Origin of the sequence: Sabulicella glaciei (genome assembly GCF_026183895.1) — a bacterium.
Taxonomy (GTDB): Bacteria; Pseudomonadota; Alphaproteobacteria; order Acetobacterales; family Acetobacteraceae; genus Roseococcus; species Roseococcus glaciei.
Genome location: NZ_JAPFQI010000011.1, coordinates 1 through 56,628, shown reverse-complemented (window position 1 = coordinate 56,628; position 56,628 = coordinate 1). Strand labels below are relative to the sequence as shown.

Here is a 56,628-nt window from a genome sequence, read left to right as displayed (position 1 = left end):
CGGTCGAGGTCGGGATGGCGGAAACGGCGGCGGCGCGGGCCCGGTGCAGGTCCTTGTGCAGCGTGTCCACCGTATTCTGGTCGCCCGTATAAGCGTGGATCGTCACCATGTAGCCGCGGGCGATGCCCCACTTCTCATGGAGGACCTTCGCCACCGGCGCCAGGCAGTTCGTGGTGCAGGAGGCGTTGGAGACGATCTGGTGGCTCGGCTGCAGGATCTTGTGGTTCACGCCATAGACGATCGTCGCCTGCGCCGAGGCATCGGCATGCGCCTCCGCCCAGGTGACGGGGGCCGAGACCAGCACCTTGCGCGGGCCGGCCTGCAGCAGCAGCGCCGCCTTGTCCGAGTTGGTGAAGATGCCGGTGCACTCGGCGGCCACGTCCACGCCCTGCCAGGACAGCTTGGTCGGGTCGCGCTCGGCCGTCACCTTGATCGGCGCGTATTGCCGGCCATTGGCGCGGATGAGGATGCTGTCGCCCTCGACCTGCACCTCGCCGGGGAAGCGGCCATGGACGCTGTCGTAGCGGAACATGTGGGCATTCGCCTCGACCGAGCCCAGGTCGTTGATCGCGACGCACTCCACGTCGTCCCGCCCGCTCTCGATCATCGCGCGCAGCACGAGGCGCCCGATGCGTCCGAAACCGTTGATGGCAACCTTGACCGTCATCGTCCTAGCGATCCCCTTCCACAAGCTTGCGCGCCGCCGCGACCACCGCGGCCGGCGTGATTCCGAAATGCTCGAACAGCGCCTCGGCTGGCGCGGAGGCGCCGAAGCCCTGCATGCCCACGAAGGCCGAGCGCTCGCCGAGCCAGCGATCCCAGCCGAAAGGCAGCGCGGCCTCGATGCCGATGCGCGGGGCCGCGCCCAGCACGGAGGCCCGGTAGCCAACGTCCTGCGTGGCGAAAAGTTCCCAACAAGGCAAGGACACCACGGCGGCGCGGATCCCCGCCTCGGCCAGGGCCTCCCGCGCCGCGACCGCGACCGACACCTCGGAGCCGGTGGCGATCAGCGTCACCTGCCGCTCGCCGCCCTCGGCCTCCGCCAGCACGTAGCCGCCGCGGGCGCAGCGATTCTCGCCGGCCTCCGCGCGCAGGGCGGGCAGGCCCTGGCGGGTCAGAGCGAGCACGGAGGGGCCGTCGGCGCGACGCAACGCCATCTCCCAGCATTCCGCCGTTTCCATCGCGTCGGCGGGGCGGAAGACGAAGGTATTGGGGATGGCGCGCAGGCTGGCCAGAGTCTCGACCGGCTGGTGCGTCGGCCCGTCCTCGCCCAGGCCGATGCTGTCATGCGTCAGCACGTGGATGACGCGCTGGTGCATCAGCGCCGCGAGGCGCAGAGCCGGGCGCAGGTAGTCGGCGAAGACCAGGAAGGTGCCGCTATAGGGGATCAGCCCGCCATGCAGCGCCATGCCGTTCATGGCCGCGGCCATGCCGTGCTCGCGCACGCCCCAATGGACGAAGCGGCCGCCATAGTCGCCCGGCCGCACCACCGGGATGCCCTTCACGTTGGTGTTGTTGGAGCCGGTGAGGTCGGCGGAGCCGCCCACCATCTCCGGCACCGCCGGCACCAGGCCTTCCAGCGCCTTCTGGCTGGCGACGCGGGTGGCGAGCTTGGGCTTCGCCTCCGCCCATTCGGCGCGCAGCGCGACCAGCGCCTCGCTCCAGTTCTCGGGTAGCTTGCCGGCGGTGGCGCGCTCGAACTCCGCGCGCTGCGGATGCTTGGCCAGGCGCTTCAGCCAGGAGCGGCGCGTCCCGGCGGAGCGGCGGCCCGCCTCTTCCCAGCGGCCCTTCAGCCCCTCGGGCACGGTGAAGGGCTCGGCGTTCCAGCCGAGCGCCGACTTCGCCGCCGCGATCTCGTCGCCGCCCAGCGGCGCGCCGTGGGAGGCAGCGGTGCCGGCCTTTTTGGGCGCCGCGAAACCGATGATGGTGCGGCAGGCGATCAGCGTCGGCTTGCGCGAGCGCAGTGCCTGCGACATCGCGCCCGCCAGCTCCTGGTGGTCATGCCCGTCCACGCGGCGCACCGCCCAGCCATAGGCCTGGAAGCGCTTCAGCACGTCCTCGCTGAAGGAAAGCGAGGTGTCGCCGTCGATGGAGATGTTGTTGTCGTCCCACAGCACCGTCAGCTTCTCCAGCTTCAGGTGCCCGGCGAGCGAGGCCGCCTCGTGGGAGATGCCTTCCTGCAGGTCGCCATCCGAGGCGATGACCCAGGTGCGGTGGTCCACCAGCGACTTGCCGAAGCGCGAGGCCAGCATGCGCTCCGCCAGCGCCATGCCGACGGCGGTGGCGATGCCCTGGCCCAGCGGGCCGGTGGTGGTCTCGATGGCCGGGTGCTCGCCGAATTCCGGGTGGCCGGCGGCGGGGGAGTGGAGCTGCCGGAAGCGGCGCAACTCCTCGATCCCCATCCCCGCATGCCCGGAGAGGTGCAGCAGGGAATAGAGCAGCATGGAGCCGTGGCCGGCGGAAAGCACGAAGCGGTCGCGGTCGGGCCAGCGCGGGTCGGCGGCGTCGTACTTCAGGAACTTGGACCACAGCACCGTGGCCGCGTCGGCCATGCCCATGGGCATGCCGGGATGGCCCGACTTCGCCGCCTCCACCGCATCCATCGCAAGCGCCCGGATGGCGTCGGCCATACGGCGCTCCTCCGTGGCGGGGCGGGCGAGGATGGCGGCCTGCGCCGCCTGGGCCGCCGTGGGCTCGGCGCGCGGCTGGGTGTCGGGTTCGGTGGTGGCCAAGGCGGTCCTCAGGGTCCGGCGGTGGCCGGGTTCTATTCCCCCGGGGCGGGAGGGGCAAGGGACGGGCCCTTCCCCTCTTGGCGGGTCAGAGGCGCACGCCTTGGGTGGTGAAGCTGTCCTGCACCGGGCGCTGCACCGCGCCGTCCAGGACAAAGGCGGCGCCGACGGCGATGAGGACGGCGATGACGATACCCGTCAGGACGGACTTCATGATCTTGGTTCTTCCCGGTTCATTGCCGACTGGCTCGGCCTCCCTAAGGCGGAACGGCGCCGGATCGCAAGAGCTTCTCCGCCTCCGCCAGTTCCTCAGGCGTGTTGGCGTTGAAGAAGGGATCGAGCGGCGCGACGGGCCATTCCGCCTCCGCCACGCCGATCTGCGCCGTCCAGCGGTCGATCTTGCGCTCCCCTGCCTCCACCGCCGCGCGCAGCGTGGGCGCGAGGTCGCGACGCCACAGCCCGATCGGCGGATGCGCCCAGCCGCCCGACGCAGCGCAGGCGAGCGGCACCCCCGCCGCCTCCCGCGCCGCATGCAGCCGTGCGACGAGGTCGGGCGGCAGGAAGGGGCTGTCGCCTGGCACGGTCACCACCCATTCGGCGGGGCTGCTCTCCATCGCGGCCAGGATGCCGGCGAGCGGGCCCGGATGTTCGGGCAGCGTGTCGGGCCAGACCGGAAGGCCGAGCGCGGCGAAGCGCGCCGGATCGCCATTGGCGTTCAGCGCGACGCCCGCGACCTGTGGCACCAGCCGGTCCAGCACATGCTCCAGCATGGGCTTGCCGCCGAGGAGGCGCAGCGGCTTGTCCCCGCCCCCCATGCGCCGCGCGAGTCCGCCTGCCAGCACCACGCCGAAGGTGTCATTCCTCACGGGCATTCTTCCGCCAATGCTTGGCGCTTTCCTCTTCGAGATAGGAAAGCTCGGCGTCCCAGATCAGCCGCTCCTCGCCGGCCAGCACGGTGAAGCGCTTGCCCTTGCAGCGCCCGATCAGGGTGAGGTTGGCTTCCCGCGCCAGCTCCACCCCCCAGGCGGTGAAGCCGGAGCGGGAGACGAGGATGGGGATGTCCATCCGCACCGTCTTGATCACCATCTCCGAGGTGAGGCGGCCGGTGGTGTAGAAGACGCTGCCCCGCACCCCCTCGCGGAACATCCAGCCTGCGATCTTGTCCACCGCGTTGTGGCGGCCGACATCCTCCATGTAGCAGAGCGGCCGGTCGCCCTCCGCGAGCGCGCAGCCATGGATCGCGCCCGCCTCCAGGTAGAGGCTCGGGACCGTGTTGATGCGATGCAGCAGGCGGTAGAGCTCGCTGGTGCGCAGCCGCGCCTCCGGGTCCAGCTTCACCTCGGCGAAGCCCTCCATCAGGTCGCCGAAGGCGGTGCCCTGGGCGCAGCCGGAGGTGAGCGTCTTCTTCTTCAGCTTCTCCTCGAACGAGGTGCGCCGTTCGGTGCGGACCACCACCACGCCGAGGTCGTCGTCGTACTCCACCGCCGTCAGCTGGTCATCGGTGCGGAGCATGCCCTGGTTCAGCAGGTAGCCCACCGCGAGGTCCTCGGGCCGGTCGAGGATGGTCATCATGGTCACGATTTCCTGCCCGTTCAGGTAGAGGGTGAGCGGGCGTTCCACCGTGACACTGGTTTCCACCACCGCCCCCGTCTGGTCGCGTCCGGAAACGCGACGGGTCAGGCGGGGGTCGGCGGGGTCGGGAGCGACGCGCAGATCGGGCAGGTCCATGGAACCCATATGGGCCTGCCCTTCCGTCAGATCAGGAACTCGATCAGGAACGGGTTGTCCTGCGCCAGGCTCTGGCTGACGAGGTCGGCCAGTTCCTCCAGCGTGGAGGCGGTCGCGGCCTCGACGCCCATGCCGTTCGCCAGCTGCACCCAGTTGATGTCCGGGTTGCCCAGGTCGAGCATCTGCATCGCCGTCGGGCCGGGATTGGCGCCGACGTTGCGGTATTCGCCGATCAGGATCTGGTACTTGCGGTTGGACAGAACGATCGTGGTGATGGGCAGCTTCTCCCGCGCCTGGGTCCACAGGGCCTGCACCGTGTACATGCCCGAGCCATCGGCCTGGAGCGCGATCACGCGCCGCCCGCCGCCCGCCACGGCCGCGCCGGTCGCGACCGGGAACCCGTAGCCGATGGCGCCGCCGCGATTCTGCAGCCAGTCATGCTTCGCCGCGCAATGGGTCAGCGGCGACAGGCCGCGCCCATAGGTCACCGATTCGTCCACGATGATGGCCTGCTCGGGCATCAGCGCCGCGATCACCTGCGCGAGGCCTTCCGGCGAAGGCGCGCCGCGCGGCAGGTCGGGCTTGGGGCCGTTGTCGGGCATCGCCACCTTCGGCGCGCCCAGCTCCTCGGCCAGGGCGTTCAGTGCCGTGACCGCGTCCTGCTCCTGGCGCGTCAGGACGGTGATCTCGGCCTTGGGCGGGTAGTGGATGGAGGGGTGGTTCGGATAGCCGAAGAAGCCGACCGGCGCCTTGGAGCCGACCAGGATGATCTGCTCGTAGCCCTTCAGCCGATCGATCGCCACGTCGGGCGGATAGGGCACGCGGTCGAGCTGCATGCGGCCCTGGCCGCGCGCGATCTTGGCGTTGGAGGTTTCGGCCAGGATGTGGGCGCCGGTATGCGCGACGATACGTTGGGCGGCGATCTGCCCCCCCTCGGTCAGCGCGGTGGGGCCGCCCAGCAGGATCAGCACGTTCTTCTTCTCGCGCAGCACCTTGGCGGCGTTGCGGATGGCATGCGCCTCGGCCTGGGGCGTTTTGGGCACGGGCAGCGCCTCGGCGACCACCCCGTCGTCGTTCCAGCACGTGTCCGAAGGGAGGATCAGCGTCGCCACCTGGCCGGGCGAGGTCCGCGCGGCCTGCACCGCCACGGCGACGTCCTGGCCGACCTCCTTCGCCTCCGTGCTGGTGCGGACCCAGGCGGAGACGCCGCGCGCGAAGCCTTCCGTGTCGGCGGTGAGCGGCGCGTCCAACGGGCGATGATAGGTCGCCTGGTCGCCCACGCAGTTCACGATGCCCGAATGGGCACGGCGGGCGTCATGCAGGCCGGCGAGGCCGTTGGCGAGGCCGGGGCCGCAATGCAGCAGCGTCACCGCCGGCTTGCCGCTGATGCGGTAGTAGCCGTCCGCCGCGCCGGTCACGATGTTTTCCTGCAGGCCCAGCACGCAGCGCATGCCCGGAACACGGTCGAGCGCGGCGACGAAATGCATCTCGCTGGTGCCGGGATTGGCGAAGCAAACTTCGACGCCGCTCTTGAGCAGCGAGTGGACCAGGGATTCGGCACCGTTCAACGGGTAAGCTCCTTCGCTGAGGGAAAATTAACTTGGACGGGGGGCGAGCCTCCCCCGAAGATGGCGACGCCGCAAGACGGGGGGATGCAAGGTGGCCAGGGTGATCGCGCTCGGGTTCCTGATGGGGGCCTTGTCCATCGCCATCTTCCACCAGGGGACCCTGTTTCTCCTGTTTCACCACGCCAATGCCATCCCGGAGGCGACACAGGTGATCGGCCGCGTCGCGGCGCCGGGCTGGGACCTGTCGCGGATGATGCCGAACCCGCCCTTCGGCCTGCCCGTGCCGCTCCTGCTCAACCAGATGTTCTGGGGCGGGGTGTGGGGCATCGTCATCGCGGCGGTGCTGCACGCGACCCCGGCGCCCGACCTGCTTACCGGCTTCCTTGTCGGCGCGGTGGGCTGCACGCTGGTGGCGGTGACGGTGGTGGCCGGGCTGAAGGGCCTGCCGCCCTTCGCCGGAGGCAACGTGCAGACCCTGCTACGCGCGGCGCTGGTCAACGGGGCCTTTGGCTGGGGCACGGCGCTGATGCTGCGCCCGGCTCGGCTTCGGTCCTTCCGCGCCGCACCCCTGCGCCCGGTCCGGACCTGAGGCGCCCAGCGCGAAGAGGGCTTATGGCGCGGCGCCGAATCCGGCTCTAATCCGCCACGCCATCCAGGGAGCCGCCCCATGCCTCGATTCCGGGTGAACCGCCGCGCCGCGCTTGGCCTCGCCGCCGGTCCACTCCTCCTGCCCGTCGCGGGCCGCGCCCGCGCGCAAGGGATGGAGCGCCTGTCCTTTCTTTCGGACTGGCGCGCCCAGGCCGAGCATGGCGGGTTCTACCAGGCCCAGGCCGCCGGGCTCTACCGCGCGGCGGGGCTGGAGGTGGAGCTTCGCACCGGCGGGCCGCAGATCAACCCGGCGCAGCTTCTGGTCGCGGGGCGGGTGGACATGTCCATGGGCTCCGCCTTGGAAAGCTTCAACTACGTGCGCGAGGGGCTGCCCTTCCTCACGATCGCGGCGATCTTCCAGAAGGAGGCGCAGGTGCTGCTCGGCCACCCCAACACGGGGCTGACCGGCTTCGAGGCGCTGCGCGGCCGCACCGTGCTGGTCGGCGCCCAGGCGCGCACGACGTGGTGGCCCTTCCTGCGCCGGAAATATGGGCTGCGCGACGAGCAGGCACGGCCCTACACCTTCAACCCGCAGCCCTTCCTGGCCGACCGGATGCTGGTGCAGCAGGGCTACCTGGGCTCCGAGCCCTTCAGCCTGCGCCAGGCGGGGGTGGACCCGGTGGTGCTGATGATCGCCGATGCGGGGTTCGAGAACTACAACACCACGATCCAGATCGGTCGCCAGACGATGGAGCGGCGGCGCGAGGCGGTACAACGCTTCGTGGATGCGACGCTGCAAGGCTGGGCGCAATACCTGGACCCCGGCACCAATGTCGCCGACGCCCATGCGCTGATCCGCCGCGACAACCCCGACATGCCAGAGGCGCTGCTGGATTACGGCCGCCGCATGATGAACGAGGCGGGCATCGTCCGCTCCGGCGACGCCGTCGAGTCGGGCATCGGCGCCATGACCGAGGCGCGCTGGCGCCGCTTCTTCGAAAGCATGGCGGAGGTGGAGGTGGTGCCCCGCGCCCTCGACTGGCGCCGCGCCTTCGAACTGTCCTTCGTCAACAAGGGGATCGGCCGCGGGTGACGGGGCGCGCGCCGCCTCCGTGACGCTGCTGCGCCTGTCCGGCATCGGCCACCGCTTCCCCAATGGCGTGGAGGCGCTGGCGGGCGTTTCCCTCGCCGTGGCGCGGGGCGAGTTGCTGTGCCTGCTCGGTGCCTCGGGCTGCGGCAAGTCCACCTTGCTGCGCATCGCCGCCGGGCTGGTCGCGCCGACCGAAGGCGCGGTGGAGTGGCCAGAGGGCCGCCCGCGCGAGATCGGCTTCGTGTTCCAGGACCCGACGCTGATGCCCTGGGCACGTGCGCTGGAGAACGTCGCCCTGCCGCTGCGCCTCGCCGGCCTGGCGCGAGCGGAGCGCGAGGCGCGAGCCGAAGCCGCCCTGGCCGCGCTGGGGCTGCGCGGCTTCGAGCGCGCCTTGCCGCGCGAATTGTCCGGCGGCATGCGGATGCGCGTTTCCATCGCCCGCGCCCTGGTGACGGAACCCGACCTGCTGCTGATGGACGAGCCCTTCGCCGCGCTGGACGAGGTGGCGCGCATGCGCCTCAACGACGAGATACTGGCGCTGAAGGGCGCGCGCGGCGTGTCCGTGCTTTTCGTGACGCATTCCCTGCTGGAAAGCGCCTATCTCGCCGACCGCCTCGTGGTGCTGGCGCCGCGCCCGGGCCGCGTTGCCGCCGAGCTGCGCTTCGACGCCGTGCCGCGCGGCCCCGGCTTCCGCGCGACACCCGGCTTCGCTACGCGACTGGCCGAGGCGACCGCGGCGCTGGAGGCGGCGTCGTGACGGAACGCCTCGCCCCCGTGGTGCTGGGCATCCTCGTGTTGCTGGGATGGGAGGCGGCGCTGCGCGTCTTCGCCGTGCCACCCTGGATCCTGCCGGGACCGGTCGCCATCGCCGAGGCCCTGGTGGCGGACTGGCCGCTCTTGTTCCGCTCGCTGCTGATGACGCTGCGCATCGCGCTGCTGGCGCTGGCTTTGGCCGTGGCGGCAGGGGTGCTGCTGGCGGTGCTGTTCGCGCAGTCGCGATGGCTGGAACGGGCACTGTTTCCCTATGCGGTGATCCTGCAGGTGACGCCGATCGTCGCCATCGCGCCGCTGATCCTGATCTGGGTGGACAGCGTCCCGGTGGCGCTGCTGATCTGCGCGTGGATCGTCGCCTTCTTCCCCATCCTGTCTAATACCGTGCTTGGGCTGAACAGCGCCGATCCCAACCTGCGCGATCTGTTCCGCCTGCATGGCGCGACGCGCTGGCAGACCCTGCGCCTGCTGCGCCTGCCTTCCGCCCTGCCCTTCTTCCTGGCCGGGCTGCGCGTGGCGGGCGGGCTGGCGCTGATCGGCGCGGTGGTGGCGGAGTTCGTGGCCGGGGCGGGCGGCGCGGGCTCGGGCCTCGCCTTCCGCATCCTGGAGGCCGGCTACCAGCTTCGCATCCCGCGCATGTTCGCCGCGCTGGCGCTGATCTCCGCCGCCGGCATCGCGATCTTCGCGGCGCTGGGCTGGGTCCAGCGCCGCGCGCTGCGGCGCTGGGGGACAAGCGAGGAGTAGAGGCTCAGGCTCTACTGCACTGTGATGTTCTTGGCGCGGATCACCTCGCTCCACCGCTGGAGGTCGCTTTCCATCACGCGCCGCAGCGCCTCGCCGTCACCGCCGACCGGCGTGCCGCCCTGCTGCGCCAGGCGTTCGCGCACCTCTGGCAGGGCGACGATGCGCGCCACCTCGTCGCGGATGCGCGCCACCACCGCCGGGTTCATTCCGCGCGGGCCGAGCAGCCCGTACCAGAACGAATAGGCGAAGTCGAAGCCCTGCTCGCGCGCCGTGGGCACGTCGGGCAGGGCCGGGATGCGGCCACCCGTGGTTCCGATGGCGATGGCGCGCGCCCGCCCGTCGCGCACCGCGCCCAGCACGGTGGGCGGTGCCGCGATCAGGAAGCCGACGCGCCCGGCCAGGAGGTCCGTGAAGGCCGGCCCCATGCCGCGATACGGCACGTGGGTCAGCTGGATCCGCGTGAGGTCCTGCAGGTATTCCGTGTAGAGATGCGGCGAGGAGCCGGCGCCCATGGAGCCGTAGAACCCCGCCCCCTCGCCTTCGCCGCGCCGCCCTTCCACGTAGTCGCGCAGGTTGCGCGCGGGGCTGTTGCCCGGCACCACGAACACGGTCGGGTAGTCCACCACCAGCGAGACCGGCGTGAAGTCCGTGCGGATGTCGAAGCCCAGATTGGGATAGAGCGGCGGCGCGGTGGCCAGCGAGTTGTCCGTCAGCAGCAGCGTCGTCCCGTCGGGCGGCGAGCGCACCACGGCGGTCCAGCCGATCACCCCGCCGCCGCCCGAGCGGTTGTCCACCACGAAATTGCCGCCCGTCGCCTCGCCCAGGCGCTGCGCGAGAAGGCGCGCGACGAAGTCCGAGGTGCCGCCGGGCGGATAGGTGACGAGGATGCGGACCTGCCGGTTGCCCGGCCACGCCTCCTGCGCAGCGGCGGGCAGGGCGAAGGGCAGCAGCGCGGCGGCGGCAAGCAGCAAACGGCGGATCATGGGTTCCTCCTGTCCTGTGCCGGTTCCTCCGGCTTCTTCGGGGGCGCATCAGCCACGGGTCGCGGCGGCCGCGCGAGGCAAAGCCAGCACATCAGCCGAGCAGGCGGCGGGAGGCGATGTCGGCCCCCTCGCGCATGGAGCGCAACTTGGCCCAGACCACGTCGGGGGCGACGCGCCCTCGCCCGGCGGCGGTATCGAAGCCGCAATCCGTCCCGGCCATGAGGCGCGTCGGATCGCCGATGCTGTCGGCGATGCGCTCCAGCCTTTCGGCCACCACCTCCGGGTGCTCGACGAAATTGGTCAGCGTGTCGATGACGCCCGCGACGAGATACTGGTCGGAGGCCAGCGGCAGGCGGCGGAAGGCGCGGTGCTCATGCGCGTGGCGCGGATTGGCGAAGGGCAGGACGAAGCCCGCGACCCGCGCCTGGAGGATGGTGGGCAGGATCTCCTCCAACGGCACGTCGGCGTCGTGCGGGGCCTCGTAATTACCCCAGCACACGTGCAGCCGGATGCGGTCGCGCGGCAGGCCTTCGATGGCGCGGTTGATCGCCGTGACCACCTTTTCGCAGAAGGCGATGAAGTTGCCCAAGGGCTCCTCACGGAAGGAGGCGTGGCGTTCGAGGGCGAGGTCGGGGCAGTCGAGCTGCAGCGTGAAGCCCGCCTCCAGGATGGCGGCGTATTCGGCGCGCAACGCAGTCGCCAGCGCCTCCAGATACGCCTCCTCCGACCCGTAGTGGCGGTTCTGCACCACCGCGGCCACGATGCCGGGTGAGGGCGCGGCCAGGAAGGCGCCCGCGATGCGGTCCCGCGCCGGGGCCAGAGCCTGTCCGAACTCCTCGCACTCGGCGCGCATCGCCGCCTCGCCCACGTAGCGCACCGGGCCGATCGCGGCGGGCAGGTTCGCCGTCATGCTGGCGGTTTCCTTGCCCGCCCAGGCGGCCTGCAGCTCCGCCTTGAACTCCGGATAGGCATCCACGTCCTGCCAGCCGGTGCGGCGGCTTTCGCCGCCCAGCCCGGTGAGCCGGTCGCGCAGGTAGAGGACGAAGGATTCGCGCCCCTGCTCGCCATTGTTGGGGATGTCGATGCCCGCGGCGACCTGCTTCGGCACGATGGCCTCCACCGCGGCGCGGGCGGCCTGCCCCAGCGCCGCCTCGTCCACCGCCTCGCCGCGAGCGCGGCGGGCATGGAGTTGGGTCAGCGCGCGTGGGCGCGGCAGGCTGCCCGTGTGCGTGCAAAGGATGCGCGTTCCGTCCGGCCGCAAGCCCGTTTCCTCCGTGTTCGTTCCGCGCCACTCCACCGCGAAGCGGCGGGGTGGCGCAAGGGCGATGGGTCAGCGCCGCAACCGGTCCAGCGTGCCGGCGGTGGCCGCGTCCGCCATGGCTTCCGCATCCTCCGGGAGCAGCAGGCGCTCCGCCACCAGCCGTTCAGCCGCCGCGCGCACCGCCGCGACATAGGAATCGGGCGTCGGGTAGCGCTCCTCCAGCGAGGGGCCCGGGTCGTCCTGCGCCTCGCGCTCCGCCCGCGTCGCGACGAAGGGCATGACACCGCCGGTGTTGGTGCACAGCGCCCCGGCGCCGAACCCCTCGGCGCGCGGATTCCAGCCGAGATAGGTGGCGCGCGGCGCCTCGATGGCCGGGACGCGGATGCCGCCCAGCGCGTTGCCGTCCGCGTCGGGACGCGGCAGCAGCACCGCGTATTCGCCGCGCACCGCGGGCGGCATCACGGTGTTGTCCACGAGCTGCGCGGGCGCGTGGCTGCCCGTGTAGGGGAGGCCGGGAATGGCGGCATACAGCCCCTCCGGCGCGGCCAGCGTGCCGTGGGCGCGCATGGGGAATCGGCTGGCCGGCGGCTCCACTCCCTCGCGCATCCAGCGCTCGGCGGCCACCAGCAGGGCGCGCAGCGGCGCCCCGGCCTGGAGCGGGTTCACCGGCAGGGCGCAGCGCTCGTTGCGGATCATGGCGGCGGAGGCGAGGGCGAAATGCGGATGCCCGGTCAGCGCATAGGCGCGCACCTCGGGCGGCAGGTCGAGATGGCGGCCGCGCGTGTCGGTGACGAGAAGCGAGGCGCGCGCGCCCCAGAACTCGTACTCGCTGTCGGTCTGCATGATGACCGGGCAGGTGCCGGAGGTGCGGCAGCGGCGCAGCAGCCCGTCGCGGCGGCCGGACAGGTGGTCCTCCGTCTCCGCATAGGTGAAGGGGAACTGGTCCACCGGGTAGTGGCGGTCGCCATGCGGGGTGGGGTTGCGGCTGGGCTGGGCGAAGCGGGCGTTGGTGTAGCTTCGCCGCGTGCCCGGGATGTGCGGCAGCATGGCATCGTAGACGCGCCGCCCCGCCTCGTCCTCGTTGAAGCCGCCATGGAGGAAGTCGCGCACCACGCGGCCGGATTGCGAGACGCCGTGCAGGATGGCGCGGTCCACGCTCACCCGCCCGTCGCGCGCCAGCGGGTTCTCCGGTCCCTTCTCCCAGCGGAGGAAGGAGGCAATGTCGCGAAAGGCGGCAAAGGCCATGCCCTGCACCGTCGAGTCCTTCGCCTCGTAGATGAATTCATAGAGGGCAGCGGCGTCGAAGCCTTCGGGCCGCGTGATCTCGATGCGGCGGTCGTCCAGGAAGCGGAAGGACAGGCCGGGCGGCGTCTGCCGCGCATCCTCCGTCCGGGCACGCACCGTGAGCGTCGCGCCCTCCCGTCGCGCGGCAGGATAGGTGAGGGTCGCGGTGACCGGGCTGGTGCGATTCTCGAACAGGAACTCCTCGCGCGAGGGCGCGGTGATGCCCGGCACCACGGGGGCTTCCATGCGGATGCCCGCGCCGCGTCCCTCGCCGGGCGGGATGTCGCTCTGCCAGCCCACCCAGACCAGTGTGTAGCCCTGGCGCAGGAGGAAGCCGTTGCCCGGATTGCGCCCGAGCATGAGGTCGTTCGCCGCCGCGTCGTGGTACAGCTGCCCGGCCAGTTCGCGCCCACGATTGGGCACCTCCACCAGCAGCGTGCCGTTGCCGCGGAACGGGTCGGCGGGACGCAGGATCACCGCCTCCGCCACCGCCTCCACCTGACCCTGCGCGTTGCGCGGCGCGAGGGCGAGGTCGACGATGCCGGCGTTGCGCGCCTCCTCCGGGTCGAGGGCGATGGTGACGCGCGCCGCGATGCGCTCATAGGCGCCGGTGTTGCCGAAGCCGCGCCCCTCGAAGACCGGAAGCGGCGGGCCGGAGGGTTCGAAGCGCAAGACCTCCGCGGCGGCCGGGGTTGCGAGAAGCGAAAGCCCGAGCAAGGCCCCAGCGGCGCGTGACGTCATCAGCATGTTCCTCCGGCGCGATGCTAGGCACGGAACGTCGCGCCGGGAAACGTCCCTACCCGCGTCCCGCCAGCAGAGCCACGTTGCCGCCCGCCGCGGCGGTGTTCACCGTTTCCACCCGCTCCAGCGCGAAGCGGCGCAGGTAGTCCGGCCCGCCCGCCTTGGGGCCCGTGCCCGACAGCCCCATGCCGCCAAAGGGCTGCGTCCCCACCACCGCGCCGATCATGGAGCGGTTGACGTAGCTGTTGCCCGCCGGCACCGCGTCCAGCACCTCCCGCGCGAAGCTTTCGTTGCGGCTCTGCACGCCGAGGGTCAGCGCGAAGCCGCTCGCCGCCACGCCGGCCAGCGTCTCGCGCAGTGCGTCGCGGCGCCAGCGCACGACATGGAGGATGGGGCCGAACACCTCCTCGCGCAGATGCTCCGGCCGCGCGATTCCGAAGATGTGCGGCGCGACGAAGTGTCCGCCCTCCGGCGCCGTGCCGTCCAGCACCACCTTTGCCTCGCCGCGCATGCGCGCAATGTGGGCCAGCAGGCGCTCGCGCGCCTCGGCGTCGATGACCGGGCCGATCTCGGTCTGCGGGTCGGCGGGGTGGCCCAGCGCCAATTCGCGCGCCGCGCCGGCGATCATCGCCAGCATGCGGTCCGCCACGTCCTCCTGCACGCAAAGCAGGCGCAGGGCGGAGCAGCGCTGTCCGGCGGAACGGAAGGCGCTGGCGCAGACATCATCCGCCACCTGCTCCGGCAGGGCCGTGGCGTCCACGAACATGGCGTTGATGCCGCCCGTTTCGGCGATCAGAGGCACGATGGGCCCGTCCTTCGCTGCCAGGGCGCGGTTGATGCGCCAGGCCGTGTCGGTGCCGCCGGTGAAGGCGACGCCCGCGACGTGCCTGTGCTCCACCAGCGCCGCGCCCACCGCCCCGTCGCCGGGAACGAGGTGCAGCGCCCCCGCCGGGATTCCGGCGCGGTGCAGCAGCGCCACGGCGCGGGCGGCGACCAGCGGCGTCTGCTCGGCGGGCTTCGCCACCACCGCGTTGCCAGCCGCCAGCGCCGCCGCCACCTGGCCGAGGAAGATCGCCAGAGGGAAGTTCCATGGCGAGATGCAGAGCCACGCCCCGCGCCCATGCCGGATCAGCACGTTGCTTTCGCCCGTCGGGCCGGGCAGCGCCTCCGGGCGGAACAAGCGGCGCGCGCCATTGGCGTAGAAGCGCAGGAAATCCGCCGCCTCGCGGATCTCGGCCACGCCGTCCTCCAGCGTCTTGCCGCCCTCCCGCGCCAGGAGGGCGAGGAAGGCGTCGCGCTCCGCTTCCAGCAGGTCCGCCGCGCGCTCCAGGGTCGCGGCGCGCTCGTCGGCCGGGGTGCGGTCCCAGCGCGGGGCGAAGCCGTGCGCCGCCGCCATGGCGCGCGAGGCCGCCTCGGCGGATTCGGTCACCGTGCCGATGACGCGCCCGGTCGCGGGGTCGCGCAGCTCGCGCATCGCGCCGGGCAGGAGCTGCCCGTCCACCAACGGCGCGGCGTGCCAGGGCCCCTCCTCGCGCCGCACCCCCTCGGCCAGGCGGCGCAGCGTCGCGGCGTGGCCGAACTCCACGCCGCGCGAATTGGGGCGGTCGCCGTACAGGTCGCGCGGCAGGGGCAGGGTGGGACCGCCATCGCTCGCCAGCGCCGCCTCGGGGCGCTGCAGCAGCCGCTCCACCGGCACGGCGGGGTCGGCGGCGAGCGACACGAAGGAGGAGTTGGCGCCGTTCTCCAGTAGGCGCCGCACCAGGTAGGCGAGAAGGTCGGCATGGCCGCCCACCGGCGCATAGGTGCGCACCGCCACCTCGGGGCGCAGCTTGCGCAGCTTGGCATAGAGCGCGTCGCCCATGCCGTGCAGGCGCTGGAACTCGAACCCCTCCGCGTCCCCCGCGCGCTGGAGGATGGCGGCGACGGTCAGCGCGTTGTGGGTGGCGAATTGTGCGAAGACCCGCGGGCGCATCCCGAGCATCCGCGCGGCACAGGCCATGTAGGCGAGATCGGTGGCGGGCTTGCGCGTCCAGACCGGGTAGCCGTCCAGCCCACGCTCCTGCGCGCGCTTCACCTCCGTGTCCCAGTAGGCGCCCTTCACCAAGCGGACCATCAGCCGCCGGTCCAACCGCTCCGCCAGCGCCTCCGCCCAATCGAGCACCGCCATGGCGCGCTTGCCGTAGGCCTGCACGGCGAGGCCGAACCCGTCCCAACCGGCGAGGGACGGATCCTCCAGCGCCCGCTCCATCACCTCCAGCGAGAGTTCCAGCCGGTCCTGCTCCTCCGCATCCACGGTGAAGTTCAGCTCGTGGGCACGGGCGGCGCGCATCAGCCGGTTCAGCACCGGCACCAATTCGCGCAGGACGCGCGGGCGGGCGGTGGCGACGAAGCGCGGATGCAGCGCCGAGAGCTTCACCGAGATGCCCGGCCGCGCCGGCAGGGGCTGGTTGCCGGCGGCGCGGCCGATCGCCTCGATGGCCTCGGCGTAGGAGCGCTCGTAGCGCCGCGCATCCTCCGCCGTGCGCGCGCCCTCGCCCAGCATGTCGAAGGAATGGCGGAAGGCGCGTCCGGCGGGCGAGGCGGCGCGGCCCAGCGCCTCCCCGATAGTCTGGCCCAGCACGAAATGTCCGCCCAGCAGCTTCACCGCCTGGCGCGTGGCGGTGCGCAAGGCGGGCAGGCCGATGCGCCGGCCCAGCGCGGCCAGCACCCCCTCCGGCGTCTCGCCCGGGCGGATGACGCGCACGGACAGGCCCAGCGCCCAGGCCGAGGCATCGCCCAGCCAGGTGCCGCCGGTGCGCGGATGCGCGAAATCGGCGGAGCCGAGCCGGTCCTCGATCAGCCGGTCTGCCGTCTCGGCATCGGGCACGCGCAGCAGGGATTCCGCCAGCACCATCAGCGCCAGCCCCTCGCGCGTGTCGAGCGCGTATTGGCGCAGCAGCTCCTCCACCCCGCCCAGGCCGCTGCCCGTGCGCACCGCCTCTATGAGGCGGGTGGCCAGGGCGTCCACTGCCGCCTCGCGCTCGGGCGGCAGGCGCATCAAGGCTTCACGCAGCGGCCCGAGGGCGGCGTCCTGCGGCGGGGCGTAGGGAGCAGGCAGGCCCGGCGCGAATTCCGGGGCGGGGGCGAGGTCCATGGCAGGTCCAGTGCGGTGTCCTCCCCAAACTGAACCGGGGCCGGGCGGGCTTCATCCCCTTTCGTGCGCTGACGAAGCGGGGAAGATCCGGCAAGGATGCCGGCTCACCGGGAAAGCCACGCATGATCGACGAGACGGACCGACGCATCCTGCGCCTGTTGCAGAAGGAAGGGCGGATCAGCCTGTCCGAACTGGCGGAGCGCGTCGGGCTGGGCGCCACCGCCACCTCCGACCGGCTCAGGCGGCTCCAGCGCGACGGCTTTGTGCTGGGCTTCGGCGCGCGGCTGAACCCGGCCCTGCTCGGGCGCGGCCTCCTGGTCTTCATCGAGGTGCGGCTGGAACGGACGACGCCGGACGTGTTCGAAAGCTTCGCCCAGGCGGTGCGCCGCGCGCCGGAGGTGCTGGAATGCCACATGGTGGCGGGCGGCTTCGACTACCTGCTGAAGACGCGGGTGGAGGACATGGCCGCCTATCGCCGCTTCCTGGCCGAGGTGCTGCTCGCCCTGCCCGGCGTGCGCGAGACGCATACCTTCGCGGTGATGGAGGAGGTGAAGGCGACGGCGGAACTGCCGATCTAGAGGGTGGGACGGACCTGACCGGTGGTTGTGCGCGGGGGCAAGTCGGTTCGTACCTCTGACCTTTGCCCAGCGACCAAAGAGCTTGTTGATTCGTGGCACCGAGGCGACGCAATCTTGATGGGCTGCGTCCGTCCCGCAGGAGAAGTCAGATGCGACCAATCTCCACCGCCGCCAAGTCCGACTGGGCGGGGGGCCTTTCGCGTCGCTTGCTTTTGGCGCTCCCGGGCCTGCCGGTCCCAACCCTGCTTCATGCGCAGGCGCCGCAGCCAGGCGCGGCGGTCGCGCCGGGCGGCCGGTTGCGCGCCGCGATCATCACCTCGAACCCTGTGCTGGTGACCATGGGTCCCGATGGAAGCCCGGGCGGGGTCACCGTCGATCTCGCGCGGGCCCTGGCGGAGCATCTGAGTGTGCCGCTGCAGATCGTGCCTTATGCGAACCCCGCCCGGTACAACGAGAGCATCGGCAAGGGAGAGTGGGATGTCGGGCTGGCGGCGCGTGATCCGGCAAGGGAGGCGGTGCTGTCCTTCAGCGAGCCCTTCATGGAGGTGGATGGCGGCTTTGTCGCCCGCCCCGGCGGGACGATCCGGCAAGCCGCGCAGGCCGATGGGGAGGGCATTCGCATCGCGGTTGCGCAGGGGTCTGCCCCTGATGCCTTCCTGTCGCGCTCGCTTCGGCAGGCCATGCTGGTCCGCATCCCCGGCGGGTTCGCGCCCTCGCGCGATGCGCTGATCAGCGGTCAGGCGGATCTCTACGCCGACAATATCCACATCTGCCACCGGATCGCCGAGGCGGTGCCAGGTGCCTTTGTGTTGGAGGGCCGCTTCAATGCCGTGAAGATGGCGATCGCTGTGCCGAAGGGAAACGAGGCGGCGTTGCCGCCGCTGAACGAGTTCCTACGTGAGGCGAAGCGGCGCAATCTGATCACGGAGGCCATCGCACGCGCAGGCTTGCGAGGGGTGCGACAGGAGGCTTGATCTCCTGGCTGCTGGTGCATCGCAGTTACCCTCAGCCTGCCTCCGAGCATCAAGAGGGAGCCAAAGCCTGCCTCGCTCGACGCGGAGTAGAAGCGACTATCCGCGCCCTAACACCGCGAAGGCCTGAAGACCGCCCACGGCGCAATGTCATGATCGCTTTCGGCCTATCTCATCTTTCTGCATCTGCCATGGCTACAACCACCGGCTAGGTCCGTAACATCCTCTAGCCCGGCACCCGCTCCAGCAGCGCCGCCGAGGCGCGGTCGAACACCCCGTCCCAGGCCAGCGGCCCCGGCGCCATGCGGAACAGCCTCATGGAGGGATACCACGGGCAATCCTCCCGCCCCGTCAGCCAAAGCCAATGCGGCGCGCGGCCCAGCAACACCCAGACCGGCCGGTTGGTCGTGCCCGCGAGATGCGCCACCGCGCTGTCGGTCATGATCACGAGATCAAGCAGCGAAAGCGCCGCCGCCGTGTCGGCGAAGTCGCGCAGATGCGGCGCGAGGTCGGTCACGGCGGCGCGTTGGGGATGCTGCGCCAGTTCCGCCTCGGGCGGGCCCTTCTGCAAGGAAAACAGCCTCACCCCCGGCCACAGGAAGGCGTCCAGGAAGCGCCCCAGCGTCGCCGCGCGCCAATGGTTGGAGCCGAAGGTGACGGAGCCAGACCAGATGATCCCGACCTTCAGCCCCGGCCCGGCCATGTGCGGCCGCAGCCGTTCCAGCCGCGCCTCCTCGGGCGGCAGCGGGGGCAGCGGCGCGACCCGGGGCGAAAACAGGCCGGGCAGCGAGCAGACATGCAGGTGCAGATCGGCCGTCACCTCGGCGCCGGGGGCGACCACCTCGTCCACCAGCGGCGCCGCCAGCGCGGCAAGCTCGGGCTTCGCCTCCAGGACGACGTGCCCGCCGCGCTCGCGCACCCAGGTCAGGTAGCGCAGGATCCAGATTGTGTCGCCGAAGCCCTGCTCGGTGAGCAGCAGCAGCGTCTTTCCCTCGAAGCGCGAACCGTCCCAGCGGGCGCCGGGGCGCGGCCGGTCGGGGACGAGGCCGGTGGTGAGGCGGCATTCGTACTCCGCGAAGCCGCGGCGCAGGTCGCCCGCCGCCAGCCGCGCGCGGGCGAGGTTCCAGGCGGCCTGGGGGTGGCCCAGCCGCAGCGCCTCCTCGTATTCCGGGATCGCCTCCCCGTGCCGCTCGGCGCGGGTCAGCGTGGTGGCGAGGTTGTAGAAGGCGGTGCCGTTCCGCGGCTCCAGGGAAACGGCGCGGCGCTGCGCCGCCACCGCCGTCGCATCCCGCCCCTGCGCGGTGAGGGTGTTGCCCAGATTGCTCCAGATCGGGCCGCGCCGGGGGTCGAGGCGCAGCGCAGCGCGGTAGCACCGCTCCGCCTCCGGGTAGCGGCCGGCCCGGGCCAGCACCACGCCCAGGGCGTTGTGCGTTTCCGGGTCGCGCGGGGCGGCGCGGGCGGACTCGGCGGCCAGGGTCACCGCCTCCTCCAGCCGGTTCTCCTTCAGCAGCGCTTCCAGCCGCTCCACCCGGCTCACGCGGCAAGGCTCGCCGGGTCGGTGTTGCCGCCGCAGAGCAGGATTCCGGGCCGCGCGTCCTCAGGTGGCATCCAGCGGCCGGACAGCAGCGCGGCCAGGGCCGAGGCCCCGCCCGGCTCGACCAGCAGCCGCGCCTCGGCCCAAAGGCGGCGCTGCGCCTCGCGGATCGCCGCGTCGGGGACGAGGATGCTCTGGAGGCGCCCGGCGGCGTGCAGCCGCGCCACGAGCGGGAACATCAGCGCCCCCACCTGTCGCGCGCCCAGGCTGTCCGCCGCGACGCCGCCCACCGGGGCGGGGACGGGCCGCCCGGCCTGGAGGGCCTCGGCCAGGGTGGGGCAGCCCTCCGGCTCCACCGCGATCAGCGTGGGGCCGGACTCCGCATGCCAGGCGGCGAAGCCGCCGATGAGCCCGCCGCCGCCCACGGCGATGAGGAGATGCGAAAGTCCGGGCGACTGCTCCTCCCATTCGCGCGCCGCAGTGCCCTGGCCGGCGATCACCTCCGGCTGGTCATAGGCGTGGATGGTGAGGGCCCCGGTTTCGGCGGCGCGGCGCTCGGCGGCCTCGCGCGCCTCGTCATAGGCGGCGCCGCCCACCACGAGCCGGGCGCCGAAGGAGCGGATCAGCGCCTGCTTGGCCTGGGCGCTGATCGCCGGGACGAAGATCTCGGCCGTGACGCCGAGGCTCTGCGCAGCCGCCGCCACCGCCGCGCCGTGATTGCCGCCGGAGGCCGCGATCACGCCTGCCGCGCCCGCCCCCGCCGCGCGCAGGCAGTGAAAGGCGCCGCGTGCCTTGAAGGAGCCGGAAAGCTGCGTGTGTTCCAGCTTCAGCACGCCGAGGCCAGGCAAGGACATCACTGGGGTGCGCCGGATATCGCCCTCGATCAGGCGATGGGCGGCGGAGACGGAGTCGCGGTTCGGAAGAGTCATGCCCACCGGGTGCAACCGCCGGTCCCTTCCGCGCAAGCCCCAATCCTGCCATATTCGGGACAGTCCAAACTTCTGGACATTCGGAATGACTTTGCACGGAAGCGCCGTCGCTCTGGACGGGGAAGGGATCTTGCTCCTCGCCCCGCCTGGAAGCGGAAAATCCGATCTTGTCCTGCGCCTGCTCGAAGGCGGCTGGCGCCTCGTGGCCGATGACCAGGTGGCGCTGCGCCGCTCGGGCGACGCGCTGCTGGCCGCGCCGCCCCCTGCCCTGGCGGGAATGCTGGAGCTGCGCGGGCTCGGCCTCGTGTCCGGCCTCGCCTGGGCGGAGGCGCCGCTGCACCTCGTGGCGCGACTCCAGCCGGAGGAGGCGATCCCCCGCCTGCCCAGCCCGGAAACCTGGGAGGCGGACGGGGTGCGGCTGCCCCTCGTCGCTCTGGACGGGCGTGCCGCCTCGGCCCCCGCGCGGCTGCGCGCCGCGCTGGATGTCGCGCGCGGGCGCCTCGGCATGGTCGCGGGGGCGCTGGCGGCGTGACCGCGCCCCGTCCCTTCGTGCTGGTGACCGGGCTTTCCGGCGCCGGCCGCGCCACCATCCTCCGCGTGCTGGAAGACCTGGGCTTCGAGACGGTGGACAACCCGCCCCTTTCCATCCTGGAAGGGCTGGTGGAGGACGGGGCCAACCCGCTGGCCGCCGGCATCGACACCCGCACCCGCGGCTTCGAGCCGGGCGAGGCGCTGGCGGTGCTGGAGCGGCTGCGCGCCCGGCCCGGCCTCGCCGTCTCGCTGGTCTTCGCCACGGCGGAGGATGCGGTGCTGCTGCGCCGCTTCACGGAAACGCGGCGCCGCCACCCCCTGGCGCCGGGCGGCCCCCTAGGCAGCCGCGTGCAGGACGGCATCGCGCGCGAGGCGGCGCTGCTGGCCCCGCTGCGCGACGCGGCCGACCTCGTGGTGGACACGTCGGGCCTGCCGATCTTCCGGCTGCGCCAGATCATCGAGGCGCGGTTCCGGCCGGAAGGGACGCCGGGGCTTTCGGTTCTCGTGCAGTCCTTTTCCTTTCCGCGCGGCCTCCCGCGCGAGGCGGACCTCGTCTTCGACCTGCGCTTCCTCCAGAACCCGCATTACGAGCCACTGCTGCGGCCGCTGACCGGCCTGGACCCGGCGGTGGGGGACTACGTACGTGCCGACCCGGATTTCCCCGGCTTCTGGGAACGCCTAACAGGCTTCCTCGACCCCCTGCTGCCGCGCTATGTGGCGGAGGGGAAGAAATATCTGACCATCGCCCTCGGCTGTACGGGGGGGCGTCATCGTTCTGTCTTCCTGACCGAGGCTTTGGCCGATCACCTCCGCCGGCGGGGCTGGCGCGCGGATTCCGCGCATCGGGAATTGGACCCGGTGCCCCATATCCACGCCCCGGCCGAACCTGCGGCCCCCACTCCGTCCGACTCCCAGGGCCAGGAGGCCCCGACAAACCCTTCCATGTCCCATTCACGAGCAATGCCTTCATGATTGGCCTGGTCCTGGTGACCCATGGGCGGCTGGCGCTTGAACTGCGCCACGCCATGGAGCACGTGGTCGGCCCGCAGGAAGGGGTGGCGACGGTGTGCATCGGCCCCGAGGACGACATGGAGGGGCGGCGCGCCGACATCCGCGGCCGCATCGCCGAGGTGGATCAGGGCGACGGCGTCGTCATCCTGACCGACATCCTCGGCGGCACCCCTTCCAACCTCGCCCTGTCGCTGGCCGACCACCGCAAGGTGGAGGTGATTGCGGGGGTGAACCTGCCCCTGCTGGTCAAGCTGGCGAAGATCCGCGGGTCGGAGCCGCTGATGGAGGCGGTGGAGCACGCTGCGCGCGCCGGGCGCAAATACCTCGCCGCCGCCTGCGAGCTGCCGAACGGCGCCGCCGACATGGCGCCGCTGCCGGCCCGCATTTCTGGGAACGGCGCGTCGTGAACGAGTGGCCCGGCGAGGAGGACAGCCCCTCCACCCCCGTTTCGCTGCCTCAGGCGGAATCGTCTTCCTGCATCAGCTGCGGCGAGGGCGGCGGCCTCGTCCTGCGCCGCGCCGTGCCCATCGTGAACGCGCGCGGCCTCCATGCCCGCGCCGCCGCCAAGCTGGTGGCGCTGGCGGAGCGATATTCCGCCTGCATGAACGTCTCGAGGGGGGGACAAACCGTGCCGGCCTGCTCCATCATGGGGCTGATGATGCTGGGTGCCGGCAAGGGGAGCGAGATCGTGATCGAGGCCGAAGGCTGGGACGCGAAGGAAGCGCTGGAAGCGGTGGCCGGGCTGGTGGAAGCCGGCTTCCATGAAGACTGAGAAGGCGGAAACCCTCACCAAGGCCGACTCCCGGGGCGAGTCCCCGCGCAAGGGCCGCGGCCTCAAGGCGCCGGCGGAGCGCCGTTTTCATGGCATCGCCGTCTCGCCTGGCATTGCCATCGCCCCCGTCTACGACCTCACCGAGGCGCCGGCCGAGGCGCCGCGCCGCTCGGTCGCCGAGGGCGAGGTGGAAAGCGAGCGCCTGCGGCTGAACGAGGCTGCCGCCTTTTCCCGCAAGCAGGTCGGCAAGCTGAAGACCCGGCTTTCCGTGCTGCCCGAGGAGGCGAAGGAAGAGCTGGAGCCGCTGCTCGACGCCTACATCCTCATGCTCGGCAATTCGCGGCTGCTGCGGAACGCGCGCCGCCGCATCGGCGAGGAACTCCTGGCCGCCGAGACGGCCGTGTCGGACGAGGCGGAGGCGATCGCCGCCACCATCCTCGCCGCCAAGGACGACGACAAGCAGGGGCTGACCCGCCGCGCCTACGAGGTGCGGGAGATCGCGCGCCGCTTGGTCCGCAACCTCACCGCCACGCCCTTCCGCTCCCTGAAGGAGGTGCCGTCGGGCGCCATCCTCGTCACGGACGAGCTGACCCCCGCCGATGCCGCGCTGCTGGAGCCGGGGCGCGTCGTCGGTGTGGCGACGGAGGAGGGCGGCGCGGACGGGCACACCGCCATCATGCTGCGCGCCCTGGGCATCCCCGCCGTGCTGGGCTGCCACGGCCTGACCGAGGCGGCGCGGCGCGGCGACGCGGCCGTGCTCGACGGGCGCGCCGGCTTCATTCTTCTCCACCCGAACACGGACTCCCTCGCCACCGCGAAGGAGGGCCTTTCCGCCCAGGCGCGCGAGAAATCCCGCCTGGGCCGCCTGCGATCCCTTCCCGCCGAAACCACGGATGGCGAGAGGGTCGAACTCCAGGCCAATCTGGAGATCCCGGCCGAGCTGCCGCTGATCCACCAGGCCGGGGCAGAGGGGATCGGCCTCCTGCGGACCGAGTTCCTGTTCATGAACCGCGAGGACCTGCCGGACGAGGACGCCCAGGTCGCGGCCTACCGCTCGGTCGTGGAGGCCATGGCGGGGCACTGCGTCACCATCCGCGTGCTCGACTGGGGCGGCGAGAAGGACATGGAGGCACTGGCCCAGGGCGTGCCCGTTTCCACCGGGACGAACCCGGCGCTGGGGCTGCGCGGCATCCGCCTGCTGCTGAAGCGCCCGGAGCTGTTGGAGGAGCAGTTCGCCGCCATCCTCCGCGTCTCCGCGATGGGCAAGGTCCGCATCCTGCTGCCCATGGTCACCGTGCCGAGCGAGGTGGCGGCGGCCCGCGACATCTATGAGCGCGTGGCGAAGCGCCTCCGCCGCCGGGGCGAGGCCCTGCCGGAGAAGCTGCCGCCGCTGGGCGCCATGATCGAGACGCCGGGCGCGGCCCTCGCCGCCGACGCCATCGCGCTGGAGGCGGATTTCTTCGCCATCGGCACCAACGACCTCGCCATGTACACCCTCGCGGTGGACCGGGCGGAGGCGGATGTCGCCCATCTCTATGACCCGCTGCACCCGGCGGTGCTGCGGCTGGTGCAGTTCGCCACGGAGGCGGCGCTGCGGCTGCGCATGCCGTGCTCCGTCTGCGGCGAGATGGCGGGCAACCCATCCTTGGTGCCGCTGCTGCTCGGCCTCGGCATCCGGGCGCTGTCCATGAACGCCTCCGCCATCCCGCGGGTGAAGCAGGCGGTGCGCGGGCTGGACATCGACGATTGCGCGCGCTTCGCCCGGCGCGTGATGGAGCAGAGCGACCCGGCGCGCATCGCCGAGCTGGTGGGCGGTTTCGGCAGGGACTGATTCGCCACCCAACCATTCCGATCCTGCACGGTTCGGGATGGTCGAGGAGAAAGGCGCATGGCCACCGGATTGCTCGCCCTGCTGGACGATGTCGCGACGCTGGCCAAGGCGGCCGCCGCCTCGGTGGACGACGTGGCCGCCATGGCCGGCAAGGCGGGGGCCAAGGCGGCCGGCGTGGTGATCGACGACGCCGCCGTCACCCCGCGCTACGTCACGGGCTTCTCCCCGGCACGGGAATTGCCGGTGATCTGGCGCATCGCCCTCGGCTCGCTGCGCAACAAGCTGTTGATCCTGCTGCCCGCCGCCCTGGCCCTGTCCTTTTTCGCGCCTTGGGCCATCACGCCGCTGCTGATGCTGGGCGGCGCCTATCTGAGCTTCGAAGGGGCGGAGAAGCTGCACGAGGCGCTGTTCCCCCACGCCGAGGCCAAGGCCGAGGCGGTGCCCGTGGCGCCGGGCGAGGTCGCCGCCTTCGAGGACCGCAAGGTGTCGGACGCGGTCCGCACCGACTTCATCCTGTCCGCCGAGATCATGGCCATCACCCTGGCCGCCATCCCGCCCTCGGGCTTCTGGACCCAGGCGGCGGTGCTGGCCGTGGTCGGGGTCGGCATCACCGTCGCGGTCTATGGCGCGGTGGCGCTGATCGTGAAGGCCGATGATTTCGGCCTGCACCTCGCGACGCGTCCCGGCGCCAGCGCGGCGGGACGGCGCCTCGGCTGCGCCATCGCCGGGGCCATGCCCAAGCTCCTGCGCCTGCTGGGCTGGGTGGGCACGGCGGCGATGATCTGGGTGGGCGGCGGCATCATCCTCCATGGGCTGGAGGAATACGGGATCGGTGCGCCCTCGCACCTGCTGCATGACTGGGGCGTGGCGCTGGCGGGGATGCTGCCCGCCGGGGGCCCCGTGGCGGAGTGGCTGGTCCATGCCGCCGGCTCCGCCGTGGTGGGGCTTCTCGTGGGGGCAGTGGTGATCGGGGTGCTGCGCCTCCTGCCCCGCCGGCACGCGCCGGCCGACGCTTCGGTCGGGCGGCCCTTGCCCTGAAAGGGGGCGAAGTCTAGGGTCCGGCCGCACAATCTCGCGGCAGCGCAGCAAAAAGGCGGAACGGCCCCATGAAGCTTCTCGTCCCCGTCAAGCGGGTGGTCGACTACAACGTCAAGGTCCGGGTCAAGGCCGACAACACGGGCGTCGAGACGGCGAACGTGAAGATGTCCATGAACCCCTTCGATGAGATCGCGGTGGAAGAAGCCGTGCGCCTCAAGGAAAAGGGCGCGGCGACGGAGATCATCGCCGTCTCCGCCGGGCCGCAGGCTGCGCAGGAGCAGATCCGCACCGCGCTGGCCATGGGCGCCGATCGCGGCATCCTGGTCGAGCATGACGGCGTGCTGGAGCCGATCGCGGTCGCCAAGATCCTGAAGGCCCTGGTCGAGAAGGAAGGCCCCACCCTGGTGGTGATGGGCAAGCAGGCCATCGACGACGACATGAACGCCACCGGCCAGATGCTGGCGGCGCTGCTCGGCTGGCCCCAGGGCACCTTCGCCTCCAAGGTCGAGATCGCCGGCCAGGAAGCGACGGTGACGCGCGAGGTGGATGGCGGGCTCGAGACCGTGAAGCTCGCCCTGCCGGCGGTGGTTACGGCCGACCTCCGGTTGAACGAGCCGCGCTACGCCTCGCTGCCCAACATCATGAAGGCGCGCAAGAAGCCGATCGAGACGGTGAAGCCCGCCGATCTCGGCGTGGATCCGACGCCGCGCCTGTCCGTGCTGCGCGTGGAGGAGCCGGCGAAGCGCCAGGCCGGCGCCAAGGTCGGCAGTGTCCAGGAGCTGGTCGAGAAGCTCCGCAACGAAGCGAAGGTGATCTGACCATGGCGGTCCTGCTGCTCGCCGACCACGACGGGTCGGCCGTTTCCCAGCCCACGCGCTCCGCCGTCGCGGCCGCCGCGAAGCTGGGCGAGGTGCACGTGTTGGTGCTGGGCGAGGGCGCTGCCGCCGTCGCCCAATCCGCCGCCGCCCTCCCCTCCGTCGCCAAGGTGCTGCTGGCCGAGGACGCCGCGCTCGCGCATCGCCTGGCCGAGCCGGTGGCGGCGCTGCTGGTGTCGCTGGCGCCAAACTACTCGCACCTCGTGGCCCCCGCCTCGGCGGCGGGCAAGAACGTGATGCCGCGCGTCGCCGCGCTGCTGGACGTGCAGCCCATCTCCGACATCTCGGGCGTGGTGGATGCCGACACCTTCGTGCGGCCCATCTATGCCGGCAACGCCCTCGCCACGGTGAAGTCCGCCGACCCGAAGAAGGTGCTGACCGTGCGCGCCGCCTCCTTCGACCCGGTGGCGGCCACGGGCGGCTCCGCCCCGGTCGAGAACGTCGCGGCCGTGGCGGGCGAGGCGAAGTCCTCCTTCGTAGGCGCTGAGGTGAGCAAGAGCGAGCGGCCGGAGCTGACGGCGGCGCGCATCGTGGTCTCCGGCGGCCGCGCCATGGGCTCGGCCGAGAACTTCCACCTCATCGAGAAGGTGGCCGACAAGCTCGGCGCCGCGGTCGGCGCCTCGCGCGCGGCGGTGGATGCGGGCTACGCGCCGAATGACCACCAGGTGGGCCAGACCGGCAAGATCGTGGCGCCCGACCTGTACATCGCCATCGGCATCTCCGGCGCCATCCAGCACCTCGCCGGCATGAAGGACAGCAAGGTGATCGTCGCCATCAACAAGGACGAGGAGGCGCCGATCTTCCAGGTGGCCGATTACGGCCTGGTGGGCGACCTGTTCAAGGTGCTGCCGGAACTCGAGGCGGAACTCGCCAAGTGATGGCGCGTAGGGTTGGCGTGGCGGCTGCGCGCCAGGGAGAAACCGCATGACGATCCGCGTCGCCACCCTCCCCGATTCCGTGGTCGAGGTGCCGGAGATCGCCTCGCTGGGCATCATCGGCGCCGGGCAGATGGGCAACGGCATCGCGCATGTCGCGGCGCTGGCCGGGCTGCCGGTCGCCATGGTGGACATCAACCCCGCCGCGTTGGACAAGGCGCTCGGCACCATCGCGAAGAACATGGAACGCCAGATCGGCCGCAGGCTGATCACGGCGGAGGATCGCGACGCGGCGCTGGGCCGCATCACCACCTCCACGGACTACGCCTCGTTCGGCGAGACGGATTTCGTGGTCGAGGCCGCGACCGAGAAGGAAGCGGTCAAGCGCGAGGTGTTCAAGGCGCTCTGCCCGCACCTCAAGCCCACGGCGATGGTGGCTTCCAACACCAGCAGCATCTCCATCACGCGGCTCGGCGCTTCCACCGACCGTCCCGAGAAGTTCATCGGGATGCACTTCATGAATCCGGTTCCGGTCATGAAGCTGGTGGAGATCATCCGCGGTATTGCCACGGACGAGCCGACCTTCCGCGCGGTGGACGCGCTGGCGAAGAAGCTGGGCAAACAGACGGCGGTGGCCGAGGACTTCCCGGCCTTCATCGTCAACCGCATCCTGGTGCCGATGATCAACGAGGCCGTCTATGCCCTCTATGAGGGCGTGGGCGACATCCGCTCCATCGACACCGCGATGAAGCTGGGCGCGAACCATCCGATGGGGCCGCTGGAACTGGCCGACTTCATCGGGCTGGATACCTGCCTGAGCATCATGCAGGTGCTGTATGACGGGCTGTCGGACTCGAAGTACCGGCCCTGCCCGCTGCTGGTGAAGTATGTCGAGGCCGGGTGGTACGGCCGCAAGACCGGCAAGGGCTTCTACGACTACTCGCAGGACCCGCCTGTCCCGAGCCGCTGAAAGCGGCTAAGGGTTTTATGTGCCCTCAACGCGGCGGCCTTTGGCCGCCGCTACGCCGGGCGCCGGCTTGGCTTTCGCGCCGCTTCGGTTGCACTGATTGCACGGTCCGCCTGGGCGCGCCGGCCGCGTTGCGGCCGGATGCTCCTTTGATGCGGTCACGTTCTGCTCCTGTCGCCTGCGCTGGCGTGGCGCGCCGCTCCACGGCTAGGCTTCCGGCAAAACACCGGAGGCCACGTCCATGCTCATCGCCCGCCGCGCGGCGCTGCTGACCCTTGCCCTGCCCGCCCTTGGCCGCGCCCAGCCCGGCTGGGCGCCCACGCGCCCCATCCAGCTCGTCGCCGGCTTCGCGCCGGGCGGCGGCTCGGACGTGATCGCCCGCACGATCGCCGAGGCCGCCGCGCCGCTCTATCCCGTGCCCCTCGTGGTGGTGAACCGGCCCGGCGCGGGCGGCGCCCTGGCCGCCGAGCAGGTGTCGCGCGCCGCGCCGGACGGCCACACGATGCTGCTGGCCGGCGGCTCAGAAAGCACCTCCGTCCCCGCGCATCGCGACGTGCCCTATGACCCCAAAACCGGCTTCACCCCCATCATCCGCCTGACGCGGCACGGGCAGTTCATCGTCACCAAGGCGCGCGGCGGCCGGTTCACCGACATGCGGCAGGTGATCGAGGCGGCAAAGGCGCGGCCCGATGCCGTTTCCCACGCCTCGGCCGGGGTGGGGACGCTGTCGCACTCCATCTTCCTGCTGCTGGGCCGCGCGGCGGGGGTGGAGATGCTGCACGTTCCCTTCACCGGCGGCGGGCCGTCCTTGCAGGCCGTCGTGGCCGGGCAGGTGGACGTGTCCGTGGCGGCGCCGGAGGAGATGCGCGGCCTCGTGGATGGCGGGGAGCTGCGCGTCCTTGCCGTCGCCTCGCCCGAGCGCCTGCCTGCCTATCCCGACGCGCCGACGCTGCGCGAGCTGGGCTGGAACGTCGTGGCGGAGAACATGAAGGGCTGGGTCGGCCCGCCTGGATTGACGCCGGAGATCACGGCCTTCCACCATGACCGCATGAAGCAGGCCATCGCCACCCCGATCTGGCAGCGCTTCCTGGAACGGGCCGGCGAGGCGGATGGCTATGCCGACGGCCCCGCCTTCCAGGCGGCGATGGACAACCTGCTGGACAGCATCCGCGCCGCGCTGCGCCGCGCCTGAAAGGAACCTCCATGCAAGCCATCACCCCGCCCGCACGGGCGGCCTTTGTCGGGCTCGGCGTCATGGGCCGTGCCATGGCCGCCAACATCGCGAAGGCGGGCTTCGACCTCGCCGTCTCCTCCCGCACCCCGTCCAAGGCCGAGGGGCTTTCCGCGCGGCTGTGCGGCACGGGGGCGGAGGCGGCGCGCGGCGCGGCCGTGGTCGGGCTTTGCGTGCCCGACACGCCGGACGTGGAGGCGGCACTGTTCGGCCCCGGTGGCATCGCCGAGGGGGTGGAGCGCGGCACAGTGGTGGTGGATTTCTCCACCATCTCCGCCGCGGCGACGCGCGGCTTCGCCGAGCGCCTCATGGCCGAGCGCGGCGCCATCCTCCTGGACAGCCCGGTGAGCGGCGGTCCGCAGGGCGCCATCGACGGCACGCTGACCTGCATGGTGGGCGGCGACGAGGCCGCCTTCGCGGCGGCGCAGCCCTTTTTCGCGGCGGTGGGCAAGACGATCACCCGCCTCGGCCCCTCGGGCGCGGGGCAGGTGTGCAAGTCGGCGAACCAGCTGATGATCTGCGCCAGCCTCGTCGCCGTGGCGGAAGCGTTGAGCATGGGGCGCAAGGCGGGGCTGGACCCCCTGGCGATGCGCGAGGCGCTGATGGGTGGCTCCGCTGACAGCGCCGTCCTGCGCAACCACGCCAAGCGCCTGCTGGACCGCAAGTTCACCCCTGGCTTCCGGGCGGAGCTGATGCTGAAGGATCTGCGCCTCGCCGCCGAGGCGGTGAAGGACACCGGCACCTTCGCCCCGGCCACGGCCATGGCACTGCCCCTGCTGGAAATGCTGGTGGAGCGCGGCGCGGGAGGCGAGGACGTGGTGGCGCTGGGGCGGCTGGTGGAGGAGATGTCGGGGCTGTCCTGACGGACAGGGCCGCAGCCAGCGCGGATCTATGAGCTGGGCGCACCGATACAGGATCCGGCTGCAAACGCGGCCGGCGCCGCCAGACCATCGGCTCAGCCAGCGCACCCGTGCCGCGGCGGAGCCAAGCCGCCGGAGACGGCGCCCGGCGTAGCGGCGGCTTTCAGCCGCCGCGTTGAGAGCATCAACGATTCAGTGCGCGCCAGCGCGCCACGTTCCGGTTGTGCTCCTCCAGCGTGCGGGCGAAGGCGTGGCCGCCCGTGCCATCGGCGACGAAATAGATGAAATCCGTCGCCTCGGGCCGGGTGACGGCCTCGATGGAGGCGCGGCCTGGCATGGCGATGGGGCCGGGCGGCAGGCCGCGGTTGCGGTAGGTGTTGTAGGGGTGTTGCTGGTCCAGGTCGGCGCGGGAGAGCGGCCGGTCCATGGGCATCCCGTTGCCCGCGCCATAGGCCACGGTGGGGTCGGATTGCAGTGGCATGCCGCGCCGCAGCCGGTTGATGAACACCCCGGCCACCCGCCCGCGCTCCGCCGCCACCCCCGTCTCGCGCTCGACGATGGAGGCGAGGATCAGCGCCTCCCGCGCCGAGTTCAGCGGCAGGTTGGGCGCGCGGTCGTTCCACGCCTCCTCCAGCGCCGCGTCCATCGCGGTTGTGGCGCGGCGGACGATCGCGGCGCGGCTGTCGTTTAGGGTGAAGCTGTAGGTTTCGGGCAGCAGCGCGCCCTCGTTGATCGTCGGCACCTCGCCGGACAGGCCCTCCGTGCGCTCCAGCAGGGCGGCGACCTGCCGCGCCGTCAGCCCCTCGGCAATGGTGAGGCGGCGCTGCACCGGCCGCCCCTGGCGCAGGATGGAAAGGATGTCGCGGATGGAGGCGCCGGCCGGGATAGTGAACTCCGCGGCGCGCAGCGGCCCCTCGCCGCGCGTCGCCAGTGCCGCCAGGGCGAAGAGCCGCGGCGAATTCACCGCGCCGCGCTCGGCCAGGGTGGCGGCGATCGCCTCCACCCCGCCGCGCGGGATCACGATGTTGGCTTGTTCCGCGAGGGGTCCCGGGGCGCTGGCCTCGCGCCACGCGAACCAGGCAGCCGCGCCGCCCGCCACCGCGAGCAGGGCGAGGGCCACAACCATGAGCTTGAGGAAGCGTCGCATCTCGGGCGCATTAGCGCCCGAGAGGGGGAAAAGTCACGGCGCTTGGCGGAAGATCACCGAAGCATTGGTGCCGCCGAAGCCGAAGGAGTTGGACAGCGCCACCTCGATGGGCCGCTGCTGCGCCTCCTTGGCCACGCGGTCGATCACCGTCTCGCGCGAAGGGCTGTCGAGGTTCAGCGTGGGCGGGGCCACGTTGTCGCGGATCGCCTGGATGGAGAAGATCGCCTCCACCGCGCCCGCCGCGCCCAGCAGGTGCCCGACCGCCGACTTGGTGGAAGACATGGCGATGGTCTTGCCGTCCTCGCCGAACAGGCGCTCCACGGCGGACAGCTCGATGTCGTCGCCCATGGGGGTCGAGGTGCCGTGAGCGTTGACGTACTGGATGTCGCCCGGCGCCAGCCCGGCGGAGCGCAGGGCGGATTGCATGGCGCGGAACCCGCCATCGCCATCCTCGGCCGGGGAGGTGATGTGGTGCGCGTCGCCGGAAATGCCGTAGCCGACGACTTCGGCGTAGATCTTCGCGCCGCGCGCCTTGGCGTGCTCCAGCTCCTCCAGCACGAGGACGCCGGCGCCCTCGCCCATCACGAAGCCGTCGCGGTCCTTGTCCCAGGGACGGGATGCCGCGGCGGGGTCGTCGTTGAAGGCGGTGGACAGGGCGCGGGCGGCACAGAAGCCGCCGATGCCCAGCTCGCAGATCGCCGCCTCGGCACCGCCGGCGACCATCACGTCCGCATCGCTCAGCGCGATCAGCCGCGCCGCGTCGCCGATGGCGTGCACGCCGGTTGCGCAGGCCGTCACGGCGGAATGGTTCGGGCCCTTGAAGCCGTACTTGATGGAGACCTGGCCGGAAGCGAGGTTCACCAGGGCCGAGGGGATGAAGAAGGGCGACAGGCGGCGCGTGCGCCCCGCCGCCACCAGGGTCGAGGCTTCCTGGATCGTTTCCAGCCCCCCGATGCCCGAGCCGATCATCACGCCGGTGGCGATGCGCGAGGGCTCGTCCTCCGGCATCCAGCCCGAATCCTGGATCGCTTCCTCCGCCGCCACCCAGGCGAGCTGGATGAAGCGGTCCATCTTCTTCTGGTCCTTGACGGGGATCCATTCGCCCAGGTCCAGGCCGCCCTCGTCCTTCTTCCCTTCCGGCACCTGGCCCGCGATCTTCGCGGGCAGGTCCTTCACGTCGAAGTGGGTGATCGGCCCGATGCCGCTTTCGCCGGCGACGAGCCGCTTCCAGACATGGTCAACGCCGAGCCCGAGCGGGCTGACGATCCCCATTCCGGTGACGACGACGCGCCGCGGCGCGAGCCCCTGAGCGAACATCCTTTCCCCCCGTCAGTTCCCGTGCGTCAGGCCGAAGCCTGCGACTTCTCGATGAAGTCGATCGCGTCCTTCACGGTCTGGATCTTCTCCGCCGCGTCGTCCGGGATCTCCACGCCAAAGGCCTCCTCGAAGGCCATCACCAGCTCGACCGTGTCCAGGCTGTCGGCGCCCAGGTCGTCGATGAAGGAAGCCTCGGGGGTGACCTTGGCCTCCTCGACGCCCAGGTGCTCCACCACGATCTTCTTCACCTTCTCGGCGGTCTCGCTCATTTCGCTCGGTCTCCTGCTGCCGGGGCCGCCCCCCGGATTCACAGTGGGAGGGGTGCGCCGCGTCCTGTGCTGGCCACCCGGTCCAGCCCCGGGCGGCATCGCGTTATCACGGAAGTGCCGGGCGCTCTAGGCTGCCTGGAAGCCCCTGGCAAGTCCGCAACTCCCCCGTCAGGGCGGCCCTACGCGGGGCGCATGGCGGGGTGGTGCGGTGCGGACAGAACGCACGGGCGCCGCCGCCGCTGCGCTTCAGGCTTCGGTAACGGGGCTGGCCCAGTATGGCGCCGGGCAGAGACGGGGACCGGCGTGGCGAAGCGGAAGGGCGCGGGGGGCGGCACCATCGTCCTCCGGCGGATCGAGGAGGGCGGGCACGGCCATCACGGCGGCGCCTGGAAGGTGGCCTATGCGGATTTCGTCACCGCCATGATGGCCTTCTTCCTGCTCATGTGGCTGCTGAACGCCACGACGGAGGAGCAGCGGCGCGGCCTCGCCGACTACTTCAACCCGACGCATGCCCTGTCCAATGGCGTGTCCGGCACCGGCCAGCCCTTTGGCGGCTCCACCCCGCACGCGGCCGGGCGCATGGCCTCCGAAACCGGGGCGATCCGGGTGGAGCGCGGCCCGCGCCCGATCCTTGCCGACCTGGAGGAGGAGGATGACAGCCCTACCCCTGCTGAGCCCTTCGCCCGCCGCGAGGGTCCGCGCGGCGAGGAGGAAACCCCGCCGCCGCGCATGGCTGCGCCCGGCGGCGCGGAGCTCGGCCGCGTCCTGCCCGGCCCCGAGGGGGAGAGCGACGCCGCCCGCCTCACCGACGCCGCGCTGCGCGCCGAGCTGGCGCGGCGGGAGGAGGCCGCGCTGCAGGAGGCGGCGGCGGCACTGCGGGACACGCTGCGAGACGACCCCAGCCTTTCCGCCGCCGCCGGCCAGTTCCTGGTGGAGGTGACGCCGGAGGGGCTGCGCATCCAGCTTCTGGAAGCCGACGGCCAGCCCATGTTCAGCACCGGCAACGCCGCGCCGAGCGAGCGGGCGCGGGCCGCGATCCGCGCCGTCGCCCAGGCGGCGCTGCGCCTCCCCAACCCGGTTTCCGTTTCCGGCCACACGGACAGCGCGCCCTTCCGCGGCGGCGGGCGCTCCAACTGGGACTTGGCGGCGGAACGGGCCAATGCGGCGCGGCGCCTGCTGACGGAGGCGGGGCTGCCCGAGACGCGCCTCGCCCATGTCAGCGGCCATGCGGACCGCGAGCCGCTGTTGCGCGACCAGCCGGGGGCGGCGGCCAATCGCCGCGTCGCGATCACCCTGCTGCGCCAGGCGGAGGCGCCGCGATGACCACGCTGCTCGGCTTCGCCTTTCTCCTCATCATGGTGTTCGGCGGCTACACGATTGCCGGGGGCCAGTTCGCCATCATCATCGGCTCCCTGCCCTTCGAGATGATGATGATCGGCGGGGCGGCGGTGGGCGCCTTCCTGATGGCCAACTCGATGCACGACGTGAAGCACACGGCCGGCGCCTTCGGGAAGGTCCTCAAGGGCGCGCGCTACCGAAAGGAGGACTACGCCGCGCTGCTGTCGCTGCTCTACTATTTCGTGCGCCTCGCCCAGACCAAGGGCGCCATGGCGCTGGAGCCGCATATCGAGAAGCCGGGGGAAAGCGCCGCCTTCCAGAAATTCCCGCGGATCCTCCAGGACCACCACGCCGCCGTGCTGATCTGCGACTACCTGCGCATGGTCGGCATGAACGCCGACGACCCGCACCAGCTGGAGGACATCATCGCGCGGGAGCTGAAGAAGCTGAAGGAGGAGGAGATGCACCCCTCCCACGCCATGCAGAACATCGCCGACGCGCTGCCGGCGCTGGGCATCGTCGCGGCGGTGCTGGGCGTCATCAAGACCATGGGCTCCATCGACCAGCCGCCGGCCGTGCTGGGCAAGATGATCGGCGGCGCGCTGGTCGGCACCTTTCTGGGGGTGCTGTTGGCCTATGGGCTGATGGGCCCCATGGCGGCGCGGCTGAAGGGCATCGTGGAGGAGGAAAGCGCCTTCTACGAAGTGATCCGCGCCGTCATCGTCGCGCATCTGCACGGCAACGCCCCGCAAGTGAGCGTGGAGGCGGGGCGCAAGGTCGTCCCCTCCGCCCTGATGCCCTCCTTCGCGGAACTGGAAGCGTCGCTGCAGGAGCTCCAGATCGCCTGACGGCTCAGCCGGCGCGGGCAGCGGCGCGACCGACCCCGCCGCGCCCGATCCGCTTGGCGCGGATCAGCGCCTGGTCCGCGGCTTCCAGCAGCCCGGCCGGCGTCCCCGCGTCGCGCGGCAGCGCCGCGATGCCCAGCGTGGCGCCAAGGCGCAGCAGGCGCCCCTCGATCTCCACCGGGCCGTTCAGCGTGTCGCGCAGGCGATGCGCCACCGCTTCCGCTGCCTCGTCCGTGCCGGCCAGGATCACCACGAACTCGTCGCCGCCCAGCCGCCCGGCGATGTCGCCCGCGCGCAGCGCGGCGCGGATGCGCTGCGCCACCGCCCGCAGCAGCGCGTCGCCCGTGGCGTGGCCGTGGGTGTCGTTGGCCTGCTTGAAGTGGTCGAGGTCGATCGCGATCGCCAGCAGGGGCGTGGCCCCGCCCGCCAGGGTTTCCAGCGTTTCCAGCAGCGCCCGGCGGTTGAGGAGGCCGGTCAGCGCGTCGGTGCGCGCCTCGTGCCCCAGGCGCCGCCGCTCGATGGCGGCGAGGCGGAAGCTTTCCAGGGCCCGTGCCATGCGGCCGATCTCGTCCGCGCGCTCCTGGCCCGGCACCGGGGCGCGGTCATCCCCCGCCTCCAGGGCGCGCATCCGCGCCGCCACGGCGTCGAGCGGAGCGATGACGGTCCGGCGCAGCAGCCAAGCGGCGAGGAACAGGGCGAGCAGCACCGCCAGCACGGCGGTGAGCAGGGTGACCTGCCAAGCCCGCTCGGCCTTGCGCGTCGCTTCCTCCGAGATCTCGTCCATGCGGCGGTGCAGGCGGGCCACCTCGGTCTGGGCCACACGGCGGAAGGACTCGAAGGCCGGAAGCCGTTCCTCCTGCAGCATGCGAAGGGCCCGCTCATCCTCGCCGGCCAGCAGCGCCGCCTCGATACGCTGGCCGGAATCGAACATGGTCTCGAAATGGCGCTCGATGTCGTCGAGCGCCGCGGTTTCCTTCGGCAGGACGTCCTGCGCGCGGGCGATGGCGTCGCGGAAGCGGCGCTGGGCCCTGTCCCGCTCCCCCAGGATGCGCTGGCGCGCCGGCATGTCCCGTTCTACGAACAGGCTCTGCAGGAGACGCGAATCATTATGGGCGTGCAGCCCGGCGCGGGTGACGAGGACCATGCCCGCCGCTTCCTGCTCCAGGACGCGGGTATAGGTCGTGTCGGTGCGCGAAAGCTGCGTGACGGCATGCACCGCCCCACCGAGGCCGACCGCGGCCATCTGGGTCAGCGCCAGGAGGAGGCGCAAACTGATGGTGAACCGGCCGATTGCTCCCACAGACCTTCCCAGACCCGCTGCCATGTCCGCCCGTTTCGCCCCGTGAGGAGGATTTGCGCCATCGGCAAGGCGGGGATACGGGAGCATGGGAGCGACCTTGTGCCACCGAACGGCGTCTTCAGGCTAGTCTTTTGCAACCATGACTGGAAGGCCTTTCCCAGACCGCAACGTCGCGAGCGGACGGGCTGGAAGGGAGAAATCGAATGCCCTCAGCCCCAATGCCCAACGACGAAGCGCAGCGCCTGGCGGCCCTGCGCTCCTATGACATCCTCGACACCGCGGGGGAACAGGCTTTCGACGACCTCGTGGCCCTCGCGGCGGAACTGACCGGCGCGCCCATCGCCCTGGTTTCGCTGATCGATGCCGACCGTGCCTTCTTCAAGGCCCGGCACGGCTTCGCGGCATCGGAAGCCCCGCGCGACCTCGCTTTCTGCTCCCATGCCATCCTGGACCCGAAGCAGCCCTTGGCGGTCTCCGACCTGCGTGAGGATGCGCGGTTCCGCGACAACCCGCTGGTGACGGACGATCCCTCCATCCGCTCCTATCTGGGCGTGCCGCTCGTGGGGCCGGAAGGCCATGCGCTGGGGACGTTCTGCATCCTCGACCACCACCCGCGGCCAATGGACGAAACGACGGTGCGGCTGGTGCGAAGGCTAGCCCAGGCTGCCCAGGCCAACCTGGAGTTGCGGCGGGCCATGCGGCGCCTCGGCACTTCCTCCGTCACCGACGCGCTCACCGGCCTGCCCAACCGCGCCGCCGCCATGACGGAATTGGAATCCCTGCTGGCCGGGGGCGGACCGCTCGCCGTGATCGCCATGGACCTCGACCATTTCAAGGAAGCCAACGACGCCCATGGCCACGCGGCGGGCGATGCGCTGCTGCGCGCCGCCGCCCAGCGCATCCGCTCCGCCGTCCGTGCGGGTGACCTGGTGGCGCGGCTCGGCGGCGACGAGTTCCTGGCCCTGCTGCCCGGCGTCGGCGACTGGGACACTGCCCAGAGCATTGCGGAGGGGATCTGCGCCACCGTGTCCCGCCCGGTCCTCCATGACGGGCGGAATTTGCGCCTGGGCGTCAGCGCCGGCGTGGCCCTCGCCCCGGAGGACGGGACGGAGGCCGGGCGGCTCGCCCGGCTGGCGGACGAGGCGCTCATCCGCAGCAAGCGCCGCCGCCGCGGCTCGGTGGGACGGACCGAGCCGGAGGATGCGGCGCGCATGGCGCGGGAGGCGACCCTGCTCCTCGCCTTCGCGGAGGGTCTGCCCGAGGGGCTGGGCTGCGCGATGCAGCCGGTGATCGGGCTGCGCGACGGCGAGGTGCGCGGCCTCGAGATCCTGGCGCGCTGGACCCATCCGGAACTGGGCGAGGTGCCGCCCGGCGAGATCTTCGCCGTGGCCGGGCGGCTGGACCGGGCCGAGGCGGTGTCGCGCCGCGTGCGGGAGATCGGCTTCGCCACCTATGCGGCGCTGCGGCGCCAGGACCTGGCGCCGGGCCGGATCGGCGTGAACCTCTCCGCCGGGGAGCTGGCGCGGGCCGACGTGGTGGAAACGCTGGAATCCCAGGTGGAGCAGGCCGGGATCAGCCTGTCCTGCCTGACGGTCGAGATCATGGAGGATGCGGTGCTGGACCGCATCGCCCATGCCACCGTGTCGCGCCTTGCCGCCCTGCGCGGCAAGGGGGCGCGGATCGTGCTGGATGATTTCGGCACCGGCACCTCCGGCCTTGCCCAGCTTCTGCGCATCCCGCTGGACGCGCTGAAGGTGGACGGGTCCTTTGTCCGCCGCCTGGGCACCGACCCGCGGGCGGAAAAAGTGGTGACTGGGATGGTCCGCCTCGCCCAGGCCATGGGCCTCGACGCCATCGCCGAAGGGGTGGAGGACGAGGCGGAGGCACGCACCCTGGCGCGGCTGGGCTGCGACGCGGTGCAGGGCCACTTCTTCGCCCCGCCCCTGGAGCCTGCGGCGCTGACCGCCTGGCTGCGCGTGCGGCGGGAAGGGCGGGACAAGGTGGTGGCCCTCCGCGGCGCGTGACGGCGCGGGACGCTCAGAAGGAGCGCGACAGCCCCGCGAAGATCCCGCGCCGCAGCCCGAATTGCGGCGCCCCGACCCCGATGCCGGTCCCGTCGCGCAGCTGGTAGCGGCGGTCGAACACATTCAGCACGTCCAGCCGCGCCGTCCAGCGCCCGCCATCCGGCCCCTCGAAGCGATGCGCCACGCCCAGGTTCATCGTCACGTAGGGCGTGACCGACTCGCTGTTGGCGAAGCCGCGCCGCATGCCCGAGCCGTAGAGCAGCGTGGCCGAGAGCGTGCCCCCCTCCCAGGCGCGCCAGGACGCCCCGGCGGAGGCGGATACGGCCTGGTCGTGGTCGGTGCGGACAAATTTCCGCGCCACCTGCGCCAGCTCCGCCGCCGACCAGAAATACTGGTTGGACACGAGGCCCTTCCCCTCGGAGCGCGACAGGGTGACGTTGCCGTGGAAACTCCAACGCTCGCCGCGCCAGGCGGCCGTCAGCTCCGTGCCGTAGACCCGCCCGCGCGCGTAGTTGTAGGGCGAGAACACATAGGCCGTGCCGAACTGGCCCAGATCCTGCAGGTCGCGCACGTCGCGCCAGAACGCCTCCGCGCCCAGGGTCAGGCGCTCGCCGATGCGGTGGCGCAGGCCGAGGTTGAAGTAATGCGCGCGCTCCGGCCGCACCGCGCCCGCCCGCGCCACCTCCGGCTCCAGCGTCGTGCCGGCATAGCGGGCGAGGTCGGGCCGCGCCAGGAGCTCTGCCGGGGGCGGGGTGAAGTAGCGCGCATAGCCGGCGGAAAGGGTGGTGGCGTCGGACACGTTCCACACCACGTTGAGGCGCGGCGACAATTGCGAGCCGGAGGCCGGGCCGCGCACCCCGTCCAGCCGCGCGCCGAAATTCACCGTCACCCGTTCCAGCGGCCGCCATTCATCCTGGAGGTAGAGCCCGCCGAGGCTTTGCGTCACCCGGTCGCGCTCGGTGATGGTGAAGGGCGCGTCCAGCGTCCCGCCCGACACGTCCAGCGGCAGCACCGTGCTGGCGAGGCGGTTCGCCGTCTCGTCGCGCGACAGGAAGAAGCCGGCGCGCAGCGTGTGCCGCTCCGCCACGCGCCAGGCGGCGTCGCCCTGCAGCCCGATCGCCGTGTTGCGCCGCCCCACCGACGAGGCGACGCCCGTGCCCAGCAGGTCGGCCAGCACATCCGGCAGGTAGGAGACGGTGGAGCGACGGAGGAAGCCGGAGATCTGCACGTCCAGCGCATCGCGCGAGTGCTGCAGCGCCAGCACCCCGAAGCCGGTGCGCTGCCATTGCCGGGCGCGCGGATCCAGCCCGTCGAAGCTGCTGCGGCCGAAGGCGGTGAAGGGCGACGAGCCGCCCGCCACCATCGGCACCTCGAAGCGCGAGGCGTTTCCCCCGGCGATGAGGGCGAGGCGCGTGCGGTCGTCCAGCGCATAGGCGGCGTTGAGCAGGCCGCGGAACTGCTCCGTCGCGTTGCGCGGCACGGTGCGGGCGGCGGTCGGGTTCTCGAAGCCGCGGTCGGAGCGAAGCATGGAGCCGGACAGGAAATACTCGAAGCGTCCGCTGCCGCCTCCATAGGACAGGCCCGGCTGGAAGGTGCCGAAGGAGCCGCCGTAGAGGCTGGCCGTGCCGCCCGGCTCCTGCGCGCCGGAGCGCAGGCGGATATCCACCACTCCGGCCGTGCGATAGCCGAACTGCGCCGGCAGCGCCCCGGTGATGAGGCTGACCGAGCGGAGCCCGCGCGCGTCGAAGAGCTGGCCGAAGCCGCTGATCGCCTCCGGGATCGTCACGCCGTTGATGCGGTATTGCAGGTTGCGGTGATCGCCGCGCACGTGCAGCTCGCCCTGCGGCGCCTGCACCACGCCCGGCGCCTGGAGCAGCACCTGGTTCAGCGGCGTTTCCTCGCCCTGCGGCAGGCGCTCGATCGCCTCGCGCGTGATCTCGGTGACGCTGGCGCCGAGCGAGGGGGCGATGCGGCTGCGCGCCTCCTCGAAGCGGCGCGACTGCACCACGACCTCGGGCAGTTCCATCACCGGCTCCTGCGCGCGGGGGCCGGCGAGGGGGAGCAGGAGAAAAGCGGGAAGCAGGCGGCGCATGGCGTCTCCGTTGCGGGAATGCCTGCACAGCTGTTCATCTCTGCAAGGGGAAAGCCTGTAGAGATGTGCATATTTGCAAGCAATTTCAATACTTTAACCATGAACGTTGCAGGGCCGTGCCGCAAGCCCGCGCCCGCTTCCGGCGTCGCGGCGCGCCGGGCATGTTGATCCTGACGACGGAAGGGATGCGCGTTTGATCGGGCCGGAACTGCGGGAAGCGGCGGTGCTGCTGGGTGCGGCGGGGGTGGTGGGGGTGCTGGCGCATCGCCTTCGCCTCAGCACGGTGCTGGGCTTTCTCCTGATCGGGCTGGCGATCGGGCCGCACGGGCTGGGCCGGCTGGTCGGCGAGGTGCCCGCCTTGTCCTTCCTCGTCCTCCACGAAGGCTCGGTCCATCTCGCGGCGGAGCTGGGCGTCGCCTTCCTGCTCTTCATGATCGGGCTGGAATTGTCGCTGGACCGGCTCTGGCGGATGCGCGCCCTGGTCTTTGGCCTGGGCGGCGCGCAGGTGGTGGTGACCGGGGCGCTGATCGCCGTCATCGCGTGGCTGTTCGGCAATGAGGGCGCCGCCGCGCTGGTGCTGGGCGCGGCGCTCGCCCTGTCCTCCACCGCCATCGTCATGCAGGTCTTGTCGGAGGGTGGGCGGCTCGGCACGCCGGTCGGGCGGGCTGCCTTCGGGGTGCTGCTGTTCCAGGACCTTGCCGTGGTGCCGATCCTGTTCGTGGTCGGCATCCTCGGCGCGCAGGAAGGCGGCGGGGCGTTCGGGCTGCTGCTGGGCGTCGCGGGGGCCATGGCGCGCGCGGCGCTCGCCATCCTGCTCATCATGGTCGCGGGGCGGGTCTTGTTGCGGCCCCTGCTTCGGATCATCGCGGACACGGGCAGCCACGAGGCCTTCCTGGCCGTGGTGCTGCTGGCGGTGCTGGGCACGGCGGCGGCGACGGAAGCGGCGGGGCTGTCCCTGGCGCTGGGCGCCTTCCTGGCCGGGCTGCTGCTGTCGGAAACGGAGTTCCGGCATCGGGTCGAGGTGGACCTGGGCCCCTTCAAGGGGCTGCTGCTGGGCGTGTTCTTTGTTTCGGTCGGGCTCGGCCTCGACCTGGCTGCCATCCTGGAGGAGCCGGTCTGGCTGCCACTTTCCGTGCTGGGCCTCGTCGCCCTGAAGGTGCTGGTGCTGCTCGCCCTGCTGCGCCTCTCAGGCGAGGCGGGCGCCGTTTCCGCCGAAACCGCGGTGCTGCTGGCCCAGGGCGGCGAGTTCGCGTTCATCGTCCTGGCGCTGGCGGAGGGCAACGGGCTGGTGCCGCCCGAAACGGCGCGGTTCGTGGCGCTGGTGACCGGGCTTTCCATGGCCGCCACGCCCTTCCTGGCCATGCTGGCGCGTCGCCTGGGGCGGCGGCTGGAGGTGCCGGAGGACGCGGCCCGGCCCGGCCCGTCGGAGGCGGAACTGGCCGAGCACGTCATCATCGCCGGCTATGGCCGGGTCGGCCGCGCCGTTGGCGAGATCCTGGACGCACAGCGCATCCCGCATGTGGCGGTGGATGCCGACGCGGCGCGGGTGCGCCGCCTGCGCGAGGCGGGCGCGGCCGCCTTCTTCGGCGACGCGGCCCAGGCGGAGATGCTGGCGCTGCTGGGCGCGGACCGTGCCGCCGCGCTGGTGGTGACGATGGACCGGCCATCCACCGCGCTCGAGGTGGTGCGCGCCGCGCGCGCCGCCTGGCCGCGCCTGCCCATCCATGTGCGCGTGCATGACGAGGCGCATGGCCGCGCCCTGCTGGAAGCGGGCGCCAGCGCCGTGTCGCCGGAGGTCACGGAAGCCAGCCTGCAGCTGGGCGAAGGGCTGCTGACGGCGCTGGGCGTGCCGGAGGCGGCGGCACGCGCCGCCATCGCGGAGCGGCGCGACGCGGTGCGGCGGGTGCTGCTCTAGGTCACGTGGGCAGGCTGCTTGGCCACCATCGAACCCGGTGGATCAAGCCTTGATCATCAGATCCGCAGGTTGAGCCGGCGGACCATCTCGCCTTCCTCGCGATAAAGGCGCTCGGCGAAGGCGGTGTATTCCGCGCTGCCCATGTACCAGGGCGCCATGTCGAAGCGCTCCATCACCTGCAGGTGAGTGGGATCGAAGAGCGCCTGGTGGAAGGCGTTGTGCAGGGTCTCGACCACCCCCCCGTCGATCCCAGCCGGGCCTGCGAAGCCGTAGGGCGACGCGGAGACGATGTCGATGCCGGTCTCGCGCAGCGTCGGAACCTCGGGAAACCGCTTGGAGCGCTCGGCGCTCCAGACCACGAGGAGGCGCAGCCTGCCTGCCTCGACCAGCGGCGCCCAACCCGTGGAGTCGGCCGTGGCATCGATCGTTCCCGCGAGGGTCGCCTGCATGTTCTCGGCACCACCACGGAACGGCACATGCACCCAATTGATCCCGAGGCGCTGCGCGATCTGCTCCATCGTGATGTGCAGCGAGCTGCCCACGCCCGGGCTGCCGTAGGTGACCTTGCCTGGGTTCTCCTTGGCGTAGGCGAGGAAGTCCTGCCAAGTACGCCAGGGCCTGTCGGCACGGACGACCACGCCAAACAAATACCCGGTGACGTGAATGACGTAGGTGAAGTCCTTCAGCGGGTCGAAGTTGGGCCGGTCCATCATGTGGGGAAGGCGGAAGACGGAGATTGGCATCTGCGCCAGGGTGTAGCCGTCCGGCCTCGCATCCTTCAACGCAAGCGCGCCCAAGGTGCCGGCAGCACCAGGCTTGTTCTCGATGACGATCGGCTGGCCGAGATGCCGCGACGCGACCTCCGCGATCGCGCGCATCTGGCCGTCCGTCGAGCCACCTGGAGGCCAGGGGACGATGAGGCGGATCGGCCGGTCGGGGAAGCGCGACTGGCCGAGGGCAGGCATCGAGAGCGTGGAAGCGCCACCCATGGCGCCAAGGGTCGCGAGAGCGGAGCGGCGCGTCAGCCGTGTCATGAATGAAGCCTCCCTGGCATTTCCCGACGTGTCTGGCGACGCCGGTGTCCTTTGATCAGGCCATGGTTGCGCCGCTCCTGCCAAGGGATTTCGCCGCGGTGCCCCGTCCTGTCCCGCGGCGCCGGCCTGGAAATACTGCCCAGGTGGAACCATCAGATCCAGCGCAGGGCCGTGCGCTCCGCAGCCGCACCGCGACGTGCGGCCACCGGCAGCCGCTCCGGCTTGCCCAGGCGGCCCTAGGCGTTTCCGCCCTTCACGAAGCGCCCGTTCTGCATGATGCGCGCGATGCGCTCCCCTTGCCCGGCCAGCATGGACAGGTCGCGCAGCGGGTCGCCGTCCAGCACCAGCAGATCGGCGAAGGCGCCAGGGGCGATGCAGCCGATCTTCCCTTCCATCCGCAACAGCCTCGCCGCATCCAGCGTGGCGGAGCGGATGACCTCCGGCACCGGCAGCACCTCGGCGCGGATGGCGAATTCCTCCGACTGGCGGCGATGCATCTCGCCCAAGAGGTCGGTGCCGAAGGCCATGGGCAGCCCGGCCTCACGCATCACCTCCAGCGAGCGCAGCCCGGCGAGGCGCACGTCGTCGATCTTCGCCACGCTTTCGGGCGGCAGGCCGAGGGTCGCGCCCTCCTCCTTCAGCGCCTGGTAGGTGACGAGGGTGGGGCAGGCCATGGCGCCCGCCTTGGCGGCGGCGCGCGCCGTATCCGCCGCGATCAGATTGCAATGCTCCAGCGACAGCACGCCGCAGCGGACGGCGCGGGCGATCGCGTCGTCCGTGTAGAGATGCGCGGCGACATAGGTGCCGGCCATCGCCGCCTCCTCGACGATCGCGCGCATCTCCTCCTCGGAGTATTGCAGGTAGGCGATGGGGTCGGTGGGCGAGGCGACGCCGCCATTGGCCATGATCTTGATGTAGTCGGCGCCGGCCTTCAGCTCCTCCCGCGCCGCGCGGCGGCATTCCGCCACCCCGTCGGCGATGCGGCCCAGGCTGCCGAGCCGTCCCTCGAACCACGTCATCGGCCGCGTGTCGTGCCGGCCGCGGAAGTCGCTGTGCCCGCCCGTCTGGCCCAGCGCCTTGCCGCACAGGACGAGGCGCGGCCCCTCGAACAGCCCTTCCTCCCAGGCCAGGCGCAGGCCGATCGTCGCTCCGCCAAGGTCGCGAACCGTGGTGAAGCCGCGCCGGAGCATGCCGCCCATGATGCGCGCGGCGCGGTGCGCCACCAGCGCGTCGGGCAGCAGCGCGTTGGCGCCCACGTTGACGGTCGTGGCGATGACGTGGACGTGGCAATCCACGAGGCCGGGCATGACCACCGCCCCCTTCAGGTCCAGCCGGTCGGCCCCCGGCGCGTGGATGGGCCGGTCCGACACCTCGCGGATGGTGTCGCCCTCGACCAGGATGGCCATCCCCTCCAGGGGGCGGTCCCGGCTGCCGTCCACCAGGGCGGCGTTCTCGATCAGGATCATGGCCTGGATTGAAGGCCGCGCACGGACCCTCGACAAGGCCCGTGCCTCCCGGCGATGGTAGGCGCAGGCTTCACGACCCCGAACGGGAGACGAAACGAATGAAACTCACCGCGCTTCGCGGCGCCCTGGCGGCCGCGCTCCTGGCCGGCAGCGCGCTCGCCGCCGCCGCCACCACCTTCACCTGGGCCACGGCCAACGACATCCTCGGCCTCGACCCGCACGCCAACAACCACGGCGTCACCAACGCCATGAAGAGCAACGTCTACGAGCCGCTGGTGCGGCGCGACGCCGACGGCTCGCTTTCCCCCGCCCTGGCGGAGCGGTGGGAAACGCCGAGCCCGACGCTGTGGCGCTTCCACCTACGCCGCAACGTGCGCTTCCACGGCGGCGAGCCCTTCACGGCGGCCGACGTGGTGCACAGCGTCGAGCGCGTGCGCCAGAACGACATGGCCTACACCGCGCAGAGCATCGCCGCCGTGCGCGCCGTGGACGACCATACGGTCGAGATCGAGACGCGCGGACCGAACCCGGTGCTGCTGCAGGACCTCACCCTGCTCTTCATCACCTCCAAGCCGTGGATCGAGGCGAACAACGCCTTCTCCGTGGCGCGTGCCGGGCAGCCCGGCGCCACCACCACCTTCGTGCAGCTCAACGCGAACGGCACTGGCGCCTTCCGCGTCGTCGAGCGCGCGGCGGATGAGCGCACCGTGCTGGTGCCCAACCCCAATTGGTGGGACCGCGCGGATCACGGCATCACCCGCGCGGTGTTCCGCCCCGTCGCCTCCGCCCCCACCCGCGTCGCGGCGCTGCTGAGCCGCGAACTGGACGTGATGTACCACGTGCCGCTGCAGGACGTGCCGCGGCTGCAGAACCAGCAGGGGGTGCGCCTCGTCCAGGGCCCGACGGCGCGGACCATCTACCTCGCCATGGACGTGACGCGACCCGAAAGCATCGACCAGCCTGGCACGCCCAACCCGATGCGCGACGTGCGCGTGCGCCGCGCCATGTACCAGGCGATCGACATGGAAACGATCCGCCGCGTCGTCCTGCGCAACAGCACCACCGCGAGCGGCCTGCCCATCGCCCCCGCCATCGTCGGCTTCGACGCGCAGAGCAACGAGCGCCTGCCCTTCAACGTGGAGGAGGCGCGCCGCCTGCTCACCGAGGCGGGCCACCCCAACGGGTTCCGCGTGACGCTGGGCTGCCCCAACAACCGCTACATCAACGACGAGGCGATCTGCCAGTCCGTCGTCGCCATGCTGCAGCGCGCCGGCATCCAGGCGCGGCTGGACGCCATGCCCTTCGGCCGCTTCCTCCAGCGCGGCGCCAACAACGAGTTCCAGTTCTGGATGCTGGGCTGGACGCCGGGCAATTTCGACATCACCAACCCAGCGCGTGAATTGCTGGGCGAGGGCAGCTTCAACTGGGGCAAGTTCAACGACCCCCAGATGAACGAGCTGGCCACGCGCATCGGCAACACCGCGATCGGCCCCGAGCGCGACGCGCTGGCCCGCCAGTACTGGGCCCGGTTTCGCGAGCTGCTGCCGATGATCCCGCTGCACCAGGAGCCGCAGATCTTCGGCGTGCGCGACACGGTGCAGGACTTCACCCTGCGCGTGAACGAGGACCTGGAGCTGCGCAACGTGCGGATGCGCGCGCGCTGACGCAACCGGCGCCGTGACTCATCCAGGGCACGGCGCCGCATTCGCCCCGGTTTCGCCACCGGGGCCGCGAAAACACCCCGATGCCGCCCGATCCCTGCCCGGGCGCCCTTTCACCCTCCTCCCACGCGCCGCTCCAGTCCCGGATCCCGGCGCGGGATGAGGGAGTTCCGACATGACCGTCCGCCGCACGCTTCTCGCCACTGCCCTGCTGCTCGGCGCGGCGCCTGCCTTCGCGCAGAGCCAGGCGCCAACCGCCCCGACGCCCCGCCCGGCCGTGACGCCCTCCGCCACCGCGCCGGCCAGCGCGACGCCTTCGGCCACCACGCCGTCTCCCGCCCGCGCCGCACCGCGGCCCGCCCCGCAGGCCCAGACGGCCGCGCCGCGCCCGGGCGGCGTGTCCGGCACCTCCACCCCGGCGCCGGCCCCCGCCCCCGCCACGACCCGCACGAACTGACGCGGGCCCCGCCCCCTGGCCCATGCCAGGGGGCTCCCCCTCGCACCCATTGACGGCGCGCGAGGCGCCATGCGGATATCCTGGGCAAGGACGACCGAAGCCAGGGAAGGAACGCGCCGCATGGCCGACGACACGCTGATCGCCGTGAAGGAGGCGATAGCCTCCACCGCCAAGGTGGACGAGGCGAAGCGCCGCGCCATGGCCGAACGCGCCACAAGCGACCCCGAGGGGTTCTGGCGCGAGGAGATGCGCCGCGTCGCCTGGATGCGCGAGCCCACGAAGATCAAGAACACCAGCTTTGAGGGCGACGTTTCCATCAAGTGGTTCGAGGATGGGGAGCTGAACGCCTCCGTGTCCTGCCTGGACCGCCACATCGAAGCCGGGCGCGGCGACCAGGTGTCGATCCTGTGGGAGGGCGACGACCCGAACAGCGACAGCAGGACCACCTACCGGGAGCTGCATGCCCGCGTCTGCAGGCTGGCGAACGCCATGCGCCGCCTGGGCGTGCGCAAAGGCGACCGCGTCTGCATCTACCTGCCCATGATCGTCGAGGCGGCGGTGGCGATGCTGGCCTGCGCGCGCATCGGCGCGGTGCATTCCATTGTCTTCGGCGGCTTCTCGCCGGACAGCCTCGCCTCGCGCATCCAGGATTCCGAGTGCACCCTGCTCATCACCGCCGATGAGGGGCGGCGCGGTGGGCGAAAGGTGCCGCTGAAGACCAATGCGGACGAGGCGCTGAAGACCTGCCCCAGCATCCGCCACGTCATCGTCGCGAAGAACACCGGCACGGCCGTGGCCATGCAGGAAGGGCGCGACCTCGACTGGGCCGCGCTTTGCGACCGGGAGGCCGAGATCTGCGAGCCGGAGCGGATGAACGCGGAGGACCCGCTCTTCATCCTCTACACCTCCGGCTCCACCGGAAAGCCCAAGGGGGTGCTGCACACCACGGGCGGCTACATGGTCTGGGCCAGCTTCACCCACGACCTTGTCTTCGACTACCGCCCCGGCGAGATCTACTGGTGCACCGCCGACGTGGGCTGGGTGACGGGCCACACCTACATCGTCTACGGCCCGCTCGCGAACGGCGCGACGACGCTGATGTTCGAGGGCGTGCCCTCCTGGCCCGACAGCGGGCGCTTCTGGCAGGTGGTGGACAAGCACGGGGTCAACATCTTCTACACCGCCCCCACCGCCATCCGCGCCCTGATGCGCGACGGCGAGGAGCCCGTGAAGAAGCACAAGCGCAGCAGCCTGCGCGTGCTGGGCAGCGTCGGCGAGCCGATCAACCCCGAGGCGTGGCTCTGGTACTACCGCGTGGTGGGCGACGAGCGCTGCCCGGTGGTGGACACGTGGTGGCAGACCGAGACGGGCGGCATCCTGATCTCGCCCCTGCCGGGCGCGGTGGCGCAGAAGCCCGGCTCCGCCACCCTGCCCCTGCCCGGCGTGCAGCCGGCGCTGGTGGACGGGGACGGCAAGCTCCTCGAAGGGGCGGCCGAGGGCAACCTCGTGATCACCGACTCCTGGCCAGGGCAGATGCGCACCGTCTACGGCGACCACGCGCGCTTCGTGCAGACCTACTTCTCCACCTTCAAGGGGATGTACTTCACCGGCGACGGCGCGCGGCGCGACGCCGATGGCTACTACTGGATCACCGGGCGCGTGGACGACGTGATCAACGTAGCCGGCCACCGCATGGGCACGGCGGAGGTCGAATCCGCCCTGGTCGCCCATCCCAAGGTGGCGGAGGCCGCGGTGGTCGGCATGCCGCACGACCTGAAGGGCCAGGGTATCTACTGCTACGTCACGCTGGTGGCCGGCGAGGAGCCGACGGAGGCGCTGCGCAAGGAACTCGTCGCCTGGGTGCGCAAGGAGATCGGCCCCATCGCCACGCCGGACGCGATCCAGTGGGCGCCGGGCCTGCCCAAGACCCGCTCGGGCAAGATCATGCGGCGAATCCTGCGCAAGATCGCGGCCAACGAGACGGACAGCCTGGGGGACACCTCCACGCTTGCCGACCCGGCGGTGGTGGAGGAGCTGGTGGAGAACCGGGTGGGGCGCTAGGCCCCGCCCTTCACTCCTTCTCGATCCCGGCGACGCGCACCACCTCGCCCCAGCGGCGGCGCTCCTCGGCCAGCATGCGGTCCATGTCCTCGGGCGTGCCGCCCACCGGTTCGCAGCCCCAGGAGGCGAGGCGGTCGCGCACCTCGGCGACCTGGAGGATGCGGTCCACCTCGCTCGCGATGCGGCGGCGGATCTCGATCGGCGTGCCGCCGGGCGCGGCGTAGCCCACCCAGGCCGCCGCCTCGTAGCCGGGCACTCCCGCCTCCTCCATGGTCGGGACGTTTGGCAGCAGGGAGAAGCGCTGCCTTCCGCCCACCGCCAGGGGCTTCAGCGTGCCGCGCGCGAAATCCTCCAGGAAGGCGGGCGCCTGCTCGATCACCAGCTGGATGCGCCCGGCCAAGAGGTCGGTGCGCGCCGGGGCGCCGCCGCGATACTGCACCATCTCCAGGTCGAGGCCACCGGCGCGGGCGCGGAACTGCTCCACCGTCAGCCGCGACGCCATGCCCGAGGTGGCGAAGTTGATCGTGCCGGGCCGCGACCGGGCGAGGCGGATGAACTCCTCCACCGTGTTGACGCCGAGACTGGCCGGCACCGCCATCACGTAGGGGATCGCCGCGATCATGGAGACGCCGACCAGGTCGCGTTCCGGGTCGTAGGGCAGGGTGCGGTAGACGTGCTGGTTCACCGCCATCGGCCCCGGGCTGGCGGCGAAGAGCGTGTAGCCATCGGGCGCGGACTTCGCCACGGCATCGGCGCCGAGAATGCCGAAGGCCCCCGTGCGGTTCTCCACCGCCACCTGCTGCCCAAGCGGCCCGGCGAGGCGCTCCGCCACCAGCCGCGCGCCGAGGTCGGTGGTGCCGCCGGGCGCGAAGGGCACCACGACGCGTAGCGGCCGCGTCGGCCAGTTGCCGGGCGCCTGGGCGCGGGCGAGGCCGGGCGCCAGCAGCGAAAGAGCGAGGGCGGAGCGGCGGGTCGGGCTCATTCGGCGGCCTTTGCGGTCGGGGAGAAGGAGCGGTTGGCCGGGCGGGCGAGGCCGAGATTGTCGCGCAGCGTCCGGCCCTCGTACTCGGTGCGGAACAGGCCGCGCCGCCGCAGCTCCGGCACCACGAGGCGCACGAAGCGCTCCATCCCCACCGGCACCACGGGGGCGGCGACCATGAACCCGTCGCAGGCTTCCTGCCGGTACCACTGCTCCATCTGGTCCGCGACTTCCTTTGCGCTGCCCTTGAACAGGTTGCCCGCCATCTGCGGCAGGATGGAGCGGTAGGCTTCCCGCACCGTCATCTTCTGCTCCAGCGCCTTGGCGACGATGGCCTTGCCGATGCCGGTGGGGCCGACATGCTCGCCGGACAGGTCGGGAAAGGGGCCGTCCAGCGGATAGCCGGACATCTTCGTGCCGGTCATCTTGCTCAGGTAGTCGAGCCCCACGGCGGGCGGCACGAGGTCGTCCAACTCGTCGGAGATGCGCTGCGCCTCGGCGGCTGTCTCGCCGACGATGATCGTCACGCCGCTCAGGATCTTCAGGCTGTCGGGGGAGCGGCCGTATTTCTCCAGCCGGTCCTTCAGGTCCTTGTAGAGCACGCGCGCGCGCTCGATCGTGCCCTCGATCGCGAAGACGCAATCGGCGTGGCGGGCCGACAGATCCTTGCCCGTCTCGCTCTGCCCGGCGGAGAACACGACCGGGTGGCCTTGGGGCGGACGCGGCGCGTTCAGCGGGCCGGCCACCTTGAAGTTCTTGCCCGCGTGGTTCAGCGCGCGGACCTTCGCGGGGTCGAGGAAGCGGCCCGACGCCTTGTCCTGCGGAAAGGCGTCGTCGGCCCAGCTGTCCCACAGCCCCTTGACGATCTCGGCGAACTCGAAGGCCCGCTCGTAGCGGTCGCCGCGCTCCACATGCGCGTCGTGGGAGAAGTTCAGCGCGTCGCCGGGGTTGGAGGTGGTGACGAGGTTCCACCCCGCGCGCCCGCCGCTGATGTGGTCGAGCGAGGCGAAGCGCCGCGCGACGTGCCAGGGCTCGTCATAGGTTGTGGTGGTGGTGGCGACGAGGCCGACATGCTTCGTCACCATCGCCAGCGCGGAAAGCAGCGTCACCGGCTCGAACACGCCCGGCCGGTCGGAGGGCGAGGTGGCGGCGAAGAGATCCGGCTTGTCCATGTTCCGCACGCCGTTGCCGTCGGCGAGGAAGAGCAGGTCGAGCTTGCCTTCCTCGGCGATGCGGGCGAGGCGGACCGCGTTCTCGATGTTGCTCGCGGGACGGTCCCAGGCATCGGGGTGGCGCCACTCGCCCACATGGCTTCCCTGGGCGTTGGCGTTGGCGGCGATGATCATCGGCATGGGCAGCGATCTTCTTCGGTCGTTTCTTGGGGCGAAGCATCCCCCCCTTCTCCGCCATGGCGCAAGACCGCGGTGTGGCGCTACGCTCGCGGGAACGAGGGAGGAAACACCATGTCCGTCCAACGCCGCGCGACGCTGCTGGCCGCGCCGGCCCTGCTTCTCGCCGGCCGCGCCGGGGCGCAGGACTTCCCCACGCGCCCGATCCGCATCGTCGTGCCCTACACGCCGGGCGGCGTGTCCGACATCACCGCGCGCCTCGTCGCCGAGCCGATGGCCGCGACGCTGGGCCAGGCCGTGCCGGTCGAGAACCGCGCCGGGGCGGATGGGGTGATCGGCACCGACGTGGTCGCGAAGTCGCCGCCCGACGGCCACACGCTCGGCCTCGTTTCCGTCGCGCATCCGGTGAATGCCGCCTTCTACCGCCTGCCCTTCGACACGATGCGCGACTTTTCCTTCCTGACGCTGACCACGCGCACGCCGCTGGTGCTGGTGGCGGCACGCGGCTTCGGCCCGAACACGCCCGCGGAGCTGGTGGAGCATGCAAAGCGCGTGGGCGCCGGGCGCGTCACCTTCGCAGGCACGGGCGGGGTGGTGCGCCTCGCCCCCGTGCTCTTCGCGCAGCGCGCGGGGGTGGAGATGACCTATGTGCCCTATCGCGGCTCCACCCAGGCGCATCCGGACCTGATCGCCGGGCGCACGGACATCATGTTCGACACGGTGCCTGCCGCCCTGCCGCATATCCAGGGCGGCTCCCTCAAGGCGCTGGCGACGACGGGCGCGGCGCGCGCGCCACAGCTTCCCGACGTGCCGACCATGGCCGAGGCGCTGCTGCCCGGCTTCGAGGCCTCGACCTGGGGCATGGTCATCGGTCCGGCCCGCCTGCCTCGCCCCGTCGTGGATCGGCTGCACGGCGCGATCGTCGCCGCCCTGCAGCGGCCGGAGGTGGTGGCACGCCACCGTGCCCTGGGGGCGGAGGTGGTGCATTCCACGCCCGAGCAGACCCGTGACTTCGTCCAGGCCGAGCTGGAGAAATGGGGCGAAGCGGCGCGTTCCGCCGGCATCCAGCCCGGCCAGGCGGGATAGGGCAGCTTTCCCTGCCGGGCGGCACGGAGGATGCGCGCAAGCAACGAAAGGCCCGTTTCACGCGCGTGAAGCGGGTCTAGCCACTGGCCACAGGGCGCGCATGATCGGCGCGTGTCCCATCGCGCGCTGATTCTCACCTTCGGCCTCGCCGGCTTCGCGGCTTCCTTCGCCACTCGCCTGACCGACCCGCTGGTGGCGGTGCTCGCCCTGGACTTCGCGGCGGACCCGGCGCGGGTGGCGCTGCTGGCCACCGCCTTCGCCCTGCCCTTCGCCCTGGTGCAGCCCGTGCTCGGCCCCGTGGCGGATGCCTGGGGCAAGCAGCGCGTGATCCGCTTCGCCCTGGCCTTCCAGGCGGTGTTCCTGTTCGCCTCCGCCCTCGCCCCCGCGCTGCTGGTGCTGCTGGTGCTGCGTGCGCTGACCGGCATGGCCGGGGGCGGCATCTTTCCGGTGACCCTGGCCCTGTTCGGCGACCGCGTGCCCATGGCCGAGCGGCAGGTCGCCATTTCCCGCTTCCTCGCCTTCGCCATCGCCGGGCAGATGATGGGGGGCTTCGCCGCCGGGGTGCTGGAGCCGATCCTGGGCTGGCGCGGGCTGATGGCGCTGTGCGGCGCCGCCTCCGCCGTCGCGGCGCTGGTGGTGTGGCGCGACCGCGCGGCGCCGGAGCCACGCGGCGTGCTCAGCCTGGGCGGCGCCCTGTCCCGCTACCGCGCCCTGCTGTCGCACCGCCCCGCCACGCGGCTGTTCCGCGCCGTGGGGGTGGAGGGGATGCTGGTTTTCGGCGCCTTCCCGTTCTTCGCCAACCACCTCTACGAATCCGGGATGGGCGGCACGCGGGAAGCCGGCTTCACCGTGGCGGCCTTCGGATGCGGCGGCTTCCTCTACGCCATGCTGGCGCCGCTGCTGGTGCGGCGCCTGGGGCCGTGGCGGATGATGCGGCTGGGTGCGGGGCTGGCGGCACTCGCCATGCTGGGCCTCGCTGCAGCGTCGGGGGCGGCGCCCTTCGTGTCGGCGGGGCTGCTGCTCGGGCTGGGCTTCTTCATGCTGCACAACACGCTGCAGACCCGCGCGACCGAGGTGGCGCCGCAGGCCCGTGCCTCGGTGGTGGCGCTGCACGCCTTCCATTTCTTTCTGGGGCAGGCGGCGGGGCCGCTGCTCTACGGCGCGCTGCGCGCCACGCTGGGATTGCCCTTCGCGATGCTTCTCGCCGCGATCGGACTCGGGCTTCTGGGATGGATCATGGGGCGTCCTGGAACGCCCGGCGAACCCTTGCGCGGACCGTGATTCGGGGAAGCCCGGCAAATCAATACTCTCTGCCGAGTCGCGCGAACGAATCGCTAACCGGGCGAATCGGATCGTTGCGAAGCCGTTCTTCACAAGATGTAGAGGTCACGCCAAGCGCAAACTACAAGGGCGTTCCCTGAAGGTTCATGTTTGCACGGCCATCACGGCGGCTGCGAGATCCTCGCCGGCCCACCCCACCGACTTGAACAGGGTGATCTCCTCCGGCCGGGTCCGGCCCGGATGGGCGCCCCGGCACAGATCGGCGAGTTCCGCCGCCACGTGGCTCTCGTCCACCGCCCCCTCGGCGATGGCCTGCACCACGTCGCCCCCCTCGGCCAGCACCCCGGCCCGGGTGTCGGCGACGACCAGGACGCGCTGCACCGCCTCTGCATCCGCCTCGCGCATGGCGCGAGTGAAGGCGCCCACGAGGTCGAGATGCTGCCCGGGCTGGAGGTCGCGCCCGTGGATCAGCGGGGTGGTGGCGAGGGTGGCGGCACTGATGATGTCGAAGCCGCGCGGGTCGGGCGTGGCGGCCGGGCGCGCCGGTACCCCATGGTGGCGCAGCCTGTCGCACAGAGCAGCCGCCTGCTCGGGCCGGCGGGACCAGATCGCGACCTCGTCGAGCGTCCAGTGGTCGTGATGAGCCTCGGCCAGAGCGGCGGCGACCTTGCCGGCGCCGAGCACCAGCAGGCGCCTGGAGTCCGGCCGGGCAAGGAACGACGCGGCCAGAACAGAGGCGGCGGCGGTGCGCCGGTCGGTCAGCTCGCCGCCATCCAGCAGGGCGAGCGGCGCGCCAGTCACTGCGTCGGAAAGCAGGTACTCGGCATGGACGGCGGGCAGGCCGCGCGCGGCGTTGCCCGGTGCGACGTGGACGATCTTGACCCCCGAATGCGTCGCGTTGAGCGCGGGCATCAGCAGCAAGGTTCCACCTTCGGGCAAGGCGTGGCGGTGGCGCAGCGGCGCGGTGCAACCATCGCGGAACATGGCGCGCAATGCGGCAACAAGCCTCGGCCAAGGCAGCGCGGCGGCCACCGCCGCCTTGTCCAATTGCCGCAAGAGCGAGCCTCCCCCATTGCGCGATTGATCGGGAATCCTTCATAGCGCAGCATCGTCCAGCCGACGAACCGGTCCCGCCGGGGGCCCGGAACCAAGCATTTTGGGGAGACTTCGAACGTGACGACGCCCAAGCGGCACATCCTCGCCGGCGCATTCGGCGCCGCCATCCTGGCCACCGCCCTTCCCGCCGCCGCGCAGCAGCGCCCGGCGGGGCAACCCGCCGCCCCCGCGGCGCAGGCCCAGCCCGCTCCGGCCGCGCAGCCCCAGCAACAGCAGCAAGCCGCGCCCAGCGGCTCCACCATCGACGCCATCCGTTCCCGCGGCACGCTGGTCTGCGGCGTGAACACCGGCCTCGCCGGCTTCGGCGCGCCGAACAGCCAGGGCGTGTGGTCCGGCTTCGACGTCGATTACTGCAGGGCCGTCGCCATCGCGCTGTTCAACGACGCGAACAAGGTCCGCTACGTCCCCACCACCGCGCAGAACCGCTTCACGGCGCTGCAGTCGGGCGAAGTGGACATGATGGCGCGCAACACCACCTGGACGCTGTCGCGCGACACCTCGCTGGGCTTCGACTTCCCCGCGATCAACTTCTTCGACGGCCAGGGCTTCATGGTGAAGCGCTCGCTGAACGTGCAGAACGCCCGCCAGCTGGACGGCGCGACGGTCTGCGTCCAGCCCGGCACCACGACCGAGCAGAACCTGGCCGACTGGGCGCGCGGCGCCCGCGTCCAGATCCGCCCCGTCGTGATTGAGCGCCTGGAGGACAACGTGGCCGCCTACAATGCCGGCCGCTGCGACGCCTTCACCACGGACGTGTCCGGCCTCGCCGCCACGCGTTCGGCGCAGCAGAACCCCAATGACCACGTCATCCTGCCCGACGTGATCTCCAAGGAGCCGCTGGGCCCGCTCGTCCGCCACGGCGACCAGCGCTTCGCCGACCTCGTCCGCTGGGTGCATTTCGGCCTGCTGGGCGCCGAGGAGTTCGGCGTCACCGCCGAGAACGTGCAGCAGATGGCGCAGAACGACGCCCGCCCCGAGGTGCAGCGCATGCTGGGCCGCACCGGCGGCCTGGGCCAGATGCTCGGCGTGGACAATGCCTGGATGGTGAACATCATCCGCGGCGTCGGCAATTACGGCGAGATCTTCGAGCGCAACCTCACGCCCATCGGCCTGCAGCGCGGCCCGAACGCGCTGTGGACCACGCAGGGCGGTCTCCAGTACGCGCCTCCCTTCCGGTGAGGCGAACGGCGCGGGCCCGGGGGGAGCGGGGCGCCCCCCCTTGGTACCAAGGCGGTAAAGCCCCGGCGGACAGTAAAGGGGTTAAGGGT

Annotated in this window: 49 protein-coding genes (1 of these 49 only partly in view); 27 read left to right on the top strand and 22 right to left on the bottom strand. The window is 71.7% G+C overall.

The window, feature by feature from the left end; all coding sequences use genetic code 11:
* The 6 genes from gap to OF850_RS14190 form a co-directional block, all read right to left on the bottom strand.
* Positions 1-667, bottom strand: the 5' portion of a protein-coding gene (gap, locus tag OF850_RS14215) for a type I glyceraldehyde-3-phosphate dehydrogenase (protein ID WP_301590916.1). 374 nt of this gene lie to the left of the window's left edge; 667 of the gene's 1,041 nt are visible here — the first part of the coding sequence; the start codon lies at positions 665-667; the stop codon falls past the left edge of the window.
* A 4-nt stretch (positions 668-671) separates the two neighbouring features.
* Positions 672-2,630, bottom strand: coding sequence for a transketolase (gene tkt / locus OF850_RS14210; protein ID WP_368044694.1), 1,959 nt, complete (start codon positions 2,628-2,630; stop codon positions 672-674).
* A 187-nt stretch (positions 2,631-2,817) separates the two neighbouring features.
* Entirely contained in the window at positions 2,818-2,943 is a 126-nt protein-coding gene (locus tag OF850_RS14205) for a hypothetical protein (RefSeq protein WP_301590915.1), read from the bottom strand.
* Positions 2,944-2,986: 43 nt separating this feature from the next.
* Positions 2,987-3,601: a molybdenum cofactor guanylyltransferase MobA gene (mobA, locus tag OF850_RS14200; protein ID WP_301590914.1), complete on the bottom strand. Its 615-nt coding sequence runs from the start codon at positions 3,599-3,601 to the stop codon at positions 2,987-2,989.
* Complete coding sequence (gene fdhD, locus OF850_RS14195) at positions 3,585-4,466, bottom strand: formate dehydrogenase accessory sulfurtransferase FdhD (protein WP_456314208.1); 882 nt, start codon at positions 4,464-4,466, stop codon at positions 3,585-3,587. The genes mobA and fdhD overlap by 17 nt, the downstream gene beginning before the upstream one ends.
* A 17-nt stretch (positions 4,467-4,483) precedes the next feature.
* On the bottom strand, positions 4,484-6,025 hold the full coding sequence (locus OF850_RS14190) for an acetolactate synthase large subunit (RefSeq protein WP_301590913.1): 1,542 nt from the start codon (positions 6,023-6,025) through the stop codon (positions 4,484-4,486).
* Between the two features lie 91 nt (positions 6,026-6,116).
* Here OF850_RS14190 and OF850_RS14185 point away from each other — a divergent pair, with 91 nt between their 5' ends.
* From OF850_RS14185 to OF850_RS14170, 4 genes are all read left to right on the top strand, one after another.
* Entirely contained in the window at positions 6,117-6,614 is a 498-nt protein-coding gene (locus OF850_RS14185) for a hypothetical protein (RefSeq protein ID WP_301590912.1), read from the top strand.
* A gap of 78 nt (positions 6,615-6,692) precedes the next feature.
* Positions 6,693-7,706 (top strand): ABC transporter substrate-binding protein, encoded by a 1,014-nt coding sequence (locus OF850_RS14180; RefSeq protein WP_301590911.1) that lies wholly within the window; start codon positions 6,693-6,695, stop codon positions 7,704-7,706.
* 19 nt (positions 7,707-7,725) lie between these two features.
* Entirely contained in the window at positions 7,726-8,460 is a 735-nt protein-coding gene (locus OF850_RS14175) for an ABC transporter ATP-binding protein (RefSeq protein ID WP_301590910.1), read from the top strand.
* Positions 8,457-9,218: an ABC transporter permease gene (locus OF850_RS14170; protein WP_301590909.1), complete on the top strand. Its 762-nt coding sequence runs from the start codon at positions 8,457-8,459 to the stop codon at positions 9,216-9,218. Before OF850_RS14175 ends, OF850_RS14170 begins: the two co-directional genes overlap by 4 nt.
* An 11-nt stretch (positions 9,219-9,229) precedes the next feature.
* Here OF850_RS14170 and OF850_RS14165 read toward each other — a convergent pair whose 3' ends face one another.
* The 4 genes from OF850_RS14165 to putA all read right to left on the bottom strand — a co-directional run bounded on the left by OF850_RS14165 (position 9,230) and on the right by putA (position 16,620).
* Complete coding sequence (locus tag OF850_RS14165) at positions 9,230-10,201, bottom strand: Bug family tripartite tricarboxylate transporter substrate binding protein (RefSeq protein WP_301590908.1); 972 nt, start codon at positions 10,199-10,201, stop codon at positions 9,230-9,232.
* Positions 10,202-10,292: 91 nt separating this feature from the next.
* Positions 10,293-11,462: a cobalamin-independent methionine synthase II family protein gene (locus OF850_RS14160; protein ID WP_301590907.1), complete on the bottom strand. Its 1,170-nt coding sequence runs from the start codon at positions 11,460-11,462 to the stop codon at positions 10,293-10,295.
* Positions 11,463-11,531: 69 nt separating this feature from the next.
* Complete coding sequence (locus OF850_RS14155) at positions 11,532-13,487, bottom strand: alpha/beta hydrolase domain-containing protein (RefSeq protein WP_301590906.1); 1,956 nt, start codon at positions 13,485-13,487, stop codon at positions 11,532-11,534.
* Positions 13,488-13,542: 55 nt separating this feature from the next.
* Positions 13,543-16,620: a bifunctional proline dehydrogenase/L-glutamate gamma-semialdehyde dehydrogenase PutA gene (putA, locus tag OF850_RS14150; protein WP_301590905.1), complete on the bottom strand. Its 3,078-nt coding sequence runs from the start codon at positions 16,618-16,620 to the stop codon at positions 13,543-13,545.
* Positions 16,621-16,742: 122 nt separating this feature from the next.
* Here putA and OF850_RS14145 point away from each other — a divergent pair, with 122 nt between their 5' ends.
* Together OF850_RS14145 and OF850_RS14140 are read left to right on the top strand one after the other, a co-directional pair.
* Positions 16,743-17,198, top strand: a complete 456-nt coding sequence (locus OF850_RS14145) for an Lrp/AsnC ligand binding domain-containing protein (protein ID WP_301590904.1) — start codon at positions 16,743-16,745, stop codon at positions 17,196-17,198.
* A gap of 149 nt (positions 17,199-17,347) precedes the next feature.
* The gene (locus tag OF850_RS14140; protein WP_301590903.1) at positions 17,348-18,172 is read left to right on the top strand and encodes a transporter substrate-binding domain-containing protein; all 825 of its coding nucleotides are present in this window, start codon (positions 17,348-17,350) and stop codon (positions 18,170-18,172) included.
* Positions 18,173-18,395: 223 nt separating this feature from the next.
* Here the strand turns inward: OF850_RS14140 and OF850_RS14135 are convergent, their stop codons facing one another.
* Together OF850_RS14135 and OF850_RS14130 are read right to left on the bottom strand one after the other, a co-directional pair.
* Positions 18,396-19,706, bottom strand: coding sequence for a tetratricopeptide repeat protein (locus OF850_RS14135; RefSeq protein ID WP_301590902.1), 1,311 nt, complete (start codon positions 19,704-19,706; stop codon positions 18,396-18,398).
* Positions 19,703-20,632 (bottom strand): serine/threonine dehydratase, encoded by a 930-nt coding sequence (locus tag OF850_RS14130; RefSeq protein ID WP_301590900.1) that lies wholly within the window; start codon positions 20,630-20,632, stop codon positions 19,703-19,705. Before OF850_RS14130 ends, OF850_RS14135 begins: the two co-directional genes overlap by 4 nt.
* An 85-nt stretch (positions 20,633-20,717) precedes the next feature.
* Between OF850_RS14130 and OF850_RS14125 the strand changes: the two genes are divergently transcribed.
* The 11 genes from OF850_RS14125 to OF850_RS14075 all read left to right on the top strand — a co-directional run bounded on the left by OF850_RS14125 (position 20,718) and on the right by OF850_RS14075 (position 30,626).
* On the top strand, positions 20,718-21,164 hold the full coding sequence (locus OF850_RS14125) for an HPr kinase/phosphorylase (RefSeq protein WP_301590899.1): 447 nt from the start codon (positions 20,718-20,720) through the stop codon (positions 21,162-21,164).
* Positions 21,161-22,135, top strand: a complete 975-nt coding sequence (gene rapZ, locus OF850_RS14120) for an RNase adapter RapZ (RefSeq protein ID WP_301590898.1) — start codon at positions 21,161-21,163, stop codon at positions 22,133-22,135. Before OF850_RS14125 ends, rapZ begins: the two co-directional genes overlap by 4 nt.
* On the top strand, positions 22,132-22,581 hold the full coding sequence (locus tag OF850_RS14115; protein ID WP_301590897.1) for a PTS sugar transporter subunit IIA: 450 nt from the start codon (positions 22,132-22,134) through the stop codon (positions 22,579-22,581). The genes rapZ and OF850_RS14115 overlap by 4 nt, the downstream gene beginning before the upstream one ends.
* A gap of 71 nt (positions 22,582-22,652) precedes the next feature.
* Entirely contained in the window at positions 22,653-22,946 is a 294-nt protein-coding gene (locus OF850_RS14110; RefSeq protein ID WP_301591013.1) for an HPr family phosphocarrier protein, read from the top strand.
* Entirely contained in the window at positions 22,936-24,777 is a 1,842-nt protein-coding gene (gene ptsP / locus OF850_RS14105; RefSeq protein WP_301590896.1) for a phosphoenolpyruvate--protein phosphotransferase, read from the top strand. The genes OF850_RS14110 and ptsP overlap by 11 nt, the downstream gene beginning before the upstream one ends.
* A gap of 57 nt (positions 24,778-24,834) precedes the next feature.
* On the top strand, positions 24,835-25,815 hold the full coding sequence (locus OF850_RS14100) for a DUF808 domain-containing protein (RefSeq protein ID WP_301590895.1): 981 nt from the start codon (positions 24,835-24,837) through the stop codon (positions 25,813-25,815).
* A 68-nt stretch (positions 25,816-25,883) separates the two neighbouring features.
* Complete coding sequence (locus OF850_RS14095; protein WP_301590894.1) at positions 25,884-26,633, top strand: electron transfer flavoprotein subunit beta/FixA family protein; 750 nt, start codon at positions 25,884-25,886, stop codon at positions 26,631-26,633.
* A 2-nt stretch (positions 26,634-26,635) separates the two neighbouring features.
* On the top strand, positions 26,636-27,568 hold the full coding sequence (locus tag OF850_RS14090) for an electron transfer flavoprotein subunit alpha/FixB family protein (RefSeq protein ID WP_301590893.1): 933 nt from the start codon (positions 26,636-26,638) through the stop codon (positions 27,566-27,568).
* Between the two features lie 46 nt (positions 27,569-27,614).
* A complete protein-coding gene (locus tag OF850_RS14085; protein ID WP_301590892.1) occupies positions 27,615-28,535 on the top strand; it encodes a 3-hydroxybutyryl-CoA dehydrogenase in 921 nt (306 codons plus the stop codon).
* Between the two features lie 238 nt (positions 28,536-28,773).
* The gene (locus tag OF850_RS14080) at positions 28,774-29,724 is read left to right on the top strand and encodes a tripartite tricarboxylate transporter substrate binding protein (protein ID WP_301590891.1); all 951 of its coding nucleotides are present in this window, start codon (positions 28,774-28,776) and stop codon (positions 29,722-29,724) included.
* An 11-nt stretch (positions 29,725-29,735) separates the two neighbouring features.
* Complete coding sequence (locus OF850_RS14075) at positions 29,736-30,626, top strand: NAD(P)-dependent oxidoreductase (RefSeq protein ID WP_301590890.1); 891 nt, start codon at positions 29,736-29,738, stop codon at positions 30,624-30,626.
* A gap of 181 nt (positions 30,627-30,807) precedes the next feature.
* On the opposite strand, the gene mltG is transcribed toward OF850_RS14075, so the two are convergent.
* From mltG to OF850_RS14060, 3 genes are read right to left on the bottom strand one after another with little or no spacing between them, the layout of a single operon-like run.
* Positions 30,808-31,770, bottom strand: coding sequence for an endolytic transglycosylase MltG (gene mltG / locus OF850_RS14070; RefSeq protein WP_301590888.1), 963 nt, complete (start codon positions 31,768-31,770; stop codon positions 30,808-30,810).
* Between the two features lie 33 nt (positions 31,771-31,803).
* Complete coding sequence (gene fabF / locus OF850_RS14065; protein WP_301590887.1) at positions 31,804-33,087, bottom strand: beta-ketoacyl-ACP synthase II; 1,284 nt, start codon at positions 33,085-33,087, stop codon at positions 31,804-31,806.
* A 26-nt stretch (positions 33,088-33,113) separates the two neighbouring features.
* The gene (locus OF850_RS14060) at positions 33,114-33,356 is read right to left on the bottom strand and encodes an acyl carrier protein (RefSeq protein WP_207537957.1); all 243 of its coding nucleotides are present in this window, start codon (positions 33,354-33,356) and stop codon (positions 33,114-33,116) included.
* Between the two features lie 303 nt (positions 33,357-33,659).
* Between OF850_RS14060 and OF850_RS14055 the strand changes: the two genes are divergently transcribed.
* Together OF850_RS14055 and motA are read left to right on the top strand one after the other, a co-directional pair.
* Entirely contained in the window at positions 33,660-34,679 is a 1,020-nt protein-coding gene (locus OF850_RS14055) for a flagellar motor protein MotB (protein ID WP_301590884.1), read from the top strand.
* Positions 34,676-35,542 carry a flagellar motor stator protein MotA gene (motA, locus tag OF850_RS14050; protein ID WP_301590882.1) on the top strand — a complete coding sequence of 289 codons (867 nt, stop codon included), beginning with the start codon at positions 34,676-34,678 and terminating at the stop codon, positions 35,540-35,542. The genes OF850_RS14055 and motA overlap by 4 nt, the downstream gene beginning before the upstream one ends.
* Before the next feature lie 4 nt (positions 35,543-35,546).
* Here the strand turns inward: motA and OF850_RS23700 are convergent, their stop codons facing one another.
* Positions 35,547-36,839, bottom strand: coding sequence for a GGDEF domain-containing protein (locus OF850_RS23700; protein WP_301590880.1), 1,293 nt, complete (start codon positions 36,837-36,839; stop codon positions 35,547-35,549).
* Between the two features lie 203 nt (positions 36,840-37,042).
* Here OF850_RS23700 and OF850_RS14040 point away from each other — a divergent pair, with 203 nt between their 5' ends.
* The gene (locus OF850_RS14040; protein WP_301590878.1) at positions 37,043-38,863 is read left to right on the top strand and encodes a putative bifunctional diguanylate cyclase/phosphodiesterase; all 1,821 of its coding nucleotides are present in this window, start codon (positions 37,043-37,045) and stop codon (positions 38,861-38,863) included.
* A 13-nt stretch (positions 38,864-38,876) separates the two neighbouring features.
* Here OF850_RS14040 and OF850_RS14035 read toward each other — a convergent pair whose 3' ends face one another.
* Positions 38,877-40,955 (bottom strand): TonB-dependent receptor, encoded by a 2,079-nt coding sequence (locus tag OF850_RS14035; protein ID WP_301590876.1) that lies wholly within the window; start codon positions 40,953-40,955, stop codon positions 38,877-38,879.
* Between the two features lie 193 nt (positions 40,956-41,148).
* Between OF850_RS14035 and OF850_RS14030 the strand changes: the two genes are divergently transcribed.
* Positions 41,149-42,870, top strand: a complete 1,722-nt coding sequence (locus tag OF850_RS14030) for a cation:proton antiporter domain-containing protein (RefSeq protein ID WP_301590875.1) — start codon at positions 41,149-41,151, stop codon at positions 42,868-42,870.
* A gap of 56 nt (positions 42,871-42,926) precedes the next feature.
* Here the strand turns inward: OF850_RS14030 and OF850_RS14025 are convergent, their stop codons facing one another.
* Both OF850_RS14025 and OF850_RS14020 read right to left on the bottom strand, forming a co-directional pair.
* The gene (locus OF850_RS14025; protein ID WP_301590873.1) at positions 42,927-43,904 is read right to left on the bottom strand and encodes a Bug family tripartite tricarboxylate transporter substrate binding protein; all 978 of its coding nucleotides are present in this window, start codon (positions 43,902-43,904) and stop codon (positions 42,927-42,929) included.
* A gap of 236 nt (positions 43,905-44,140) precedes the next feature.
* Entirely contained in the window at positions 44,141-45,370 is a 1,230-nt protein-coding gene (locus OF850_RS14020; RefSeq protein WP_301590871.1) for a metal-dependent hydrolase family protein, read from the bottom strand.
* 98 nt (positions 45,371-45,468) lie between these two features.
* Between OF850_RS14020 and OF850_RS14015 the strand changes: the two genes are divergently transcribed.
* From OF850_RS14015 to acs, 3 genes are all read left to right on the top strand, one after another.
* Complete coding sequence (locus tag OF850_RS14015; protein ID WP_301590869.1) at positions 45,469-47,034, top strand: ABC transporter substrate-binding protein; 1,566 nt, start codon at positions 45,469-45,471, stop codon at positions 47,032-47,034.
* 172 nt (positions 47,035-47,206) lie between these two features.
* A complete protein-coding gene (locus OF850_RS14010; protein WP_301590867.1) occupies positions 47,207-47,488 on the top strand; it encodes a hypothetical protein in 282 nt (93 codons plus the stop codon).
* Positions 47,489-47,608: 120 nt separating this feature from the next.
* Positions 47,609-49,549 (top strand): acetate--CoA ligase, encoded by a 1,941-nt coding sequence (gene acs / locus OF850_RS14005; protein ID WP_301590866.1) that lies wholly within the window; start codon positions 47,609-47,611, stop codon positions 49,547-49,549.
* Between the two features lie 10 nt (positions 49,550-49,559).
* Here the strand turns inward: acs and OF850_RS14000 are convergent, their stop codons facing one another.
* Both OF850_RS14000 and OF850_RS13995 read right to left on the bottom strand, forming a co-directional pair.
* A complete protein-coding gene (locus OF850_RS14000; protein ID WP_301590865.1) occupies positions 49,560-50,531 on the bottom strand; it encodes a Bug family tripartite tricarboxylate transporter substrate binding protein in 972 nt (323 codons plus the stop codon).
* Complete coding sequence (locus OF850_RS13995) at positions 50,528-51,880, bottom strand: LLM class flavin-dependent oxidoreductase (RefSeq protein WP_301590863.1); 1,353 nt, start codon at positions 51,878-51,880, stop codon at positions 50,528-50,530. Before OF850_RS13995 ends, OF850_RS14000 begins: the two co-directional genes overlap by 4 nt.
* A gap of 111 nt (positions 51,881-51,991) precedes the next feature.
* On the opposite strand from OF850_RS13995, the gene OF850_RS13990 reads away from it, so the two are divergent.
* Complete coding sequence (locus OF850_RS13990; protein WP_301590862.1) at positions 51,992-52,963, top strand: tripartite tricarboxylate transporter substrate binding protein; 972 nt, start codon at positions 51,992-51,994, stop codon at positions 52,961-52,963.
* 111 nt (positions 52,964-53,074) lie between these two features.
* Entirely contained in the window at positions 53,075-54,244 is a 1,170-nt protein-coding gene (locus OF850_RS13985) for an MFS transporter (protein WP_301590860.1), read from the top strand.
* A 144-nt stretch (positions 54,245-54,388) separates the two neighbouring features.
* Here OF850_RS13985 and lhpI read toward each other — a convergent pair whose 3' ends face one another.
* Positions 54,389-55,300, bottom strand: a complete 912-nt coding sequence (gene lhpI / locus OF850_RS13980; protein ID WP_301590858.1) for a bifunctional Delta(1)-pyrroline-2-carboxylate/Delta(1)-piperideine-2-carboxylate reductase — start codon at positions 55,298-55,300, stop codon at positions 54,389-54,391.
* A 117-nt stretch (positions 55,301-55,417) separates the two neighbouring features.
* On the opposite strand from lhpI, the gene OF850_RS13975 reads away from it, so the two are divergent.
* Entirely contained in the window at positions 55,418-56,539 is a 1,122-nt protein-coding gene (locus OF850_RS13975; RefSeq protein ID WP_301590856.1) for an amino acid ABC transporter substrate-binding protein, read from the top strand.
* The last annotated feature ends 89 nt before the right edge of the window (positions 56,540-56,628 follow it).

Bases quoted from the DNA above. Each gene is read 5' to 3' on its own strand.
- OF850_RS14145 (WP_301590904.1), top strand. From the start codon at position 16,743: ATGATCGACGAGACGGACCGACGCATCCTGCGCCTGTTGCAGAAGGAA.
- OF850_RS14035 (WP_301590876.1), bottom strand. From the start codon at position 40,955: ATGCGCCGCCTGCTTCCCGCTTTTCTCCTGCTCCCCCTCGCCGGCCCC.
- acs (WP_301590866.1), top strand. From the start codon at position 47,609: ATGGCCGACGACACGCTGATCGCCGTGAAGGAGGCGATAGCCTCCACC.
- putA (WP_301590905.1), bottom strand. From the start codon at position 16,620: ATGGACCTCGCCCCCGCCCCGGAATTCGCGCCGGGCCTGCCTGCTCCC.
- OF850_RS14080 (WP_301590891.1), top strand. From the start codon at position 28,774: ATGCTCATCGCCCGCCGCGCGGCGCTGCTGACCCTTGCCCTGCCCGCC.
- OF850_RS14010 (WP_301590867.1), top strand. From the start codon at position 47,207: ATGACCGTCCGCCGCACGCTTCTCGCCACTGCCCTGCTGCTCGGCGCG.
- OF850_RS14180 (WP_301590911.1), top strand. From the start codon at position 6,693: ATGCCTCGATTCCGGGTGAACCGCCGCGCCGCGCTTGGCCTCGCCGCC.
- mltG (WP_301590888.1), bottom strand. From the start codon at position 31,770: ATGCGACGCTTCCTCAAGCTCATGGTTGTGGCCCTCGCCCTGCTCGCG.
- OF850_RS14025 (WP_301590873.1), bottom strand. From the start codon at position 43,904: ATGACACGGCTGACGCGCCGCTCCGCTCTCGCGACCCTTGGCGCCATG.
- OF850_RS14000 (WP_301590865.1), bottom strand. From the start codon at position 50,531: ATGAGCCCGACCCGCCGCTCCGCCCTCGCTCTTTCGCTGCTGGCGCCC.
- OF850_RS13990 (WP_301590862.1), top strand. From the start codon at position 51,992: ATGTCCGTCCAACGCCGCGCGACGCTGCTGGCCGCGCCGGCCCTGCTT.
- fabF (WP_301590887.1), bottom strand. From the start codon at position 33,087: ATGTTCGCTCAGGGGCTCGCGCCGCGGCGCGTCGTCGTCACCGGAATG.
- OF850_RS14095 (WP_301590894.1), top strand. From the start codon at position 25,884: ATGAAGCTTCTCGTCCCCGTCAAGCGGGTGGTCGACTACAACGTCAAG.
- OF850_RS14090 (WP_301590893.1), top strand. From the start codon at position 26,636: ATGGCGGTCCTGCTGCTCGCCGACCACGACGGGTCGGCCGTTTCCCAG.
- OF850_RS14100 (WP_301590895.1), top strand. From the start codon at position 24,835: ATGGCCACCGGATTGCTCGCCCTGCTGGACGATGTCGCGACGCTGGCC.
- OF850_RS14085 (WP_301590892.1), top strand. From the start codon at position 27,615: ATGACGATCCGCGTCGCCACCCTCCCCGATTCCGTGGTCGAGGTGCCG.
- OF850_RS13995 (WP_301590863.1), bottom strand. From the start codon at position 51,880: ATGCCGATGATCATCGCCGCCAACGCCAACGCCCAGGGAAGCCATGTG.
- OF850_RS14125 (WP_301590899.1), top strand. From the start codon at position 20,718: ATGACTTTGCACGGAAGCGCCGTCGCTCTGGACGGGGAAGGGATCTTG.
- OF850_RS14205 (WP_301590915.1), bottom strand. From the start codon at position 2,943: ATGAAGTCCGTCCTGACGGGTATCGTCATCGCCGTCCTCATCGCCGTC.
- OF850_RS14020 (WP_301590871.1), bottom strand. From the start codon at position 45,370: ATGATCCTGATCGAGAACGCCGCCCTGGTGGACGGCAGCCGGGACCGC.
- OF850_RS14015 (WP_301590869.1), top strand. From the start codon at position 45,469: ATGAAACTCACCGCGCTTCGCGGCGCCCTGGCGGCCGCGCTCCTGGCC.
- fdhD (WP_456314208.1), bottom strand. From the start codon at position 4,466: ATGGGTTCCATGGACCTGCCCGATCTGCGCGTCGCTCCCGACCCCGCC.
- tkt (WP_368044694.1), bottom strand. From the start codon at position 2,630: ATGGCCGACGCCATCCGGGCGCTTGCGATGGATGCGGTGGAGGCGGCG.
- ptsP (WP_301590896.1), top strand. From the start codon at position 22,936: ATGAAGACTGAGAAGGCGGAAACCCTCACCAAGGCCGACTCCCGGGGC.
- OF850_RS14060 (WP_207537957.1), bottom strand. From the start codon at position 33,356: ATGAGCGAGACCGCCGAGAAGGTGAAGAAGATCGTGGTGGAGCACCTG.
- OF850_RS14115 (WP_301590897.1), top strand. From the start codon at position 22,132: ATGATTGGCCTGGTCCTGGTGACCCATGGGCGGCTGGCGCTTGAACTG.
- OF850_RS14165 (WP_301590908.1), bottom strand. From the start codon at position 10,201: ATGATCCGCCGTTTGCTGCTTGCCGCCGCCGCGCTGCTGCCCTTCGCC.
- OF850_RS14140 (WP_301590903.1), top strand. From the start codon at position 17,348: ATGCGACCAATCTCCACCGCCGCCAAGTCCGACTGGGCGGGGGGCCTT.
- mobA (WP_301590914.1), bottom strand. From the start codon at position 3,601: ATGCCCGTGAGGAATGACACCTTCGGCGTGGTGCTGGCAGGCGGACTC.
- motA (WP_301590882.1), top strand. From the start codon at position 34,676: ATGACCACGCTGCTCGGCTTCGCCTTTCTCCTCATCATGGTGTTCGGC.
- OF850_RS14040 (WP_301590878.1), top strand. From the start codon at position 37,043: ATGCCCTCAGCCCCAATGCCCAACGACGAAGCGCAGCGCCTGGCGGCC.
- OF850_RS14155 (WP_301590906.1), bottom strand. From the start codon at position 13,487: ATGACGTCACGCGCCGCTGGGGCCTTGCTCGGGCTTTCGCTTCTCGCA.
- OF850_RS14075 (WP_301590890.1), top strand. From the start codon at position 29,736: ATGCAAGCCATCACCCCGCCCGCACGGGCGGCCTTTGTCGGGCTCGGC.
- OF850_RS14130 (WP_301590900.1), bottom strand. From the start codon at position 20,632: ATGACTCTTCCGAACCGCGACTCCGTCTCCGCCGCCCATCGCCTGATC.